The organism is Streptomonospora nanhaiensis, from assembly GCF_026642255.1.
In the GTDB taxonomy this organism is placed as follows: domain Bacteria; phylum Actinomycetota; class Actinomycetes; order Streptosporangiales; family Streptosporangiaceae; genus Nocardiopsis; species Nocardiopsis tropica.
Genome location: NZ_CP113264.1, coordinates 4,220,190 through 4,277,467, shown reverse-complemented (window position 1 = coordinate 4,277,467; position 57,278 = coordinate 4,220,190). Strand labels below are relative to the sequence as shown.

The window sequence follows — 57,278 nt, the reverse complement described above, 5'->3', positions numbered from 1 at the left end:
CCACCGCGGACCTGTGGACCGACCCGCACATCTCCGAGCGCATGCTCGCCAACCACCTCGCCCCCGAGGTCGGGGCCGCCTCCCACCGGGCCGAGTTCGTCGACCGCGCCACGGACTGGATGGTCGGGCACTTCGGCCTGGGGGCCGGTTCCCGCGTGGCCGACCTCGGCTGCGGCCCGGGGTTGTACACCACCCGTCTGGCGCGCGCCAGCGCGCACGCGCTGGGGGTGGACTTCGCCCGGCTCTCCGTCGACCACGCCGAGAAGACCGCGCGGGCGGAGGGCCTGGACGCCCACCACCTGTGCCGCGACTACCTGTCCCTGCACCTGGGGGAGCGCTTCGACCTGATCGTGATGGTGATGCGCGACTACTGTGCGATGGCGCCCGAGGGCCGTTCCCGGCTGCTCGGGGTGGTCCGCCGACACCTCGCCAACGGAGGCGTCTTCCTGTTCGACGTGGACGCCGAACCGGCACTGGACCCGGTCCGCGAGGGGGCCGTCTACGCCCCCGACCTCATGGGCGGGTTCTGGGCGGACCGGCCCTACCACGGCTTCCGGCACACCTTCCGGTACGACGACGAGCGGGTGGGCCTGGACCGCTACGACATCGTCACAGCGGACGACACGAGGGTCTTCTGCAACTGGGTCCGCTACTTCACGCCCGACACGCTCGCCGCCGAGCTGGCCGACAGCGGGTTCGGAGTCGCTGAGGTGCACGGCGACCTGGCGGGCGCCCCCTACGATCCGGCTTCGGGGCAGTTCGCCGTGGTGGCCCGCCTGTCGGACTGATCGTTCAGGGGGAGGACCGGGTCCGGGCTCTGGCGGTAGGGCCCGCGGGTGTCGGGCCCCGGTGGAGGTTCCGGGTGGGGCCCGACGCGCCCTCTGCGGTCTTCCCGGGGCGGGCCGGGGACGAAGGCGGCGCGAGCGCCCCCCCCGGAGCCGAAACACATACGGCCTGCCGGGGAACCTCTCGTCCCCCGGAGCTGGGCTCTACCAAGGCAGACGGCGCCGGTCCGCCGGTCCGCTCCGCACGGCCGGATCGGCCTGCCCTCCGAGCAGCGAGAGCGTTGCACCGCGGTCCCTTTCCGGCTCACCCGGCAGGGAACCGCCTCCCACCGGACGGCGTGTCAGGCCCGCGTCGCCTCCAGCACCTCGTCGAGCGCCTGGAGGACCGCCTCGGGCTGCTCGTAGGGGATCTGGTGGCCGGCCCGCTCGGCGACGACCACCCGGCCCTGCGGGGACTGCGCGGCCAGGGCGAGGTGGTCGGCGTTCAGGTGCTCCAGGTGCGCCCGGGGCATACGCGGACGTCTGCCCGCCGTCACGACGCGCACGGGTACCGGCGGCAGCCCGACCTCCCGCCGCACCCGGGCGGTCTCCTCCATGGCCTGCGGCATCCCTGCCAGGATGGTCGCCAGCTCGCGCAGCTCCTGTGCGTTCCGGCCGCCGAACGCGGCACGCAGGCGCAGCAGCCGCGACACCGCACCGAACGACAGGCGGCGTACCGGGCCCGAGCCCGGAGGGGTTCCGGCGGCGGTCGGGTCCACGAACACCAGCCCTGACACGTCCTCGGGGTGGCGGGCCGCGTGGACCTGGGTGACGAGCCCGCCGTAGGACCAGCCGAGGAACACCGCGGGCAGTTCCAGGCCCAGGGCGTGCACGAGCCGGTGCAGGCCGTCGGCCGCCTCGGTGACGGTGGCGGCCTGTGTTCCGCCGGACCGGCCGACGCCGGCCCGGTCGTAGGTCACCACGGTGGCCCGCTCGGCCAGCCTCCGTTCCAGGTCCCGGCCCCAGGTGCCCACGCCCTGGCCGGAGCCTCCGCTCTCCAGGACCACCGTGGGGCCCTCGCCGACGATGCGCGCGCACAGCGCGTGCCCGCCCACGTCGACGGTGATCGGCGTCGGTGCGCCGTTGCTTTTGAAACCCTTGTCGTCCGCCATGGAGTCAACCTATGTTGACTCACGTCAGTGGTCAACTCCAGTTGACTTCCTCGGGTGTGCGGGGAACCCCGTGCGCCGGAAGGTGGCGAGGAGGACCACCACCGGACGTGGCCGCCCCTCGGTCGGCGGCGGGCCCGGACGCCGGGCAGGGCAGTGGTGCGGTGCGGCCGCTCGGTCCGTGTGTTCCCGGAAGCCCACCGGCGGTCCGCTTCCGCGAACGAAGGACTTCGGAAGCTCGACCCGCCCCGAGGACCTCCCGGGCGTCAGTTCCGGCCCGACCCGGTCTCGGGAGCGGTCAGCGGATCCCGGTCCTCCCGCCTGGAGGCCGTGCGGGGCGCGGACCAGCTCGCGAGGAGCTTGAGCCGCTCCTCGTGCGGGGTCCCCGGTTCGGCGGTGTAGAGCGAGAGGTCGTGCACGGCCCGCGGCGAGGTCGGCAGGTCCAGGGACCGGAAGGTCAGCTCCAGATCGCCCGCCTGCGGGTGGTGGAGGCGTTTGACGCCGTCGTGGCGGATGCGCACGTCGTGCGAGGCCCACAGGGAACAGAAGTCGTCGCTGAGGGTCGACAGCTCACCGATGAGTTCACGCAGCGCCCGGTCGTGGGGTTCGCGTCCGGCCTCGGCGTGCAGCAGCGCCACGGTCATCGCGGCCCCCGCCTGCCAGTCCGCGAAGAAGTCACGGGAGGCCGGGTCGAGGAAGTGGTAGCGGGCGAAGTTGGCCCGCCCGTGGGCGGCCGTCGTCGGGCTGGCGAACATCGGCGCGTGCAGGGCCCTGGCGAGGGCGTTCGTCGCGACCACGTCGAGTCGGCCGTTGCGCACGAACGCCGCCGACATCGTGATGGAGTCCAGCATCCACTGCACGGGCGGCGCGAGGGCGACCTCGCGGCGGCGGGTCGCCCTGCGGTGGGCCGGACGTGCGGCGCGGGCCAGGTCGAACAGGTGGGTGCGCTCCTCGTCGTCGAGGCGCAGCGCGTGGGCGACAGCGTCGAGCACCTCTTCGGACACACCCGCGATGTGGCCCTTCTCCAGACGGGTGTACCACTCGATGCTCACACCGGCCAGGACGGCGACCTCCTCGCGACGCAGTCCGGGGACACGGCGGCGGGTACCGGGGGGAAGCCCGACCTGTTCCGGGGACAACTTGGCCCGTCGACTGGCGAGGAAGCCCCTGATGTCCGCGCGATTGTCCATGCCGTCCACGATAGGCGCAGGTGAGCGCCTCAGGGGGGTTGAGGTTGTACCCCCACAAACGCAACCTTCTCCGCGTCGGCGGAGGCCGGTGAAGTGGGTGGTGACAGCGAAGGCACCACCACGACACGAGGTTCGCCATGCACGACGAAGCCGCACGGGTTTCCCATAAGAGCCGTTCGTCCCGTCTCCCCTTCGTCGTCTACGCCCTGGCGCTGGGAACGTTCCTGATGCTCACGACGGAGTTCGTCGTGGCCGGGATCCTGCCCGACATCGCCGCCGACGTGCGGGTGAGCGTCGCCCGGGCGGGAATGCTCATCACGGTTTTCGCGGCAGGCATGATCGTGGGCGCACCGCTCATGGCGATGCTGACCCTGCGGATGCCGCAGCGGGTGACGCTCGTGCTCGCCCTGGGAGTGTTCGCCCTCGGGCACGTGATCGTCGCCGTCGGCTCCGACTTCGGGGTGCTGCTCGCCGCACGCTTCCTCACAGCGCTGGCGACCGGTGCGTTCTGGGCCGTGGCCGCGGTGGTCGCCACCCGCGTCGCCGGCCCGGGAGCGGGCTCGCGGGCCGTGGGCGTCGTCAATGCCGGAGGGATGCTCGCGACCGTCCTGGGCGTTCCGCTCGGCGCGTTCGCCGGACAGCTCGTCGGCTGGCGCGGCACGTTCTGGGCGCTGGCGGTCCTCGCGGTCGTGGCGATGCCCGTGATCGCCCGCCACGTTCCCCGCGACGGCGGGCACCGGTCGATGTCGATCCGCTCGGAGCTGACCGCTCTGCGCTCCGGACGACTGTGGCTGGCGTTGGCGGCCTGCGCGGCCACGACCGGCGGTGTCCTGGCCGCGTACTCCTACGTCGCCCCGCTGCTCACCGGGCAGACGGGCATCCCCTCGGGCCTCGTTCCACTGGTACTCGCCGGCTTCGGCGTCGGCTCACTCCTCGGGTCCGTCCTGGGCGGCCGTCTCGGCGACACCCGCCCGCACACGGTGACGATCGTCGCGCCGTCGGCGACCGCACTGATCCTGTTGACGCTCTGCCTCGTCGCCAGCGCGCCGGTCCCGACGACGATCCTCCTCGTCCTGCTCGGGCTGTTCGGCCTCGGCGCGAACCCGGTGCTGATCTCGCTGGCGGTCCGCTACGCCGCCCACGCGCCCACCCTGGGGTCCTCCCTCAGCGTCGCGGCCTTCAACTTCGGCACCGCGGCCGCCTCCTGGATCGGCGGCATCGCCCTCGGCACCGGCCTGGGCACCACAGGCCCCCTCGTCGTCGGAACGGCCATCGCCGCACTGACACTCATCCCCGCGACCGCACTGGCCGTGATCCGGCGCCGCCGTGACACGGCGGCGGGCCCCGAGGCCGCGAACGCCCTCTCCTGACCCGCACACCTCCGCCGCACCCGGCGGTTCCCGACCAAGAGCACCACCGAAAGAGAGAGCGACCATGCGCGCCACCCTCATGTACCGAGCCGGGGACGTCCGCGTCGAGAACGTGCCCGACTCCCGGATCCAACACCCCACCGACGCCCTGGTCCGCATCACCGCGTCCTGTGTCTGCGGCAGCGACCTGCACCCCTACCGCTCCATGGCCTCAGCCGAGGGCCCCGCCCGGATGGGGCACGAACTGATCGGCGTCGTCGAGGAGGTCGGCCCGGACGTGGCCACGCTCACCAGGGGCGACCTGGTCGTCTCACCGTTCGCCGTCTCCGACGACGTGTGCGAGTTCTGCCGGGAGAACCTGCAGACCTCCTGCTCCCACCACGAGGCCGGCTTCTGGGACGGCATCCCCGACGAAGGCGGCCAGGCCGAGGCGGTCCGTGTGCCGCTGGCCGACGGCACCCTGGTGAAGCTGCCGGTCGCGCCCGACTCGGCCCTGATCCCTTCGCTGCTCACCCTGGCCGACGTGCTGGGCACCGGCCACCACGCCGCCAGGGCCGCAGGCGTGGCCCCCGGTCAGCGCGTCACCGTGATAGGTGACGGCGCGGTGGGCCTGATGGCGGTGCTCTCGGCCAAGCGCCTGGGGGCCGAGCAGATCGTCCTCATGGGCCGCCACACCGACCGCACCGACCTGGGCCGGGAGTTCGGCGCCACCGACGTCGTCGCCGAGCGCGGCGAGGAGGGCATCGCCAGGGTCCGCGAACTCACCGGCGGCCACGGCTCGCACGCCGTCCTCGAAGCGGTCGGACACATGCCCGCCTACGAGCAGGCGCTCGGTGTGGTGCGCCCCGGCGGCGTGATCAGCCGTGTGGGCGTCCCGCAGTACGAGCAGGCGCCGATCGGCTTCGCGAGCCTGTTCCGGCACAACATCCGCCTGGCGGGCGGGCCCGCGCCGGTACGCGCCTACATCGAGGAGCTGCTGCCCGACATCCTGGACGGGACCATCGAGCCGGGCAGGGTCTTCGACGCCACCACCGACCTGGACGGCGTGCCCGCCGGCTACAAGGACATGGACGACCGCACGAGCCTGAAGGTCCTCATCAGGCCCTGACGCGGAGTGCGCCGGGTCCGCCCACGGCCGTAGCGGGCGGACCCGGCTTCCTCCGCGCCCCCGCACCGCTTCCGGCGGTGAGCGCCGGCGAGGGCCCGGAAGCAGCGTTCGAGTCGGCCACCGACAGCTCGTCGGGGGAGCGGGCGCTCTGCTCCGCGGAGAAGGACTCGTGCGGCACGGCCACGAACCCGGGGCCGCGAACAGGACGAACCGGCGCCCTGACGAACCGGCGCCGCCAACGGGGGCCACAGCCGGATTCCGTGGTGACCCCCGGAGGTGTCGCGCGCAGGTGTCGTTCCCTCGGGCCCCGGGCCGTTCACCGGCGACGGGGCCGACACGCGACCGCCGGCCCCGGCCGTCTGACCCGGCCGGCGCCCCGTGGTGTAATGTCGCCCCGCACACCACGACCGAGGAGGTGGGACCGATCACCGCAGCAGCAGGACGGGCGCTTCCACCCCGCGGTCACCCACCTCGCACGGCGTAGGTGAGCGCGGGAGCGCCCCCGGGCACCCCGAAAGGCTCCCTTGCCTCCGCAGTTCTCCCAGCACCACTTGCCACAGCCGCTCCCGACACCTTCCGAGACCGTCGCCCGCCTGCGCCGGGCGGGATGCGTGTTCGCGGAGGAGGAGGCGGCGCTGATCGCCGCCGCCGCGCGCACCCCCGACGAACTCACACGCCTGGTCGACCGGCGCGTCACCGGCTCCCCGCTCGAACACGTCCTGGGCTGGGCCCGTTTCCGCGGCCTGCGCCTGGTCGTGGAACCCGGCGTGTTCGTCCCCCGCCCGCGCAGCGAGTTCCACGTCGAACAGGCCCTCGCCCTCACCCGCCCCGGCGCCGTTCTCGTGGACCTGTGCTGCGGCACCGGCGCCCTGGGCGCCGCCCTGGCGAGCGAACGCGGGGGTGTGGAGCTGCACGCCGCGGACATCGACACCGCCAGCGTCCGCTGCGCCCGCCGCAACCTCGCCCCCCTGGGCGGGCACGTTCACCGGGGCGACCTGTTCGCGCCCCTGCCCCGCTCCCTGTACGGCCGCGTGGACGTGCTGGTCGCCAACGCCCCCTACGTCCCCACCCGAGAGATCGCCCTGCTGCCCTCCGAGGCCCGCGAGTACGAGTCGCGGATCTCGCTGGACGGCGGCTCCGACGGGCTCGACGTCGTGCGCCGCATCGCCGCGCAGGCCCGTCCCTGGCTGGCCCCCGGCGGCTGCCTGCTGGTGCAGACCCACCCCGGCCAGGCGCCCCCGGCGCTGTCCGCCTTCATCCGGGGCGGCCTGATCGCCGACGTCGTGACCTGCGATGACGCGGACAGTTCCGTCATCGTGGGCCGCCGTCCGTGACCGGGGGCCCGGGCCCCTGCCCCGCCCGGTTCCCGGCGGGAGCCGGACGGGGCACTCCGGGCGGGCGCTCCTCCCGGCCGCCCCGGCGGGGCCGCGTCCGCGGGTTCCGCGGCCTCGGGGTGAACTTGTCTGCTCTATGCTGTCCGTCATAAGTTACTTGCCGGTAGCTTCCCGGGTGCGGCGCATACCCACCAGCGGGGGAGCCCTACGTCCGGAAAGGCGGCACATGGGGCCGGGAAGGAGCCGCGGTCGCGAGGCGACGGTGCACAGAGCCGCACTGTCCCGGAGCCGCGGGCTGCCCGTGCCGCGCAGCGAACGCCCGGCCGCCTTCGCCGCAACCGAGGGCACAGCGGTCGTGCGCCGTGCCGGGCGCGGCACCGCGCCGCTCCGAGCCTCCGGCGAGGAAGACCACGACCCGCCGACCCGCGTTCCGCACCCGCACCGGGCCACCGGTGAGGGGCAGTCCCGCCCCTGACACCGTCCGCCACCACGACAAGGAGCACCATGCCCACACTCGAACGCCACGACGAGGTCCTCGTTCTCGACCTGGGCGACGGCGAGAACCGCTTCCACCCGGACTGGATCGCCTCGGTCAACGCCGCCCTGGACGAGGCCGAGCAGGTCCAGGGACCCCGTGCCCTGGTCACCGCCGCCACCGGGAAGTTCTACTCCAACGGCCTGGACCTGGACTGGCTGATGGCCAATGCCGACCACCACGAGGGCTACGTCGCCGACGTCCACCACCTGTTCGCGCGCATGCTGGCCCTGCCGATGCCCACGGTGGCGGCCCTGCAGGGCCACACCTTCGCCGCCGGCGCCATGTTCTCCCTCGCCCACGACCTGCGCGTGATGCGCGCCGACCGCGGCTTCTGGTGCCTGCCCGAGGCCGACATCAACATCCCCTTCACCCCGGGCATGTCGGCGCTCATCCAGGCGCGTCTGGCGCCGCAGACCGCGCACGAGGCCATGCTGACCGCCCGCCGCTACGGCGGCAACGACGCCGAGGCGGCCGGCATCGTGGACCGGGCCGTGTCCGAGCAGGACGTGCGCCCCACCGCCGTCGAACTGGCCCGCTCCCTGGCCGCCAAGGACGCCGCCACCATGGGCACCATCAAGTCCCGCATGTACGCCCCCGTCCTGGACGTGCTGCGGGACGAGGACGCCCCCCTCGGCTGATGCCGCAGGGGGTCCGCGCCCGGCCCCGGGACCGCGCAGTACGGACCCGGGGCCGAGGCGGCAGCGCACGGCCGCGCCCCGCCCCACCGACCCCGCACCCCGGGCCCAGGGCGGGTTGCCGGAACCCGCCGACACGGGTCTGTCGCACGGATGCCAGAGTGGGACCACCACGACCGCCCTCTCTGGAGACCGATCCGTTCACATGCGCTTGCTGCTCGTCCGCCACGGCCAGACCCCGTCCAACCTCAAGCACCTCCTGGACACGGCAGAACCAGGTCCGGGGCTGACCCCGCTGGGCCAGCAGCAGGCGGCGGCACTTCCCGGAGTGCTGGCGGGCGAGGAGATCGACGCCCTCTACGCCTCCACGCTGATCCGCACCCAGCTCACCGCCGCACCGCTGGCGGCCGACACGGGGCTCGAGGTCCGGGTGCGGGACGGCATCCGGGAACTGATCGCCGGCGACCTGGAGATGCGGGGTGACGAGCTCGCCGCCGAGACGTACCTGAGCACCGCCTTCGCCTGGTCCGCGGGGGAGACCGGGCTCCGCATGCCTGGCGGGGAGAACGGGGTCGAGGCCCTCCGGCGCTTCGACGCCGTGGTCGAGGAGGCCGCGGCCACCGGGGCGCGGACGGTGGCCATGGTCAGCCACGGCGCCGTCATCCGCATGTGGGTGGCGGCCCGCGCCGAGAACGTCGACGTCGCGTTCGCGTCGGCCCACGTGCTGGAGAACACCGGCGTCGTCGTCCTCTCCGGTTCTCCCGCCGAAGGGTGGCGCGCGGAGACGTGGATGGGCAAGACCGTCGGTCCCGACAGCAGTGTTCCCGGAGCGGAGAGCGGTCCTGCCGGCGAGGCCGTGGACGGCGTCGAGGCCTGAGCGACTTCCCGGAGCCGCCCGTCAGCTGCCCGAGTGGGCTCGCGCGGGCTCGGCCTCCGGGGTGAGGGCCGCCTGGAAGACGCCGAAGTTCCCGGTCATCCACAGGGCCGTCAGCTTGACCTTGGAGATCCGCCAGCCGGCCGGGGTCCGTTCGAACCGGTTCGTGTAGTACCCGTAGACGGTCTGCTCGCTGTCGCCGGTGCTGTTCGGCAGGTGGTGACCGGCTCGGACGTAGGCCACGCCTGTGGCGTGATCGTCGTCGTCGAAGGTGATCACGTGGTTCGTGATCATGTGCTGCGTCGCCTTGAACGACTCCATCCTCGGTGCGGTCCCCCTGACCCAGTCGTCGGCCTTGAGGCGGACGACTGGTTGGCCGAAGCCGTCACTGAAGTCGACCTCGACCTCGTCGGTGAAGCAGCTCCGGAACAGCTCCCAGTCACGGGAGTCGGTTCCCGTGGCGTAGCGGAGCTGGACGTCGCTGATCTCGGCGCGGTCCAGCAGACGGCGCAGGCGGTTCTCATCGACGGGCAATTCGTGTGACTGTGTCATGCGAACACTGTGGGGTCTTGATGTGACGCTGTCAAGTAGAATGTGCCCCATGGTGACGCGAACCGAAGCAGCCGCGGCGACCCGCAGCGCCCTCGTGCGCGCCGCATCCGAACTGCTCGACGAGGGGGGACCCGACGCGGTGACGCTCCGGGGTGTGGGGGCCCGCGCCGGGGTCTCCCGCGGCGCACCCTACGGGCACTTCGAGAACAAGGAGCACCTGCTGACCAGGCTCGCCATCGACGCCTGGAACTCCCTGGCGGACAAGGTGGAACAGCTGAGGGCCGCACCGGACACGACCCCCGGCGAACGGCTCGAGCACGCCGTGCTGGAGCTCATCGGGGTCGGCCGACGCCAACCGCACCTGTACGCACTGATGTTCAGCACCCCGGCGGACGACCCGGAGGCCGTCGAGGCCGCGAGCCGCCTGGAGAACGCGTTCCTCGCCATCGTCGCCGACGTGGTCGGCGAAGCGGACTCACTCAGCTACGGCGCCCTGCTGATGTCGAGCGCGCACGGCATTGCCGGGCTGGAGCTCAGCGGCCACCTGGCGAAGGAGAAGTGGAAGATCAACGGGGACCAGCTCGTGCGCATGATGATCGACTCCATCCGGGCCGGCGCCGGGAACACCGACGCACGCGCCTGAGAAGCCGACGAACCCGGTCACCGCTGCGGTTCGGTCCCCGGCGGCACGGCGTCCCGGCCGGGACACCGCAGCCTGCCCGTCGGTGGGTACTCCTGCGCAGGGCCGGTGTCATGACCGACCGGACCGGAACCACCGCCGCCGCGTCCGCACCCGAGTACCTGGCCGCGGCCCTGCGCCGCCGTGAGGAGTCGGCCGGCGCCGCCGGGGTGCGGATCGGACACGGTCAGGTGGTGCACCGTCCGGCCACGCACCTGTGGGCGAGGACGGCTGCGGGAGTGGCTCGCCCCGGCGGAAGGCCGGTGCGAACCTCCCTGCCCGCGCGGGACTCTCACCGGTATCCGTGAAGGGGAGGGACATGGCGGGCGTCGGGGAAAGAGTGGACGGATACCGGCTCGTGGGCGACCTCGGCGCGGACCCCCGAGGCGCGCACTTCCGGGCGGTGGACGCCGGGGGCGCACCGCATGTGCTCACGCTCGTGTCGGGCGAAACGGCGCGCACACCCGGGTTCCGCGAACGACTCGAACGGTCGGTGGCGCTGTCGCTGCGGGTGTCCTCCTTCTCCCTGCTGACGGCGGTGGACGCCGACCCGTGGGCCGACACGCCGTGGGTCGCCTTCCGGGACGCCGGGCACGCCGAACCCCTGAGCGAGCGGATCGCCGGCGGGGACCTGCTCGCGGACCGGGAGCTGTACCGGTTCGCCGTGCACACCGCCACCGCGCTGGCGGTCCTGCACGGCGAGGGCATCGTCCACCACGGGGTCACCGGGGAGGACATCCTGGTGGGCGCGGACGGCGCGGTCGTCGTCGACCGTGTCGTCGCCCGAGCGGTGGAGACCACCGCCGACGGCAGCCGATCTCTCCTGACACCGCAGCAGCCGGAGCCGGAGCGGCGGGGCGGTGGTCGGGGCACCGGCGCCGACGACGTCTTCGGTTGGGCGGCGACCGTGGTCCGGGCGGCCACGGGGAGGTCGGCGTTCCCCGGGCCGCCATGCCCCGAGACGGCCGCCCGCGCGGTGACGGGGCGACCGGACCTGGAGGGGGTGTCCCGACCGCTGTCGTCGGTGCTGGAAAGCTGCCTGGTCCACGACCCCGCGCGTCGGCCCGGCGCGCACCGGGTGCTGGCCGTCCTGCTCGGATACACGGGGGAAGACGTGTGTCCCGAACTGGGGGAGCTCCATGCGCGGTCCCTCCGGTTCGGGGCCAGGAAGAGGTGGATGCCCCTGGAGGTCGACCTCGGAGTCCTGGAGGGCGGGTTCAGGGCCCGTGCCCGGGAGGAGGTACGGAGGCGGGTAGCGGCGTCCGAGCCGGAGAATCCTGGTGGATTGAACCTCATCTGGCAGCCGCCGGACATGGACGGCGGCGATGGGGACTGAACCGGTGTAGCGGCCACGCCCGGCCTTGCCTGCCCCGTACTTCGCGGCCGAGGCAGGCACGGACGCCCTCGCCGAGAGCTACATCGACGACGGCCGGGACCTCTGGACCGAGTCCGACACCGGCCCCGTCGGCGCCGTGACCGTCGAGGACTTCCTCGCCCACGGGAACGGCACCCTCGGCGACGGCTCCCAGGCGGGCGCCCGCTCCCGCCCCGTCCCGCCGCCGTCCGTCGCCCCGACCGGGCTCGGGGCGACGGACGGCGGCCCGGTCACCGGTCAGACCACGAAGAACGTGAACGCCCCGTACATCGAGATGCTCAGGGTGTACTCGTCGACCTCTCCGGTCGCCTCGTCCAGCGCCTGGCACGTGAACGGCGCGTCCGTGTCGGGCTCGCCTCGCACGAGGTCGGCCTCCATGTCGCAGAGCACGTACTCGGTGTCCGCCTGCACGCGCAGGGTGTCCTCGACCGTCTCGCGGATCAGCGGCCCGTCCACGAGCTGCGGCTGGTAGGAGACGAGGATGCCGGAGGACTCCACCGTGATCGCGTACTCGAACTCCTCCCCGAGGAAGTTCACCGTGCACGTGGCGGTCTCCCCCTCGGTGCCCGCGATCTCCGGGCACTCGGATGTGGCGTCCGGGTCCACGACCGACGCGAAAATAGAGACCTGTTCCAGGGCCTCCCAGGCGATGCGGTCGCCCAGCGGCGCGGAGCTGTCGGGCTCGGCGGGCAGGTCCTCCGCGGTCACCTCCGGCGCGGCGTCGGGGATCGGGCCCTGGTTGAAGTCGGCGGTGTCGATCTCCGGGGTCTCCTCCTCGGTCACCTCGGCGGCCTCCGGGGCCGCTTCCGGCTCGGGGGCGGCCCCGCCGCAAGCGGCGAGGACGAGGGTGGATCCGGCGGCGGCCACACCCAGGGTGATGCGGCGCGTGAGGGCAGGGTTCAGCATGTGTACCTCGGGGGTTCGGTGGAGGATCGGAGCCCCGCGTGGCGCAGGAGGCTCAGGTAAAGGGAGTGCTCAGACGCCGGATTTGTTGCACGCCGACGCCATATCGTGACCCGAGGCTCTCCCGCGACTCCTCGGGTGACGCCCGCTTCACAGCCGTTTCCGCGCCCCGCCTGACCTGACCGAATCTCCGGTGAGGCCGGTCGCCCGGCCCGCGCCCGGGCCCTCCCAGGCGCCCGGTTCGTCCGGCGTGCCCATCGCTCGGTCCAGGGGCACCGACAGCGGGATCGCCCCGTCCGCGGCCGTCCAGGCGTCGGTGGCGGCGTCGAGGCAGCAGATCACCGACGCCCCTCCGGCTCGGATGCTCTCCGGACCCTTCCCCCTTCAGGACGCCCCGCGGCCCCCGCCCCGGAGCGGGGACCCAGGCCGAAACGACGAGGGACCCCCAGGTCGGCGACCCGGGGATCCCTCGGGAGGCGGCTCGGGTCAGGCCACCGCGTTGATGCACCACACGATCCACGGCAGCGCCACGATGTCGATCAGCACCGCACCGGCCAGCGGGACGATCAGGAAGGCCTTCTCCGAACGGACCCCGAAACGCCGGTTGAAGGCGTCCATGTTCGCCATCGCGTTGGGGGTGCCGCCCAGGCCGTGGCCGACCATGCCGGCCGCCATCGTCGCGGCGTCGTAGCCCTTCCCCAGCAGGCGGAACACGACCAGCGCGACGAACAGCAGCAGGACGATCACCTGGACCGCGAGGAGCAGCACGAGCGGCAGGGCCAGCGCGTACAGGTCCCAGATCCGCAGGCCCATCATGGCCATGGTGAGGAACAGGCCGAGCGACAGCGACGACACCAGCGACAGGGCGCCCTGGTGCATGCGCAGCCCGAACCGGTCACCGACGTTGCGCGCGACGGCCGCCACCACCATGGCGCCCACGTACGCGGGCAGCACGAACCCGGTCGTCTCGCTGAACCACGTGCCCAGCGCGACCCCGGCCACCATCACCACGCCGATCAGCACGGCGGTGTTCACCAGCGGGCCGTAGCCCACCGGCTCCTCCTTCTCCTGCGCCTCGGCGGCGGCGGACGCGGCGGTGTCGGCGGCCGCGGGCACCTCCACCTTGTGGCGCCGCATCAGCCAGGAGGCCATCGGACCGCCCAGCAGACCGCCCGCGACCAGGCCGAAGGTGGCCGCGGCGATCGCGATCGCGGTGGCGCCGTCGGTGCCCAGGGCCTCGGCGGTGGGGCCGAACGCCGCCGCGGCGCCGTGGCCGCCCTCCAGGGCGACGGCGCCGGCCATCACGCCCAGCACCGGGTCGATGCCCAGGGCCGTGGCCATGCCGATGCCCACCACGTTCTGGAGGATCGCCAGGGTCCAGCACGCCAGCAGGTAGACGATCAGCAGCTTGCCGCCCTTGCGGAGCAGGCTGACGCTGGCGCCGAGGCCGATGGTGGTGAAGAAAGCGATCATCGCGGGCTCTTGCAGCGTGGTGTCCAGCTCCAGCTGGGCCACACCGGTCTCCCGCAGCGCCAGGACGGCCAGCGCGAACGCGAAACCGCCGATCACCGGGCCGGGGATGCTGAACCGCTGGAGGAAGCCGATGTGGCGCCGGGCGAACTCGCCCAGGAGCAGCAGGACGACGGCCAGGGTGGTGGTCTGGATCAGGTCCAGGGAGATGTTCACGAGTTCCGTCCTCTGGCCGCGCGCACGCGGTCCACCATGCGTGCGGCGACGCGCGCGGTCCGGCCGTCCACGTCCAGGGACGGGTTGAGCTCGGCCACGTCGAACAGGGCCAGCCGTCCCGAGGCGGCGACCTCCTCGACCACGGCCTGCACCACCTCGGTCGGAACGCCGAGCGGCGAGGGGGCGCTCACCCCGGGCGCCACCCATGCGGGCAGGGCGTCCAGGTCGAGCGTGAGGTAGACGTCGTCCACCGTGTCCAGGAAGGAACGGACGAAGGCCAGTACCCGCTCCAGGCGGGCGGCGGTGCACCGGTCGTCGGTGAGGTACTCGACGCCGAGCCGGTCGGCGCGGTCGAACAGCACGGGGGTGTTCCCGGCCTCGTTGATCCCGACGACGGCGTACCGGAAGTCGCGTCCCCGGGCCCGCTCGGCCTCGCAGATCTGGAGGAAGGGTGTTCCGGAGGTGGGCTCCGGCTCCTCGCGCAGGTCGAAGTGGGCGTCGATGTTGAGCACGCCCAGAGTGCGGGTCCGGTCCGAGCCCAGGCCCTCGTCCAGGCCCAGGTAGCTGGCGTAGGCGACCTCGTGGCCGCCACCGAGCACGACGGGGAAGTGCCCGGCCCTCATGGCCCCGGCCACCACCGAGCCCAGCGCGCGCTGGCCGGCCTCCAGGTCGCCGTCGTCCACGCGGACGTCCCCGGCGTCGTACAGCGCCTCGTCCCGGTGCAGGGCGAGCGGGGCGAGGGCGCGGCGCAGGGCGGCGGGTCCCTCGGCGGCGCCGGTGCGGCCCCTGTTCCTGCGCACGCCCTCGTCGGAGGCGAAGCCGACGATCGCGGTTCCGGCCCGGCCGGCGTCGTCGAGCGGGCGCACGGTGGTGTGCCAGCGCCGGTGTTCGGCGCCGGGGCCGTCGTCGCGCCCGGTCCAGACGGGGGGATCCACCCTGTTCAAATCGTTCCTCCACTCAGGTCACGCGCCGCCTCTTTGACGAGGCGGACGTAGTAGGGGCGCCGGCGCTCGGTCAGCGCCGCCGGGGCCATCACGGTGACGACCCCGTTCAGGGAGCCCGAGTCGCCGAGCACGGGGGCGCTCGCGCCCCACACGCCCTCGTCGAGGGCGCTCTCGCTGACCGCCACGCCCTGCTCCCGCACCAGGGGGTGCGCGGCCTCCAGGGCCCGCACCCGTTCGGCGGGGAGCCGGTAGGCGGCGTACACCTGCTGGCGCCGTGACTCGGGGAGGTGGGCCAGCAGCGCCTCGGCCGTGGCCCCGCGCAGCAGCGGCTGCACGGCTCCGCGGGTGTAGCAGCAGCGCAGCACCCGGGCCCCCTCGACGGCGTCCACGCACAGGGCCTCGGTGCCGACCGGCACCATGAAGGCCGCCAGTTCGCCGGACTCGTGCGAGAGCCGTTCCAGCCGTGGGCCGATGGCGGTGCGCTCCAGCGCGCCGTTGCGGTACTTCTCCGCGAACCGGACCGCCACGGGGCCGGCCCCGTAGGCGGTGCCGACACGCTGCACGAACCCGGTCGCGGACAGCCGGTCCAGCATCCGGTAGACGGTGCTGACCGGGATGCCGGTGGCCTCGGAGACCTCCGCGGCGGTGGCGTGTTCCGCTTCGGCGAAGACCATCAGCACGCCGAGCAGGCGGTCGGTGGTCCGCCCCGCGTTGCCGGACGTCGCGTCGGCTGACATGGCGCCCCCTCTCCCGGACCTGGCCAGCTCCGAGCGGCGCTCGGGACCGGCTCACTCTATGGATCGGACAAAAGGTATGAAAAGGGCAAATTCTCATCCGATGAGAAGGCTACGTTCCGATCCGCGCCCGGGAGTCCGACCGGTTCTGTGAGGCTGCACTCAGCCGTCACCCCTGGTGGGCACACGAAAAAGGCCCTGCTGAGCAGGGCCTTCGCCGGATGGTCGAGGGGACGTCGACCGCCCCCTCGGGAGGACCGGTCCTAGTACTCGGTGATCGACTCGGCGACGCCCTCGACGACCTGGACCTCGGCCATGACGGAGGTGCCGTTCGCCAGGGTGGCGTCGAACTCGTCGAAGTCGCAGATGACGTCGCCGGTGTCGGGGTCCTGGACGCCCCCGGCGCAGGCGTAGACACCGGCGTAGATCACGGTGTCCTCGGCCACGAAGAACGCCGTCCCGTCGATCATGTACTCACCCGGGGCGATGTACTCCAGCTCGCCCCGCACGACGGCGGAGCCCTCGGGGGCCTCGTCGGTCCCGGCGGCGCCCTCGCCGGGAGCCGCCCCGGGCGCCGGCTCGGCCTGGCGGTCGTTGTCGTACTCGGTGATCGAGAGGGCGTTCCCGGGCTCCTCCACCTCGGCCTCGGCGTACACGGGCGCCCCGCCCTGCACCGCGGCCTCGAGCGACTCCAGGTCGCAGTCCACGACGCCGAAGCCGTTCTCGTCGAGGCCGTCCTCGGCGGGGCAGGCGTTGAGGCCGCCCAGGATCTGCGTCTCCTCGGTGACGAAGAAGGCCTCGCCGTCGATGCTGAACTCGCCCGGGGCGATGAATTCCAGCAGGCCGCTCCGGGGCTCCGTCACCACCGCGGCCTCGTTGCCCTCACCCGCGTCCGAACCGGCGGCCACCGCGTCGATCACTTCCTCGGAGGAGCACGCTGCGGAGCCGAGGGCCACCACGCCGGAGGTCGCGAGGGCCAGGACGGTGGTACGGAAATTGCGGTTCATGCGATTCCTTTCTCCCCGAGGGAAGAGATATCTCATTGCGGGTGAGGGTTTTCGGGTATGGCTTTGGCAGGGATTTCGGGAATGGAGAACACGCGCGGTGGGGGAGGTGCGGTGTCTCGTGCAACCCGGGAAAAATGCGCTCCGATGGGCGCTTCCCCGCCGGTCGAGCTCGTCGAGAGGTGCCGTGGCCTCTAGCTATGCCTCATCGACGTCGGGATCGGATGTGTCGGGCTCGTTCCGTCATCGACGCGTGTCCGAGTTTGTGCATTTCGGTCGCCCGGCAACGCGGATCGCCCTTTCTCCTGTGCTCGGCGGGACGCTCCCAGCGCCGCTCCTCTTGTGTCCGTGGTTTCTTTCTGTGCCTTCTGATGTCAGAGGGGCCGGAGGAGTTCTCCCGAATGGCGAAGATTTTTCGGCACCGGGCCGAGACGACGACTCCCCAGGACGAAGAGCCTGGTCAGGACGGTACGACGGGCCCGGTCGGGGAGGGTCGGTGGGTGCGGTGTCCCCCGGTTTCGGAGCCGAGCCCCGATTGCCCATCCCGCCCGACCTCCTCACCCGGCACGGACTCGGGCTGCGTGCTTCGCGAGGGCGCGTGCACCGGACTGCCACCGCGACCGCGGACCTTCTCGGCAACGGCGCCCTCGACGGTGCCGTGAGGAGCGGCCACCGCGCCGCGGCGGAGGCCCTGCGCAGGGTCCGAGGCGGGGGTGTTCCGTCCGGGCGGCGCCAACGGTGCACCGCGCCGCCATCCACTCCGCGTACGCGATGGGCAGGGCAACCGGCCACTCTCGAACGCCACACGCCGCGAACGCGTTCGGCCCCGGCTGCGCACGGACCGGCGCCGTCGCCCCGGGCCATTCCTGCAAGCGGTCGACCGACGGCATTCGGCGACATCCGACACCTGATACCGGTTTTTCCCGTGGCACCGAGAATGCAGTAGCGGATATCGGCTGACAGAACGCCCGACCGGACGCAACCGGCCGACCGCCGGACTCCGCGACCCTGCCCACCGACCTCGGCAACCACCATGCCCGCGATTTCTGCTACAGCACCAGGCAGAAGTGACGACACTCACGCTAACGAATATTTCGCTGTTTCGCGGTGTTACGCTCCTTGCTTCTACCGTGAAACGGAAAGGGTAGATTTCGAGTGCCCCCACGCAATGCCACCCCATCGCCGAATGGCGACCATGCCGCGCAGACCGCAGCCGTGGCCGAGGAACAGCTCGTCCTCGACGAGGCCTTCACGCGCTGCGACGAGATACTCCAGTACCTCGACGCCGAGATCGCGGTCCCGGCGGGCGACACGACCGGGCACGCCCGGCTGCGCATGATGGCCGACCGCCGCGAGGAGCTGCGGCGCGCGGACCGGGGTCTGATCTTCGGCCGGCTCGACGCGCTCGACCGGACGGTCCTGCGCGTGGGGCGCGTCGGTGTGCCCAGCGCGGGAGACGACAGCGATCCCCTGGTCATCGACTGGCGCGCACCTGCGGCAAGGCCCTTCTACACCGCGACGCCGGTCGACCCCCAGGGGCAGGGCCGCCGTCGCCACATCCGTGTCGACGGGCGGGAGGTGACCGGCGTCGACGACGAGCCGCTCGACGGGTCGGGGGCGGGTGAACTGGTCGGCGAGGGCGCCCTGCTCGCGGCCCTCGGAGAGCGGCGCACCGGCCGCATGGGTACCGCGGCGGCCACCCTGCAGCGCGAGCAGGACGAGGTGGTCCGCGCCGACTCCCGGGGGCCGCTGGTCGTGCAGGGCGGCCCGGGCACCGGCAAGACCGTGGTGGCACTGCACCGGGTGGCGTACCTGCTCTTCACCTATCCGCAACTCGCCGCGCAGGGCGTCCTGGTCCTGGGCCCGTCCCTGCGCTTCCTGGAGTACATCACCCAGGTGCTGCCGGCCCTCGGGGAGACCGCCATCGTGTCGGCGACCTGCGACACCCTCGTCCCGGGGGTCGGCGTGGAGCGTGCGGAGTCGCGCGAGATCGCGGAGATCAAGGGCAGGGGGCTCTGGCAGCAGGCGCTCTCCCGGTACTCGGCCTCGCTCGTCCCGCGGCCCGTCGACCTCGAACTGGTGTGGGAGGGGGAACGGTACACGATCGGTGAACACAGGGTCGCCCGGGCTCTCGCGTCGGCGACGGCCGGGCACTCCTACCACGCAGCGGGCGCCCTCTTCGGCCAACAGGTCCACCATCTGCTGACCGACGCGATAGCCGAGCGCAGCGAAGAGCTACTGGCGCAGATGGAAGAGGGCTTCGAGGACCTGCTCGCCCGGTTCGACGCCGGGATCACGCGCTCGGACAACCGCGCCGCGAGCAACGGCACCACCGGAACGGATGTCGACGGAGAGCTCACCGAGGAGGACCTGGAGCGACTGCACGACCGGATCGCCGCCGACTCCGGCGTGGCCGCCACGCTGGAGGGGTGGTGGCCGACCCGCGACACGACGACGGAACTGCGTCGGTTGCTCGGTGACGCGGAACTGCTGCGCCGGTGGGCGCCGGAGCTCACCGACGCCGAAAGGGAGATGGTCGTCGGTGAACCGCAGGAGTGGGCAAGCAGTGACATCCCCCTGTTCGACGCCCTGGACGATCTTCTGGGTGATGTGCAACCGAACGAGGAGCAGGGGGAGTTCCTGACCGACCGGGCCGCGGCACAGCGGGACTGGGTGTACGGGCACGTCGTCGTGGACGAAGCACAGGAACTCTCCGAGATGCAGTGGCACATGGTCATGCGCCGCTGCCCTTCCCGTTCGATCACCGCTGTCGGCGACATCGATCAGGCCGAGGCGCCGCACCGGCACACGACCTGGGAGGACGCGGTGGGCGCGGCCTTCGGCGCAAGATGGGCGCAAGCCCGGTTGACCATCTGCTACCGCACCCCGCTGGAGGTCATGGCCCTCACCGGGCCGGTACTCCAGAACGCGGGCAGCCGGAACGAACCCCCTCGCGCCGTGCGCGCCTCGGGCGTCGAGCCCTGGGAACGCACGGTGGACGAGGACGGCCTCGCGGCCGAGGCGGTCCGCATCATCGGGGAACTCTCGGAACGGTGGGCAGGGGGCATGGTCGGTGTCATCGCTCCCCGCGAACGCCTGCGGGCCCTGCGCGCGGCACTGCCCGACGTGCCGGTCCTCTCCGCCACCGAGGCCAAGGGGCTGGAATGGGACGCCACCCTGCTCATCGACGCCCCCGGCATCACCGCCGAACCCCGTGGCTGGAACGGACTGTACGTCGCACTGACACGGTGCACCCAGGAGTTGGGACAACTGCTGGTGACACACGGAGCGGAGGCGCCGAGGTGATCTCGACGGCACCGGGAAGGCGACCCTGACCCCTTTCCGGAACACGGCCCCTGGCTCAGGTGCCGCTGAGACGGTCTCCGCGCCCCGGATCTGCGGCCCCTCGCGCAGGTCCGCCGCTGCCCCACCGGTGGAGGGGCAGCGGACCTGCCTCTCCCCGCCGGAACGGACCTCGTATAGAGCGTTCGGTCCGGGTGACGTTGTGTGCACCGTCGTGCCGAGCTTCGTCAGGACCTCACGGAGGAACGGTTCGGGCTCACCACAGCCCTCGGGAGCGGGCCCGCCGTGCTCGGTGCTCCCACCTTCGACCATGCGCCGGAGAAACGCTGCGCCCGGCCCCTGCCTGTCCGCGCGCACTGCTAGACATGTCGCACACCCCTGGCCGGCAAGGAAGAAACACCATGATCCGCGAACACCTCACCGAGTACGCCGGCCTCCCCGTGGTCGAGTTCCTCGACCGGGAAGCGGAGGCGCACTACCTCCGGGAGGCCGCCTACAGCGCGCGCAGGAACCACGTGGAGGCCCCGACCTCGACCCCGCACCGGGAGAGGATGGACAAGGCCGAGCTCGCCCCGGACTCGGTGGCGTGGCGGCTCCGCCTCTCCAGCTACACCGAGGAGCTCGTCCCCTACCTGGCCAGGTTCGTCGAGGAGGTGGACACCTCCCGGGTGGTCGCGCTGGTGATCGGCGACTGGGGGTTCGAGGAGGGCAGCGACATCTCCTCCCGTGAGCTCCGGGACGCCCTGATCGCCCACGCCCCGGCCCTGCCCGCACTGCGTTCGCTCTTCCTCGGCGACATCACGTTCGAGGAGAACGAGATCTCCTGGATCCAGCACTGCGACATGGCTCCGCTGCTGGCCGCCTACCCGCGTCTGGAGGAGTTCACCGTCCGCGGGGTGGGGGAGACCTACGCGGGGGCCGAAAGGCTCTCCCTGCACGTGCCCGAACACGGCGCGCTGCGCTCGCTCACCCTCCAGAGCGGCGGCCTGCCCGCCGAGGTGGTGCGCCAGGTCCTGACCTCGGGGCTGCCCGCGCTGCAGCGCCTGGAACTGTGGCTGGGCGTGGAGGACTACGGCGGCGACGCCACCCCCGACGACCTGGCGCCCCTGCTGTCCGGGGAGGCCCTGCCCGGGCTCGGACACCTGGGCCTGCGCAACTCCAGCCGCACCGGGGAGTGGATGCGGGCCCTGGCCCAGGCTCCGATCACGGCCCGCCTGTCCTCGCTCGACCTGTCCCTGGGCACCCTGTGCGAGGACGACGTCGAGGACCTGCTCGCCGCCGTGCCGGCGCTCTCCCACCTGGAGCGCCTGGACCTGCACCACCACTACCTGGGCGAGGAGGCCGCCGAGCGGGTGCGGGCGGCCTTCGCACAGGCGGGGGTGGAGGTCGACGTCTCCGACCGGCAGGAGGCCCGTCAGAAGGACGACTACTACCCGGCTGTCGGCGAGTGAGCACGCCCCGGCTCCGGACCGGCTGAGTTCCTGCCGCTGGCCTCTGCTCCCACCCCTGCTGCATCCGCCGCCACGACGGGGAGGGCACACCGGCGTTCAGGAACAGGGGTGAGCCTGCCGGACTCGGGGATCGGCCGCCGTTGTCGACAGTGCCCCCACCCGGGTCACGGTCGCCACGGCGGTCGGCCCTCGCGTCCCCACGGTGTTGACGCTGCCGACCGGGCATGGACCAGGACCCGGCCCCTGGGCGTGAGCCGTTCCTGAGGGATGCGGAACACCACCGGCCGGAAGAAAGCCGGTACACCGACTGGCGCCACCTGGCAGGCTCACACGGAGAGGACTCCGTGGTCCTACACAGAGGAGCGCGGACGTTGACCGGATGCCGTCTCTTTCGCGATAGTTCCGGACATGACCGATGACCAACTCTCCGAGGTGATCGACCTCGTCGGGATTCGCGGACATGTGACCGGCGGCTTCGCGGTACAGGGCCCCTGGGTGTCGCGCGCCTCGGTCGATGAAGCGATGAAGCTCATCGTGATGGTGCACGGCCGGTCCCGGCTCACCGCCGACGGCGGCGAGCCGATCGCGCTCGGACCGGGCGACGTCGCCATCCTGAACGACCGGTCGTGGCTGGAGGTCGAGGGCGGCGCCGGCGACGGGCCGCGCCGTGAGGTCGTACCTGATCCGGACACCCTCCGCCTGCGCACCGCCGACGCCGACCACGACGACGTCGTCATCGGCATCCGGGTCGACCTCAACCGTGTCGGTCGCGAGCTCCTGCTCCAGACCCTCCCTCCGGTGGGGCACGTCCGGGCCGCGGACACCCAGGCCCTGCGGTTGCGCGGCGCCCTCGACCTGCTGCTCGCCGAGGTGGTGGGAGGCCGGCCGGGGGCGGAGTTCGCGATCCGGCAACACGGCCAGCTCCTGGTGCTCGAAGTCCTGCGCGCCTACCTCGGCCGACTCGAACTGCCCCCGGGGTGGCTGCGGGCGCTGGCCGATGAGCAGCTGCGTCCCGCGCTCGGGCTCATGCACAGCGCACCCGGTAAACCCTGGCGCCTGGAGGAGCTGGCGCGTGCCGCCGCGATGTCGCGAACCTCGTTCACGGACCGCTTCCGCTCCCTGGCGGGCATACCGCCGCTGACCTACCTCTCCCGCTGGCGGATGCTCCTGGCGCAGCGCGCCCTGCGCGATAGCGACGTGCGCGTAGGTTCGCTGGCGTCCGAACTGGGCTACGCATCGGAGGGCGCGTTCAGCAGCGCGTTCAGGCGGCAGGTGGGCGAGTCACCGCTGCACTACCGCTCCCGGGTGCGCGACGCACCCTCCGCCGGCCCGGAAGCTCCGTGATCGGACCCGGACAGGCCGCTCGGGACGATCGGGCAGAAAATACGGACTCGGAGGCATGGAGGGCCCGACCGGCTCCCGTGAGGATGGGCCCATGCCACAGAACGAACACCTCACCACCTCCCGCGCCACGGTTTCCGGAACCGCGACGACGGCGCTGATCACCGGTGCCGCACGCGGGATCGGCCTGGAGGTCGCCCGACAACTGGCCCTGACCGGGGTTCGTGTGCTGATCACCGCACGGGACTCCCGCCAGGCGGCCGAGGCGGCGAGCCCCATCGAGGGGGTCGAACCACTCCCGGTCGATCTCGACGTCACCGACCCCACGGCGGTCGAAGCCGCGGTGGAAGCGCTCATCGCACGCGCCGGGCGACTCGACATTCTGATCAACAACGCCGCAGCTTCCCCCGACCGGACCGACACCGCCACCGGGGCTGACCTGGGGGCCGCCGCCGATGTCCTACAAGTGAACCTGTTCGGCGCATGGCGCATGACCCAGGCCCTCCTCCCGCTGCTGCGCGCCTCGGACCACCCGCGCATCGTCAACGTGGGCTCCGGCGCCGGGTCCCATGCCGATGAGCGGTTCGGTCTTTCCCTGATGGGCGGATCGGCGGCGACCCACGCCGTCAGCAAGGCAGCACTGAACGCCTTCACAGCGGTGCTGGCCGCCGAACTGGCCGACACCCCGGTCATCGTCAACGTGGTCTGCCCCGGTGTCACCGCGACCGCACCCGGTGCTGAGCACCTGGGCGCACGCCCGGTCGAGGCCAGCGCTCCCGGTGTCGTATGGGCCGCGACCCTGCCCGACGACGGCCCGCGCGGCGGGTTCTTCCGCGATTTCCACCCTCTCTGCTGGTAGTTCGTGCCCGGACGCTTTCGCCTCCGGGGACGTTCTCGAGCACCGGCAGCCCGCAGCGGGTGTTCCGGAGCGGACACGGCTCCGGTCGTGGGCCGGGAGCGCTCCGTGTGTCTACGCCGCGTTGCCGGGTGCCTCCCCGGCGGCGTCGTCGTAGGAGTCGCGGAACGCCTTCGAACGGCGGCGCTGGCGTGGCACCAGGAAGAGGACCGAGACGGAGAGTCCGCTCAGGAGGATGGCCAGTCCCAGGAGGACGAAGACAAAGGGTGAGACTCCCTCCATCAGGAGGCGGCTGATGCCCAGGAAGGCGTTGAGAAGGGCCGCCATCCCTATCAGGGCGAAGGAAGGGGCCGTCGACGTGCTGCTCAGTTCCTTCGCGACGACGATCCGCTCCAGCCGGTTGGTCTCCGGGTCCGCGCCGAGCCTGCCTTGCCGGACGAGCCGCCAGGCCTCCGCGAGCTTGGCGGGGTCGGTGTCCGCGGGGAAGCGAGCGAACCCGGGATCGTGGCGGGTGCGCTCGGTCACTCTGGCGGGCGACGAGAACACGATGATCAGTGCCATGGGGATCGTGAACACCGCCAGCAGGATCACGGCGATGACGACGCTCAGCTGCCACGGGCGGCCGGCGGTCACGAACGCGATGAGCCCGCTTGCGCCCAGGAGGAGGAACAGGAGGCCCGAGAAGCGGAGGGTGTACGCGCGGGGGTGGTTGTCGCGGTAGATCTGCATTCGGGCTCCCCAGAGGGAGCGCTGGGGGCGAGGGGCCTGGGGGTGGGGGTCTCCCTGGGGGGTCATGCCCGCAATGTATCGGTACGCGGTGCCAACGGCCGACGATGACCGTACACGCGGAGGTGCCCGGGGGAGGCCCCGGACGGGCCGGCGGGGCCCCTTGCCGGCTGCGGCTAATTCCTCGGGATCGTGCCCAGGAGGGCCGCCCATGAGGGGGCGTCGAACTCGATGTGCCCGAGTCTGCGGTTCTGGGTGTCGCGCACTGCCGTGCCCGCCTCGGTCTTGGCGACCTCGACACACGCGGACTCGTTGGCGCTGTAGGAGGACTTGCGGAACTCTGGGGATGAGTACACGAGATGCCTTCGCTAGTCGGTGATCAGGTTCGTCAGCAGCTCGATCGAGTCGGCTTGGGACAGAGCGTTCGCGGCGACGCTGTCGAGCGCAGTGCGGTATTCGGCGACCTGGGAGGGCTGCTCCAGGTAGACGCCGTGGCCACGAGTCTCCAGGTACACGATGTTCGGGTCCAAGTCGCGCTCGAAGTCCAGAATGACCGTGGATCCGTGCATGCAGCCGTGCAGACCGACGTCCAGCGGCAGTACTTGAAGCGTGACGGTGTTCGCGTCCTCAGCGATCTGAACCAGATGGGTGAGCTGCTCGTGGGCAAGATCGGGCACCGAGGCCACACGAATGAGGGCGGCTTGGTCGATCACACATCGAAACTCGGGAGCGTTCGGCTTGGTGAGGAGCTTCTGCCGCTCCATGCGCGCATCGACGATACGGCTGATCTCGTCCTCTGTCCGCGTGAGCGACGCACGTGCTGAGGCTGCGGCGTAGTCGGCGGTCTGGAGCAGCCCGGGCACGACGATGGGGTGGAAGGCCGAGATGCGGCTGGCCAGAGCCTCGAGACCGATGTAACCGTCGTCGAGGACGTCGTCGTACGCCTGCCACCAGGGTTTCTCGCGTGCCTGGAGCCTGAGGGAAAGAAGCGCTTCCCGTCGGGAGGTTTCCTTCACCTCGTAGAGATCCATGAGGGCGTTGAGGGCGCTCACGTCGGGCACCGACATGCGGGTGCCCTCCATGTGGTTCAGGCGACCTGACGACCAGCCGAGTGCGAGCCTGGCCTCTTCGACGGTCATCCCTCTCGCTTCGCGCATGCGGCGCAACTCGGCGGAGAGGCGACGCTGGCCGATGGTCGCTGGTTTCCGTGGTGCCACGTCTCCACCTTCGTTGGTAAGTGCCCTCTGGATCATAGATCTCCCGCTCAGACGTGGGCATATCAGTCAGTCTGACATTGTCCTATTGACGAGTCAGTCTGACGGAGTCAATATGGTCAGCAGTGCTCACGGTAGGTGAACGAGTGAATTCAGTGCGTCGAATGCGCCTGTTGCGCGGGTGAGGCCACTTTGCGCACCTTCCGAAGGGCAGCGAGGACCGTCATGAAGAAGCTCTCCGGTGTCCGCCGTAGGGCCTTCGCGGGGTCTCTCTGAGTCCCAATGAACACCTGATCAGAGAAAAGAAGGCGCCCCGCGTCAGTGCGTAGGACCACTGGCGCGGGGCTTGATCACCACCTGACCAACCAGGAGGAGACCGTGGAACACCCTAATGGACGACACCGCAGGCCCCGCCACAGCGTGGCCGGTCGGATGTGGGTCATCGCCGCCGCGCTGATCGCCATGGCGTTGACCTACGTCCTTGTCCCCCGGAAAGCGTCGAAGGCGCGGTCCGCGATCGCGCAGACGCCACACCGCCCCGCGCTGTCGGCGGGGCTGCCTCGACGCGTACCGCGGGAGGGCACGCTGGAACTGCCGGGACTCCCGGGGAAGCGGGCGCAGATGAGCTCAGCCGTGCTGAACTCCCAGCGTTGGGGGAGCGGCTACCACCAGGAACACTCCGGGAGCCTGCCTGCTGGCGACTGCCTCTGGCCGGATCCGGACGAGATCGCGGGCACTCTCGTACGCCCTTACCTGCCGTCGATCGCGGAGCAGAGCGTGCCGAGGATTCCCCGGCCCCGAGTCCCCGTAGGCGATCCTCTTGTCGAGCCCTGTGGCAGGGGAGGGGCGGACGATCCGGAGGGCCTCAGCGAGCTCGCTGCAGTGGTCCGGGTCTACCTCGACAAGGTCGGGGGAGCGTCATGATGAACCCTCTTCCCTTGTCCTGCTCGACCACGGCTCCGGAACTGTCTCCGCCCAAGACGGCGTCCACCTGGTGGGAGCACCGCTCCTACCCTTCGGAACTCGCCTCCGCCGGCGAGGTCCGTGCGCACCTGCGGACCGATCTGCAGGGCTTCGCACGCGACCTGGTCGACAGTGTCGTCCTGTGCGCGGCCGAGTTGGTCGCCAACGCGGTCAAGTACGCTCCCGGCGGCGACAGCGTTCTCCGAGCCCTGGCACTCGTGAACGAGCGCACCCTGTGGCTGGCGATCGTCGACGGAGGCGGCGGAGCGAGCGTTCCCCGCATCCCGACCGGGCGCAGCGATGCGGAGTGGGACTGGGCAGAAGGTCAGCGCGGCCTGATGCTCGTGGACGCCCTCGCGGAGCGTTGGGGCCACTACCGGGTGGGTCCGGGGCGGCAGAGCATGGGCCTGGGTGTCTGGGCCTCCTTCTCGGTGGCATCCGAGCAGGTCCCACTCGGGCTGCCGAGGTTCCGCCTCACGGATTGACCGGGTGGTGATCACGGTGGGCGGCGTCCGATCCGGACGTCGCCCACCGTCGTGCGCAGACGTCGTTCCGACGGCGTTCCGCCTGATGGGGCAGTGTTTTCGCAGGTAGCCGACTTGGACATCGGGGGGCGGTGAGCTTGCCGACAGTTTTCGGCGCTGCCATCCAACGAGAACGACTTGTGCGGAGGGTAACCGAGGGACTACGTTCTCCTTGATCACTAAGAGTGATCGACAGGATACTCCAAGGAGTCTTTTGTGGTGCGTCGCTTCTCCCTGCCCGCCTTGGGGTTGGTGCTGGTCACGGGATGCTCCGTCGGAGTAGACGAAAGGCCCGAACCGGTCGTTCAGTCGTCCGTGGCACCTGCGGAATCGGAAGGTCCGGAAGGCACTCCCGAGGAAGAGGCCGTGGCGGTCTACCTGGATTTCTGGGACGCCATCGTTCTGGCCTCGGCCGAGATGGACCCGGAGCACCCGGCTCTGGAGGAATATGCGGTTGATCAAGCTCTGGAGCTGGCACAGGACGGCGTGCAAGGGGTGACAGACGCAGGCCTCGGCATGGAAGGTGAGCCGGTTCCGAACCCGAAGGTGATCTCCGCCGAGCCGACAGACGACCCGAGGTCGGTCGTGATCAGGGATTGCCAGGGAGCAGGGGACTGGAAGGTCGTGGGTGAGATCGAGCCTCGGTCGCGCAATGTGCGCGTGGACGCCAGGCTCCAACGGGACCTGTTCGACTGGTGGGTCGTCGACATGCAGGTCTGGGGAAATGACACATGCTGACTCCAACCAGCATTGTCTCTGCCGGAGTGGCTATCCCCTTGCTCGCCCTCGCGCCTGCGTTGCCAATCCCTCGGGAACCGGATTTCAACGGGGACGTTGCCTGTAAGAGGACTGGTTGTGAAGCTTTTGCAGAAGCAACCCAGCCCGGAGGCGCATCCGGCGGCGGAACCACCAACCCACGCCCCACCAGCGGTGCCCCGGTCTCCCTCTCCGCCGAGTCGCCCTGCGTCGAGTGGGACCGCGAGGACCCCGGGTGGTCGTGCGGCGCCTCCACCCGCTCCGAACCGGCAGGTGGCGGCGCGGCCGTCGATCCCCGGACCGCTGCGGAGCGCGCGCGGGCGTCGATGGTTCTGCCCGACCCGACGGTGGGTTCTTCTCCGGCGGCCGAGACGGTCGTGGGCTTCCCGCTCTGGTTGTGGGTGGACCGCTCCGGTTGGGAGCCGGTCAGCGCGACCGCGGCTGTCTCCACGGGTTCGGTGACGGTGACGGCGACCCCGGGCGGGGCCCGCTGGGCGATGGGCGACGGTACGACCCTCGACTGTCCGGGGCCGGGGACCGTGTTCGTCCCGGACCGCCACGAGGCCGACGCCCCGTCACCGGACTGCGGCCACACCTATACCCGCGCCTCCCGGGGGCAGGCCGCGGGGCGGTTCCCGGTCACCGTGACGGTGACCTGGTCGGTGGAGTGGTCGAGCACCGCGGGCGGTGGCGGAACCCTGGACCCGCTGACGACGAGCGCCTCCCGTGCGGTGCGGGTGGCCGAGGTCCACGCGCTGGTCACCGATGGCTGAGTGCGCAGAGACGGAGAGAGCGTGACGACGACGTTGTCCGGACCCCACGTGTCCGAACGGAAGACGGGGAGGTCCCGGCTGTCCCTGCCGCGCCGCAAGGGCTGGAAGCGGCCCTTCGCCGGGGTCGCGGCGGTGGTCGTCGGCGGGGTGGTCGCGGCGTGGGCGGCGGGGCACGAGGAGGAGCGCGTCCCCATGGTCGTCACCGCGGAGGACGTGGCCGCCGGTGAGGCCCTGACCATCGCGGATCTGCGGATCGTTCCGGCCCTGGGGGTGGAGGACCTGGATCTGGCGCCGGTCGACGAGGCTCTCGGGGGGCGCGTGGCGATGCCGGTTCCGGCGGGCACGGTGCTGACCGGGGCGATGCTCGCGGACACCTCGGGCTGGCCGGGTCCCGGTCAGGCGGTGGTGGCGGTGCAGACCCAGCCGGGCATGCTTCCGGCTTCGGCGCGGGAGGGCGCGCTGCTGCTGGTGCTCGGTGCCGGGGAGGGAGGGCCCCACAGCGTTCGGCTGCACTCGTTGGGGGAGGAGGGCGATCTCGCGGGTTCCCGTGTGGTGGAGCTCGTGGTCGCCGAGGACGAGGTGGCCGATGTGGTCGGGGCAGTGGACGAGGGCGTGCGGATGGCGCTCATGTCCGCGCGGTAGGGCGACGGACACAAGAACAAGGGGGAGAAGCATGATCATCGCGGTCTGTTCGCTGTCGGGGGCGCCGGGGGTCACGACGTTGGCCACGGCTTTGGCGGCGGTGTGGCCCACGGGTCCGCTCACGGTTCCGGTGCTGGTGGAGGCCGATGCGAGCGGGGGTGACCTGGGGGCCTGGCACCGGCTTGCCGGGCGTCCGGGGCTGGTCTCGCTGGCGGCCTCGGTGCGGGCGGGCACGGACCTGTCCCTGGTGCAGGAGCCGGGGACGCACGGGGTCCTGCTCCGGCACGGTACCGAGCTTCCCGGCGGGCTGAGGGCGGTGACCGCGCCGACGACCGCGCACGAGGCCTCGGCGGTGGTGGCGGCGCTGGCGCACCGGAGCCAGGTTCTGCGGAGCGGTGTGAGCGTGGTGGATCTGGGGCGGGTGATGCCGGGGACCGCCGGTGCGCACCTGCTGTCCCTGGCGGACGTGGCGGTCTTCACCGTGGCGGGTGGGGACGCCGCGCAGATCCACCGGCTCGCCCGGTGCCGGGACGTCCTGGACGCGCTGGCCGAGAACGGGACGGCGGTCGGTGTGGCGGTGCGCGGCTCCCGGTTCCCCGCGGCGGAGGTCTCGGCGGTGACCGGTTATCCGGTGTGGGCGGAGGTGCCGCACGATCCCGCCGGCGCGGCCTTCCTGCGGGGGGAGGCCTTCCGGCCCCGCGGGCTCCGGGAGCGTTTCGCCGCCTGGTCGCACGCCCGCCAGGATCCGGAGACGGTGGACTGGATGCCGCTGCTGGCGTGCGCCCGGCGGCTGGCCAACCATGTCGAGGACCTGCCGCCGGCTCCGGTGCCCCTGGGTCACCGGGCGGAGGTGGCGGCGTGAACCCCACGATCCACGCCCCGCAAGGGCTCTCCCCGCACGGGGCGGCCGAGCACCTGGAGGGGCTGGCCCGTCGGCTGGCCGAGCGGGTCACCGACGCCCTGGTCCGCCAGGACGCCGGCACCGCCGCCGAGCACGACCGCGGGGCGCAGCGCGAGCGGGCCGACGCGATGCTCTCCGCCCTGCTGGAGGAGCACGCCTGCCACGCCCTGACCGGCGCCGCCCGTCCCCTGGCCGAGCAGGACGAGGCGTGGGTCCACGCCCGCGCCCTGGCCCAGGTCTGCGGGCTGGGTCCGCTGGAGCTGCTGCTGGGCGAGCCGGGTGTGCGCGACATCCACATCAACGGCACCCGCGTGTGGGTCGACCTCGGCGACGGTCGGCGTGAGGAGCGCCCGCCGGTCACCTCCTCCGACGCCGAGCTGGTGGCCCTGGTGCAGCGCCTGGCCGGTCAGGCACCGGGCGGGGAGCGCCGTTTCGACGCCTCGGCGCCGCTGCTCAGCATGGAGCTCGGTGACGGCGCCCGCCTGTCCGCGGTCATGGGGGTCTCCCGGCGTCCGGCGGTCACGATCCGCCGCCACCCCGAGCGCGAACTCACCCTCACCGACCTGACCGCGTCGGGGATGCTCACCCGCCCGGTGCGCTCCCTGCTCACCGCGGCCGTGCGCGCCCGCCTGAACGTGGTGATCGGCGGGGCGACCGGTTCGGGCAAGACCACCCTGCTGCGCGCCCTGGCCCGGCACATCCCGCCCTTCGAGCGGGTCGTCACCATCGAGGACGCCTTCGAGCTGGGCCTGGACTCCGACGCCGACCTCAACTGCCTGGCCCTCCAGGGTCGGCCGCCCAACACCGAGGGGGCCGGGGAGATCACCCTGGCCGACCTGGTCCGGCACGCCCTGCGGATGTCCCCGGACCGGGTGATCGTCGGTGAGACCCGCGGCCAGGAGACCGTGGCGCTCCTGCACGCCATGACGATGGGCACCGACGGTTCCATGGCCACGGTCCACGCCTCCTCCTCCGCGCAGATCCTCACCAAGCTCGCCACGTACGCCAACCAGGCCGGTGAGCGGCTCTCCCTGGAGGAGGGCGCGGTGCTGATCTCCTCGGCCGTCCACCTGGCCGTGCACATCGACACCGACGACCGCGGCAACGGGCACGTGTCCAGTGTCCGCGAGGTCGTGGGGGTCGACGGCCCCCAGGTGGTGACCAACGAGCTGTACGCCGTGGAGCACGGCGGGTTCGCCACGTCGCCGAGCCCGCAGTACGCCCGCAAGCTCCTGCGCGCCGGCCTGGACCCGGCCGCCCTGTTCGGGGAGGCGACGTGAGCGCGGTCCTCATCGCGAGCCTGGGCGGGGCGGCGGTCGGCCTGGGGGTGGTGCTCCTGCTGCCCGCGCTCACCTCCGGTCTGCCCGGGGTGTGCGAGCGCCTGGAGCGGGGCCGCCACCTGTGGTGGAAGGCCGCCGCGGTGGCCGGGGCGGGGATGCTCACCTGGGGCATCACCGGCTGGCCGGTCGCCGCGGCCCTGGCCGCCGGGGCCGCGTGGTGGCTGCCCGCCGTCCTGGGCCCGGACCGGGCCACACCCGCCGAGGTCGCGCGCATCGAGGCCGTGGCCGGCTGGACCGAGCAGCTCCGCGACCTGATCACCGCCTCCTCCGGGCTGCGGCAGGCGGTCCGGGCCTCCGCGGTCATCGCCCCCGCCGCCGTCCGCGACGACGTGCGAACGCTGTCCCGCGACCTCACCGCCGGGGCGGACCAGGAGGAGGCGCTCACCGCCTTCGCCCACCGCGTCGGCAACGAGACCGCGGACCTGGTCGCCACCGCGCTGTCCATGGCCTCCCAGCGCCATGCCGCCGACCTGGGGCCGCTCCTCACCAGCCTGGCCGAAGCGGCCCGCGACCGCGCGGCCATGCTCGTGCGCACCTCTGCGACCCGGGCGCGCACCCGCACCTCGGTCCGCATCATCATCACCACCGCGGCCGCCATGGTCGTCGGCATGGCCGTCCTCAACGGCCCCTACTTCGCCCCGTTCGACTCGGCCGCCGGCCAGCTCGTCCTCGCACTGATCGGCGCCGTATGGGCCGCGGCGCTGGGGTGGCTGACGCGGCTGTCGAACCCGCCGCGCACGCAACGCGTGCTTGCGGCCCACCCGCAGGAGGCAAGGACATGAACACCCTCATCGCCGGGCTCGGCGGCGCCACGGCCGGCGCCGGCCTGTACTGGACCGTGTGGACCCTGCGCCGCCCCACCCTCGCCGAACTCCTCCCTCCGCCGGAGGAGCAACAGGCGCGGCCCGCGCCCGTCAGCCCCTTGCGGGCGGTGACGGCCGCCGGCGCGGGGGTCCTCGCACGCACCGGGTGGCCGGGGGAGCGCACCGGGCGCGACCTGGCCGCGTGCGGTACCGACGCCGACGTCCACCGGATGGACACCTGTGTCGCCGCCCTCGCCGGCCTGGCCCTGGGGATGCTCGCGTTCGCCGCCGCGGCGCCGCCGCAGTCCCCGCTGCCGGCCCACTACGCCCTGGGCCTGGCCGCCTGCCTGGTGGTCCTGGGGGCGTGGACCCCGACCCTGGTCCTGCGCCGCAGGGCGGCCCGCCACCGGGAAGAGCTGTGCGCGGCCACCTCGGTCATCGCCGACCTGGTCGGCGTCGCCCTCGCCGGGGGAGCGGGCGTCACCGAAGCGCTCACCGCCGCCACCCGGCGGGGCCACGGGACCGCGTTCACCCGCATCCGGCGGTGCCTGCACGAGGCCAACCTGCGCACCCGCCCGCCCTGGGACGCCCTGGCCGAGCTCGCCGAACGCACCGGCGTGCGCGACCTGGACGAACTCGCCTCCTCCATCCGCCTGGCCGGGACCGACGGCGCCCGTGTGCGCGCCTCGGTCCGCGCCAAGGCCGCCTCCCTGCGCATCCACCGGCTCGCCGCCCTCGAGGGGGAGGCGTACCGGGCCACCGAGCGCATGACCCTGCCCGTCATGCTCCTGGTCCTCGGGTTCCTCCTGCTCATGGGCTATCCCGCCATCGTGCACGTCACCACCGGATTCTGAACCCAGGAAGGCCCGCGCCCGTGAACCAGGCCCTGCGCCGAGCACTCACCGCACTCGTCCACGGCAGACGAGGCGGCCGCCGCACCGGCGACCGCGGATCCGGCACCACCGAGTACGTGCTGGTCCTGGTCATCACCATCGGCATCGCCACCGCCGTCGGCGCCATCCTCACCCCGATGATCACCGAGAGCGCCCAGTCCATCGACCTGGGCGTCAACCCGTGAAACGCCTCGCCGCACGCGGGGACCGGGGCAGCGCCGACGTCCTGTTCGCCGTCCCGCTGATGTTCGCGATGCTGCTCGGCATCCTCCAGTACGGGATGTGGACCCACGCCCACCACCGCGCCCAGGCCGTCGCCACCGAGGCCCTCGCCGCCGGGCGCGCCTTCGACGGCAGTGCACGGCAGGGGCGGGAACGCGGCCACGCCATGGTCCAGGACCTGGGCGGCGCCGTCCTGCAGGACGTCCGCGTCCGGGTCGAACGCCGGGCCGGCACCACCCGCGCCACCGTCACCGGCACCGCGGTCAGCCTCGCCCCCGGCTGGTACCCGCCCGTGGAGACCACCCTGAGCGGCCCCACCGAACACGTCCCCGGGGCCGGGCCATGACCGGCGCGGGCAGCCGGGACCGGGGGAGCGCGGCGGTCGAACTGGCCCTGCTCGTCCCCGTCCTGCTCGCGTTCCTGGCCCTGATCGCCCTCACCGGCCGCGACTACACCGCCGCCCTGGCCGCGGACGCCCTCGCCCACTCCGCCGCCCGCGCCGGATCCCTGCACACCGACCCCGCCACCGCACAGCAGGCCGCGGCCCAGGCCGTCGCCGCGAGCGTGGGCACCTGGGGCCGCGCCTGCCAGGACCCCGCCGTCCACTTGCACCCCGCCACCGTCGCGGGGGCGCCGGCCGTGCGCGCCGAGGTCACCTGCACCGTCCACCGCGACGACCTCCCCGACCTCGGCACCGGCGACACCCGCACCGTCACCGCCCGCGCCGTGTCCGTCACCGACCTGCACCGCGAACAGGCACCCTGATGTTCGGCAGCAGCCCCAGCGCCTTCGTCGTCGCCATCGCCGCGACCCTCATCGCCTGCCTCGGGCTCGTCCACGACGGCGCCCAGATGCTCCGCACCAAGACCCGCACCACCGTCCTGGCCCACGAGTCCGCCCGGGCCGGAGCCCAGCACCTGGACCCCCACCTGCTCCGCACCGGCACCCGCGCCCTCGACCCGGCCGCCGCCCGCACCGCCGCCACGGCGCACGCCCGGGCGGGCGGAGGCGACGCCGAGGTGTCCGTGGGCGCCGACACCGTCACGGTCACCGTCACGAGCACCCACCACCCAGCGCTCCTCACACTGCTCGGCGACGTCCACATCTCCTCCCGCGCCACAGCCACCGCCCACACACCGTGAGACGAGGGGGACCCGTGCACCCGATCCGGACGGCCCTGGCCGCTACCACACCGGCACTGCTCATCGCACCGCCCGTCCTGCTGAGCCGACAGCCCTGGCCCGACACCGCAGGCGTGAGCGCGGAGCACCTGCGCCTGTCCCTGCTCAGCGGCACACTGCCCCCACCCCTCGGACACACGCTGGTGCTCGCCCTGCTGTGGGCGCTGTGGGCCGCCTTCGCCCTGCTGGTGGCAGCCGACACGGTCGCCCTGCTGCGGGGACAGGTTCCCCGCATCGGACTGCTGCGCCTGGCCGCGACCGGCATCGCCGGAAGCTCGGTGGCCGTGTCCGCCCCCGCGGTCGCCGCCGTGGCCCCCGCCGACACCGCGCCCACCGACGGCGCACACGACGCCCACAGCGCGCCCACCGGAGAACCCGCACACGTGCTGGAGCGCACCCGCACGCTCACCGGGTTCGGCCTCGACTCCGCCGACCTCACCCCCGCCATGGCGGACGAACTGGGACCCACCGTCGAACTCCTCCAGCTCTTCGGCGACCCCGACACCGCGATCACCGTCACCGGACACACCGACGCCACCGGCCCCGACGAGCACAACCGCGCCCTGTCCCTCCGGCGGGCCGACGCGGTCGCCGCCGTCCTCACCGAGCAGCTCGGCGACGGATGGACCGTCACCACCGCAGGCGCCGGTTCCGACCACCCGCGCGAACACCCCGAACTCGGCCCCTCCGCCGACCGGCGCGCCGAGATCACCTACACCCTCACCACCCGCCCCCACACCAACGCCGACAGCGAGACCGAACAGAAGGAGGCGGCCGTCGGCGCCGCACCGGTCGCGCCCGCCGCCGAGGCACAGGACACCACTTCCCTCCCCGTCGGCGCGGTGCTCGCCGGAGCCCTCGCCGGGGGAGGGGTCGGAGGCGCCCTCGGCGCGGTCGCCGGACGGCTGACGGCACCGGGACACCGAGGAAAACACCAGGCCGACGAGGACGAGCACAACACCGAACCCCACGACGAACCCGGCCCTGACGACGACACCGGCGCCGACCCCGAACAGCCCCTCGGCACCCCCGTCCCCGTCACCAGGGACACCGGCGGAGCGGTGATCAATCCCCAGGGCCACCTCCGCGTCGCCGACAACCTCAGCGTCAGCGCACACGACGGACTCGCCGTGACCGGAACCCACGCCCTGGGCGTGTGCGCCTCCCTCATCGGCCGCGCCCTGACCGACCCGGGCATCCGCGTCATCACCACCCGCGAACTCGTGGCCCAGGCCGGGGCCTCACCCCGGGTCCGGGCCCCGGGCATGACCGTCAGCGCGGACACCGCCTCGGCCGTCACCGAGGCCGAACTCGCCTACATCACCGCCGCCCGCGACGAAGGGGGCCCGTCACGCACCCTGCTCGTCGTCAAGGCCTCCGAGCACACCCTCGCCCAGGACCGGCTGCAGGCCCTCCGCGACGGAGAGGAGGAAGGGGAGGTCACGGTCGTGATCCTCGGCGAGGAATGGGGCGTGCCCGTCCTGCGCTGCGACTTCTTCGACACGGTCGACGTCACCGCCCCCGACGGGAGCACCGACACCTACGACGGGCTCCGGCTCCTCCACATCGACCAGGCCACCTTCGCCGCCGGCTTCTCCACCGCCGCCGCTGCTGGGGAACCCGATCGTGCCGGGGAGTCGGTGCCGGCGCCCCCGGAAGAGGAGAAGGAAAAGGAAGAGGCCGCCTCGGAGCCGGCGGCCGAGCCTGTCGGGGCCGACCCGGAACCGGACGCCGAACGACCTCCGAAGGTCGACATCCGCCTGTTCGCGCCCCAGCCGAGCATCACCGTCGACGGTGTCGACATCGGCGTGAAGATGCGCAGCGCCTCACGCGCCATGCTCGCCCACCTCGCGCTCCACCCCCACGGTGTGGGCACCGACGCCCTCACGGAAGCCGTCTTCTCGACCGAGCCGGGCAAGAAGAGCCGCCATCTGCGCAGCAGTGCCTGCACCAGCGCACGGGTAGCCGTCCGAGAGGCGCTGGAGAACCCTGACGCGGAGATCATCGACGTGGTTCCGGGCCGCTACCGGATCCACCACGACACCGTCGACGTGGACGTGTGGCGCTTCGACCGGGCCCTGCAGGCCGCCAAGAAGGCCGAGGACGACAGGACCGCCCACACCTGCCTGCGCGCCGCCGCGGCCGAGTACGACCACATGCTCCTGACCGAGAGCGACCTGCCCTGGATCGAGGAGAAGCGCCAGGCCTACCGCAGGGCCGCCGCCGACTGCTTCGTCGGCCTCGCCAAGGCGGCCGACGACCCCAGGCAGGCGCTGGCCTGGCTGGAACGGGCCCGGGAGGCCGACGACCTCAACGAGAGCATCTACCAGGAACTCATGCGGACCCAGGTGGGCCTGGGCCGACCCGACGCCGCCGAGCGCACCTACCAGGACCTCGCGGGCAAGCTGAAGTCCATGCGGGCGCGCCCGAGCGCCGCCACGAGGAACCTGATGGAGGACCTCACGAGGAGTCGGCGGTGAGGGTCGGGCGCGCCGCTGGGAAGTGTCGGCGCCGGACGCCTGTCCGGGCCGGAGGGATTGGCCGGAGAATCCTGCGGCAGCCGACGGCTTCGGGGGCCTGGTTCAGTGTTTTTCACCGGATCTGATGGAGGCTGCGGCGTGTGCCGGGATCGCCTCCCGTCACCCGGACCGTGGCCTGGGCTTCGGGTGGGGCCTATGGCTTGTGCGTCACCGACCTGGTCACGGGGCATCGAAAATGGTCACGGTCAGCGCCTTGTCCCACCGAGCGGCGGCCAGGTCGTCGTGGCGGATCATGAATTTCGTGTAGTACTCCTCGTAGATCCCTCCTTCATTGGCGAGCGGTATCCAGTCGCTCGCCAGCCGGAGCGCGTCCTCGTCCAGATAGGAAAACCGCTCTCCCTCAGCGAGGGTCTTCGCCGTGATGCTGCTGACCGTCGCATCGTCATCGGCGTACCCGCCGATGACGTAGTAGGCGCCGGACGACCAGAGGCCGTAGGCCAGAGACCGAAGTTCGTCCAGGTGCGGCAGTTCACGCTCCATGTACCGGGCCAACTGCTGCTGGAAGGGTGACATGTCGTCCCACTCCAAATCCTCCCAGAACTCGTGCCAGCCCTCCTCGTCCTCGTCGCCCTCCTCGAGCCAAAGGGGGAGAGCGGCTCTGAGCCCGTCGGCGCAGACGTCGATCCGCTCGTCGACACACGCGGAGCCGGGGGGTTCCGCGACCTCGGTTTCGGTGCCGTCCGGCACATACACGACTCGTGCGTACTGTCCCGGATCGGCCCGCGGTCCGTCGCAGTCCATCTCTTTGTCAACGAAGAAGAGCAGCGTCCCGTTTGCCGGTAGGTCGAAGCCGTCGACCCTCGGCAGCGCCCCGCAATCGACGGAGAGGAGCAACGGCAACGGAATGTCCCCGGCGGACGGCCACTTCATGCCCACCGGTAGCCGGGGCAACCCACCGATGTGCCCGACCGGAGGACCATCGCCACGCGCGGACAGTCCGATCGACAAACGAAGGTGTTGGCTGAACCTGTTGATCTCGTCGTCCGGGATGCCCAACTCAAGCGCTGCCCGACGAAACTCTCCCCGATGATCCATGCCCGAGAAGATAGGCCCTTTCCAACTCGGCTGTGTCGGCAGGGTGTGGGTGGGGATGGGTTGTACATGGTGGATGCGAGTGGTCGATCACCTTGGACCATCCCAGCGATCCGTCTCCAGGAAGCCGCGCAGCTCCCAGGCGAGGCCGCATGTCCTCTCCGGGAGCATGATCAGTCCTGCCTTCGAAGTGCCACTCGTCGCCGGGGAATGGATGGTGCAGCCCACGTCCGTTGGGTAGGGGATCCCACACGCTTGGCTGAGACCGTCAGGTCTCGTTCCAAGGAACATCAGGTTCGGGCACCGTTCACCCGCGAAGATCTTCCGCCAGCTCTGCAGAAAACACATCGATTCCATCACCGCCTCACATCGTCACCGGGAGTGAGGTTGAAAAAGGCTCAGTGACTGGTTTCTGCGCATCGCCAGCTCCTGCTCATGGGCTATCCCGCCATCGTGCACGTGCCACCAAACTCAGGACATACCAGAGCCTCCATCACACCCGGAACGAGATATCCAGGGGGTTCGACGGACGGCGGCCTCGGCTCTGGCGACCCAGGCGAGGTACCAGTCCGCGAATCCGATCCGTGCACCCGGTGCGCGGAGGGGACGCATGCCACCCTCGGACGGGAAGCCGTCGACCCACATGGATCCGCGCTCGGGTCCCGTCACGACGAGCCAGTGGCAGTGGCCGCAGCCCTCATGGCTCAAGCACAGCGCCCCGGAGGTGAACCGGCGGAAGAGCGTGTCATCGGCGTCCCGCCACCCTCGGAAGGCGGTGTCGAACCCCTCCTGTGTCCCGAAGCCGGAGCGCACCGGCTCCCGCTCCTCGTGCTCGGCCAGGAGCCGCGCTCGTTCTTCCGCCGTCGGAAAGATGGATCCCAGGGAATCGTGCCGCATATCACCGCTCGGATCGGTCCACTCCCACCAGGTGTCCGTCCGGTGCAGGGTGACGAGCCCGTACCCCGGCCCGGCGCCACCGGCACCCACCTCGAGCAGGAAGCCGCGGTAGTCCGCCGGCAACGAGACACCCCACAGGGTTTCCGCAGAGGAGACCTCCCGCTCCGTCAGCGGGGCGGCGAGCCGGAAACGGTGGCCTGTCACGCCATGCCCGTCCCGGGCACCGAAGACGTCGCTCGCCCGGTCCTGTCGGGCCAGGGCTTCGACCCGTTCACGGACACCGTTCCAGACCGTTGCTCGCACGGGCCGAAGCGGAGCCGGTCCGAGAAGGTTGGTGGATCAAGACGAGCAGCACCGTGTGCTGCACGCCGGGGCAGAGGCCGGGATCGCCTCCCGTCACGCTCGGGAGATCGGAGCCGCTTGCCGGATTTCCGCGCCCGGACCGGCGTTCCGTACGCGACCCGTCGAACCCGCCCGCACTGGAAACCCTCGTGCAACGCCACCGTTGTCGGCCCGGGGGATCAGGGCACCTCGTCCGCAACCCCCTGGAAGGTGCGGCGGTAGGCGCTGGGGGACACCCCGAGCCCGGCGTGCATGTGCTGGCGCAGCGACGCCGAGGTGCCGAAACCGGCTGCGTGCGCGATCCGGTCCACCGCCAGGTCCGACTCCTCCAGGAGCTGCCTGGCCCGGTCGAGCCGCTGCTGGGCGAGCCACTGGCCCGGTGATTGGCCCACCTCGTCACGGAAGCGGCGCGTGAACGTGCGCACGCTCATCGCCTCCCGGTCGGCCATGTCGCTCAGACTCGGCTGGAGGTGCAGGTGGTCCAGGACCCAGGCCCGGGCCCGGGAGGTCGAGGACCGCTCGGGGTCGGGCACGGGGTGGCGGATGTACTGGGCCTGCCCACCGTCGCGGTGCGGCGGCACCACCGTGTGCCGGGCGACCTCGTTGGCGACGGAGGCGCCGTGGTCGGCGCGGATCATGTGCAGGCTGAGATCGATCCCGGAGGCGACCCCGGCGGCGGTCAGCACGCGCCCGTTGTCGGTGTACAGCACGTCGGGGTCCAGGTCGATGTGCGGGTACATCGCGCGGAAGAACCCGGCGGACTGCCAGTGCGTGGTGACCCGGCAGCCCTCCAGGAGTCCGAGGGCGGCGAGCACGAACGCGCCCGTGCAGATGGAGGCTATCCGTGCGTGCTCGGGGATGCGGTTGACGACCGCCGCCAGGTCCGGGGAGATCGGGTCGTGCGGGCGCTCCACGTAGTCCTCCTGCGCCGCGGGCAGGATCACCGTGTCCGCCTTGTCGACGGCCTCGGGTCCGTGGTGGACGTTCAGGGTGAAGTCGGTGTCAGTGGTGATCACGCCCGGTTCCACGGCACAGGTCACGACCTCGTAGAGGGGTTGGCCGTCGGTCCCGACGGCCCGCCCGAAGAGCCGGTGGACGATCCCCGTCTCGATGGGCAGCAGGCCGTGCCGGGCGAGCACGGCCACGTGGTGGCGGTCCGGGTGGACGAAAGCGGTCATGGCCGGATTCTTTCACATGTTGGCTTTCGGGCCACTGTCGGCGTGGGGCCCCGCGCCGGAGTCTGGACACATGACTTCGACGAGCCCCTCCAGGAGCACCGGGAAGACAGCCTCCAGGACCGGGCGGGCACCCGCACCGGTCCACCGGGCCTGGCTGATCGCCTTCGTCGCGGGCGCGACCATCGTCGCCGCGGCGGCCTTCGCCGCGATGCCCGGGCTCCTCGTGGACCCCCTGCACACCGAGTACGAGTGGTCGCGCGGATCGATCGGTGCCGCCGCTTCGGTCAACATGGTCGTGTACGGCCTCATCGCCCCCTTCGCTGCGGCCCTGATGGACCGGTTCGGCATCCGCCGCATCGCCCTGGCCGCCCTGGCGACCGTCATCGCCGGGGCCGGACTGACCACGGTGATGACGGCTCCCTGGCAGCTGACCCTCTACTGGGGCCTCCTCGTCGGTGCGGGCACCGGATCACTGGCGATGACCTTCGCCGCCACCATCGCCGACAACTGGTTCGTCAAGCGCCGGGGCCTGGTCATCGGCGCGCTGACCGGCGCCGGCGCGTTCGGCCAGCTGGTCTTCTTGCCCGCGCTCGCATGGATCATCGACCACCAGGGGTGGCGTCCGGCCATCGTGACGCTGGCCCTGACATCGTTCGTGATGGTGCTCCTCGTCGCCCTGGTCCTGCGCGACCACCCCGCCGACGTGGGACAGCGCCCCTACGGAGCCGACTCCTTCGTCAGCAGGCCGAGGACGGAGCAGGGCGCGGCCCGTCGAACCGTCCGGGTCCTGCGCGACTCCGTGCGCAGCCGGCAGTTCTGGCTGCTCGCCGGGACGTTCGCGGTGTGCGGCGCCACCACCAACGGGATCATGTGGACGCACTTCGTGCCCGCCGCCCAGGACCACGGGATGGCCGTGACCGTCGCGGCGGCGCTGGTCTCGGCCATCGGCGTGTTCTCCCTGGTCGGCACCATCGTGTCCGGCTGGCTCACCGACCGCTTCGATCCGCGTGGACTGCTGGCCGCCTACTACCTCGGCCGGGCCGTGCTCCTGGCCGCGCTCCCCGCGCTGTTCGGCCCCGACGCCGGTGCCGCGCTCATCGCCTTCGTCGTGGTCTTCGGTCTGCTGGACGTGGCGACCGTGCCCCCGACCATCCTGCTCTGCCGCCGGGTGTTCGGTGCGGACGGCGCGATCGTCTTCGGGTGGGTGAACGCCATCCACCAGGTCGGCGCCGGCGCCATGGCGGTCTTCGGCGGCTTCACCCGTGACGTGACCGGGAGCTACGGCTCGGTGTGGTTCATGGCAGCCGCACTGTGCGCCGTCGCGGCGGTACTCGCCCTCCGGATCGCCCGCAGCGGTGGGAACGATCCCTCACCCGGCGGGACACGGACCGTGGACCCGTGCAACGACGACGAACAGGCCGGGAAGTGAGCACCATGGACGGGAACGGTGTCGGACACGCCGCGAACAGCGGCCTCGCGCGCCCCGGCGGGACGGACCCACACGTCGCGGACGCCGCCGCATTCCCCGGGAAGGCCGATGCCCGGCGCAGGCCCTCGCCGGCGTTCTCCCTTGTCCTGCTGCTCCTGATCGCGGGCGTGGCCTATGTGGGCTCTGCCGGGCTCGACCAGAGCCTGAGAGCGGCGCGGGGCGAAGGGGCCCCGGGGGTGTTCACCGTGTCCGCTCTCAGCTGCGTCCACCACCCCGGGCACGAGTCGTGCACCTGCCACGGCCGCTACACACCGGACTCCGGCGGAGAGGCGCGCGGCGTCTACCTCCACGCCGCCGGACGTGACACCTGCCGGGAGGGTGAGGAGATCCCGGCGGTCGACGTGGGCGCCGCGAACCGGGTCTACGGACCGGACGGTTCGCGCGAGTGGATCCTGCCCTCGGTTCTCCTCGTGGGATCCGCGGCGGCGGTCAGCGGTATGACGGTGAGGTGGGTCCGCCATGTGCGCGGGATCATGAGGGCGGGGCGGTCGAGCCAGGGCGCACGACCGCGGCCATCGGATACGCAGGACGCCCGATAGCGTCTCGCGGTGTCCTCGTCGGACGCCCCTTCGAGGGGTCGGGCCGAACATGGCCCCGGTCCAGGTCCCGTTCCCGGAGTCTCTGGGCGCCCTGGCCGGTTCCGGCTGTGCGCTGCGAAGAGTCTCTGCGGTGCCGCACACTCGGCGGACATGGCGACCGATCCCGTGCTCCACTCCGTCCGCGACTACTACTGGGGCCGCATCTACTGCGAAGGCCCCGAAGAGTACGAAGGAGAATACGGGCACCTCACCGATGACGGCCCCTTCTTCGCTGTGGAGGATCAGATCACCATCCAGGTGGTCAACAGCCGCCTTGTGGAACAGGAGGACGCCGACGTCGAGCTGAACTCCGTCCAGGACGATGGTTGATGCAGGTCGACCTGGACCTCCGGGGGCCGGACGACGCCCGGTGGGTGAGTATCGGTGCCCCGTAGGTGGTCCACCCGGCCCACGTCTGGTGAAGTCCCGTACCTCCTTCCGTCAACCGTCCTCTTCGGGTACCCGTTCCCTGGGGAGCGGCTTCGGAGGTGGGACTCGTGTTCGGTCCGGGGCCGGTCTGCCGTGGCGGCGTGGACCGTGGTGGACTCGGCATCGTCGCCCGTACGATGCGGTCATGGGACTGTTGACCCCGCTCGCCGTGCGGATCGGCGCCATCTCCTGGATGCCGAGACTGCTGCCCCAGATCACCCGACTCGATCGGGGCCTTCAACGGGTCAGCCGCGGGTACATCGGGATACTCGACATCGTCGGCCTGCCGAACATCATGCTCACGGTCAACGGGCGGATCAGCGGTGAGCTTCGAAGGACGCCCCTGCTGTGTGTTCGCGACGGCGCGCATCTGCTCGTCGCCGGTTCGTCCTTCGGTGCGCCCAGGACACCTCAGTGGGTGCACAACCTCAGGGAGGCCCCCACCTCCCTCGTCGAGAAATCGGGTCGGAGCGTCGAGGTCGAGGCAGAGGAACTCACGTCGCACGAACGTGAGCGGGCCTGGGCGCTCATGTGCGTGGTCTGGCCCAACTACGCCCTGTACGAGCGACGCACGGACCGCCTCATCCCCGTCTTCCGGCTGACCCCGGTCTCCGCCTGACGCCCGTCAGCTCCGGTGCGGACCGCCGCAGAAGGGGTCGCACGGCCTCGGCCGTTGGGGAGCAAAGCGCCCGTACCACCTCGCTCCGGGGACGCGTGGGTCTGATGTGTGCAGTGGGACTCCGCATGACGAACGCGCTGTCTTCAGGTGAAATCTGGAGACGGGCGGTCCTGCCCGGGGACCGTTTCGACGCCGATGGCCGGTGAGTGTGTCCGCTGGTCAGACCTCCGCGTGGACGGCCCCGGCGAGGGAGATGAACAGGATTCGGGGTCCGTTCACTTCCTACACAAACGATCGGCTTGATGGTAGGAAGTCAACGCAGAGGGCTCTCCGCTATCCCCCGAGCCGCACGGAGGCTTCCCATGATTCGCCGGTGGTCGATCCGCTCACGCACGGGTACCGCGGTGGCCGCGGGTTCCGTCCTGGTGCTCACCCTCTCCCTCGCCCCGGTCGCCCAGGCGAGCACGGCGCGTGAGGACCCGCGCGAGCACACCGGGTTCAGCGAGACCGTCGAGATCCCGCCGGGCGGCTCGGCCGCCACGGTCGAGGATCCGGAGCCGCGGCTGGAGACGTTCAACGCGGAGCGCCCGGTCGCCCCCGGTGTCACGCTGAACTCGTTCGAGGCCTACGGGCCGGACGGCTACACCGGGACGCCCACCTGGTTGCAGGCCGACCTGTTGACCGCCGACCTCACCGGCGGGGTGAGCGTCGACTACCTGTTCCCCGGCCGGGTGACCGAGCGGGAGCCGTTGAGCGTCCAGGCGGACCGGGCCGGTGCGGTCGCCGCGGTGAACGGCGACTTCTTCGACATCAACGCCTCCGGTGCGCCGCAGGGCGTGGCCGTGCAGGGCGGTGAGGTGATCCAGTCCCCGGCCACCAACGACTACCGCGGGTCGGCGGCGATCTTCACGCCCGACGGGCTCGGCTCGATCGGGGAGGTGTTCTTCGAGGGGACCGTCGAGCTGCCGACCGGGGAGACGCCGTCGCTGGACGCGATCAACAAACCGGCGCTGGCGACCGGCGGGATCGCCGCGTTCACCCCGTTGTGGGGGACGTACTGCCGGTGCCGGGCGGTCGAGGGGGCGACGGAGACGCTGGAGGTCGTCGTCACCGACGGTGTCGTCTCCGAGATCGTGGAGGAGCCCCGCGAGGGCGGGATCGCCGACGATTCCTTCGTCCTGGTCGGTCGCGAGAGCGGCGCCGCAGCGTTGTCCGACCTGGCCGTGGGCGACCCGGTCGGCATCGACTACGACGCGCGGGCCGGCGGGGAGCAGGAGCTCCACGCCGCGCTGAACGGCCGTCAGCTGCTCGTCGTCGACGGGGAGGTCCAGCGGGCCGGCCAGGGCAACAACACCCCGGGCGCCCCGCGCACGGCCATCGGCTTCTCCGAGGACGGCTCGCAGATGTTCCTGCTCAGCGTGGACGGCCGGCAGCCGTCGTTCGCCGAGGGCGTCGGCCTGGACGAACTGGGCGAGATGATGGTGGAGGCCGGCGCGCACACCGCGCTCAACCTCGACGGCGGCGGCTCGACCACCATGGTGGCGCGGGAGCCCGGCGCGGAGCAGGTGCGGGTCGAGAACCGGCCCTCGGACGGCCAGGAGCGCCTCGTCCCCAACGGGCTCGCCCTGTTCGCCCCCGAGGGCAGCGGCCGGCTCGACGGCTTCTGGGTCGAGACCCTGCTCGAACCCGGACGCGGCGACGGCCCCGCCTATGTCGCACCGACCCGGCCCGACCGGGTCTTCCCCGGCCTGAGGCGGACGCTCACCGCAGCCGGTCACGACGAGACCTACGCACCGGTTCAGGCCGATCCGCACTGGCGGTCCGGTGACAACCGGGTCGGCACGGTGGACCGGGACGGCGTGTTCACCGCGCGTTCGGCGGGCACCGCCACCGTCACGGCCCGCCAGCGGAGTGCCACGGGGGACATCGAGTTGACGGTGCTGGGCGAGCTGGCCCGGCTCGAGACCACGTCCGGGCGGGTGGGGCTCGCCGACGCCGAGGCGTCCGCGGTGGTCGGGGTGACCGGCTACGACTCCCGTGGGTTCGCCGCGCCGGTCGAGCCGGCCGATGTCGAGCTGGACATCGATGAAAGCGTCGCGCGGGTCTCGGTGACCGAGGACGGGCGGTTCGAGGTCCGGGCCGTCACCGACAGCGGGGCCACGGTCGCCACCGTCCGGGTCGCCGGCGTGGAGACGAGCTTCGCGGTCACCGTCGGCCTGGAGGAGACCGTCGTCGCCGATTTCGAGGATGCGGCCGACTGGTCCTACTTCGGCGAGCGCGCGGACGGAGGCGTTGCCGTGGCCGAGGGTCGGGACGGCGCCGCGGTGGGTTTGACCTACGACTTCACCGCTTCGACCGGGACCCGTACCGGCGGTGTCCTGCCGCCCGGCAGGGAGCTGGAGATCCCCGGCCAGCCGCAGGAACTGCGTGCCTGGGTGCACGCCGAGGGCAACGGGGAGTGGGCCAGCCTCCAGGTCTGGGACGGCTCAGGCCAGCTGCTGCCCGCGCTGCGTGCCGGCTACCTCGACGAACCGGGGTGGCAGCAGCTGGTCTTCGAGGTGCCGCCGGGCACGCAGTACCCGCTGTCGCTGCGCCGCCTCTACTTCGCCGAGACCGACCCGGGCGCCGGCTATCACGGCGAGGTGGTCGTCGACGAGCTGACCGCGATGGTGCCGCCGCCGGTGGACCTGCCGCCCGCCGAACCGGTCGTCGACCCGGTGGTGGCGCCCGGCCGGGCCGTGGCCGGCCAGGACTGGCGGTTCGCCGTCCTGTCCGACGCCCAGTTCGTCGCCCGTGCCCCGGACAGCGGGATCGTCGCCCAGACACGGCGTGCGCTCCGCGAGATCCGGGCCAGTGACGCCGAGTTCCTCGTCATCAACGGCGACCTGGTCGACGAGGCCGCCCCGGAGGACTTCGCGCTGGCCCGGCGCATCCTCGACGAGGAGCTGGAGGGCGAGCTGCCCTACTACTACGTGCCGGGCAACCACGAGGTGTCCGAGGGCACGCTGGACAACTTCCGGGAGGCGTTCGGGGAGACCCGGCACGTGGTCGACCACCACGGCACCAGGTTCATCTTCCTGGACACGGCGCGGTTCTCCTATCGGGCGGGCGACTGGTCGCAGCTGCCGCTGCTGCGCGAAGAGCTCGACCGCGCGGCCGACGACCCCGCCGTGTCGTCGGTCGTGGTGGCCCAGCACGTGCCCCTGCGCGATCCGCTGCCGACCCGGGCGAGCGAGCTGTCGGACCGCAAGGAGGCGGTCACCGTCGAGGGTTGGCTGGCCGAGTTCCAGTCCGGGAGCGGCAAGGGCGCGGCGTTCATCGGCGCGCACGTCGGCGTGTTCCACGCGGACCGGGTGGACGGCGTGCCCTACGTCATCAACGGCAACGTCGGCAAGAACCCCTCGGCCGGTCCCGCGGACGGCGGCTTCACCGGCTGGTCCTTGTGGGGTGTGGACACCGGCGGCGATCCCGCGGAGGACTGGGTGGCGACCGAGCTGCGCCCCCACGTGGACGGGTTGGTACTGGAGGCGCCGGCCTCGGTGGGTGTCGGTGAAGAGGTCGAGGTCACCGCGACGGTGGACAACGACGGCACCGCGGTGCCGGTCCTCTACCCGGTGAGCGCGGACTGGTCCGGTTCCGACGGCGTCCACATCGGCCCGGCCGGGGATGCCGGGGCCGACCACGTCGCCGCGTTCGACCCGGCGACGGGCCGGTTCAGCGCGCTGGGGGAGGGGACGGTCGACCTCGCCGTCACGGTGAACGGCGTCACCGAACAGGTGACCATCGCTGTGAAGCCCTGACGCCTGTACCCCGGCCACGTGGGGGCGGGGGTGCGCCGTCGCCCCCGCCCTTCAGCTGCGTCCACCGCTCTCCCGGGGCCCGAGCCGGGGCGCGGGAATCGGTGGCACGCCGGGGATGTTCTCCACGAACATGACCGAGCCGTGGCTGGACCCGAAGACCATCGACCACCTCCTCGACGACACCCGGACCTGGGCCGTCGTCGGCCTGTCGAACGACCAGGGGCGTACCGCCTACCGGATCGCAGAGTTGCTGCAGGCCAGGGGCAAGCGGATCGTCCCGGTCCACCCCGGGGCCGCCGCCGCGGGTGAGGAGGTCCTCGGGGAGAGGGCCTACGCGACGCTGGCCGACGCGGCCGCCGCCGTCGGCACCATCGACGTCGTCGACGTCTTCCGCCGTTCGGAGGCGGCCGGCGAGTTCGCCGACCAGGCCGTCGCGATCGGCGCCGGCGGTGTGTGGTTCCAGCTCGGCGTCCTCGACGAGGAGGCGTTCCGGCGCACGCGGGAGGCCGCAGTGCCGATGGTGATGGACACCTGCCCCGCCATCGAGTGGGGCAAGCGCGGCGCCTGAGCGGTGGCGTCCGGTCGTGCCGGGTGGCGTTCTCCGACGACTCCCGGCACGCGCCGTCCCGGGCCCCGGGTCCCGGTCTCTTCCCGCGTAAGAGCTCATCTCGAAGGCCCTGCGAGGTGCCCTGCGCCTGGCGTGATCACACGCTGTGAGTGCCGTGTTGCCTTGAGGGCTCTGGGGGTTCCTCCGGCCACCGCCGCCTCGCGCACCGGAGCCGGTACACGCCGGAGCCTCCATCACACCCGGCAGGAAACGATCCGGTGGGGGCCGTAGGCGGCGTGCACCGGCCCGCTGGCCGTGATCGTCCTCCCATGACCAGCGCGAACGTCACCGCTCACCGAAAAGGAAACTGTCCTGGGCGGTGTCTGCCAGCTCGCCGCCCTGTCCGTGCTCGGCACAGACCCGTGCGGTGCCGCCCCGAACTGTTCGAAGGGCGTCCGTCCGGGATCGGGCCGACCCCGGAACCGTAACTCTGCGAATTCGGCCCCGGTATTCGTCCGTGGCCATTGCGCCCCTCTCGCCGTTGACGCCTCCCCGACTGCTCTATGCTGCCCCACGCATTGCGGGAGTGTTCGGGAAGCGGCGGTGCGTCTTGTCGGGAGAAAGGCCTGGAAATTTCGGATGGAACTGCTAGAATTCTCCGCAAGCATTATTTTCGGGAATCCGGTGTCCTGCTTTTTCGAAGGCAGGGCAACGGCGGGTTTCGAACGAAGTCCGAACGCCGGTCCCCGCAGCGCTCGTTGACGAGACACCCGCTCCGACGGAAGAGGGTCCACCATGGTCGCCGACCGCCGCGCCGACATCCCCTTCGAGGCGTGGGGCGGCGCAGATCCGCAGTACGGCAGGCTGACCTGCGGTCAGCGTTTCATCTGGGACATCATCGCCGACCTCGCCCCGAACGACGAGCACCTCAACTCGGAGCTCCTGTTGGACGTTCCCGGTGGCACGGAGCTCGAGGTGGTCCTTCGTTCGGTCCGCGCACTGGTGGAACGCCACGCCTCGCTGCGCACCCTGTACACCGTGGACGAGGAGGGGGAGCCCGTCCAACAGGCGCACGCGCGGGGGACGATCCCCGTGGCGGTGATCGACACGGAGGAGGACGCCGAGCGGGTGGCGGAGGAGACCGCGCGGGCGAGCGCGGGCGAGCGGTTCTGCCTGGACGCCGAGTTGCCGGTCAGGTTCTCGGTGGTCACCCAGGAGGGAGCCCCCCGGGTCCTCGTCCTCGTCCTCTCGCACATCGTCGTCGACATCTGGGGCCTTCGCCTCCTCGTCGAGCAGACCGGCAGGCTCCTCGAAGGACAGCACCCCGACGACGTCCTTCCCGCCGACCCGTGGCAGCCACTGGACCAGCTCGCGTACGAGGAATCACCCGCCGGTCGGCGCAAGCTCGAGCGGGCGCACAGATTCCTGCGTGAGAGCCTGGCCGACGTCCCCGCGGGCCCCTTCCCCGATTCCGCGCGAGTGCGGCCCCAGCCGAACCGCTACTGGATGGGCGAGCTCCTCTCGCAGGCGCCCGACAAGGCCGCCCGCCTCCTGGCCCGGCACCTGGGCGTCAGCGCCTCGTCGGTCCTCATCGCCGTCGCGGCGATCACCCTGCACCGGCTCTGCGGGGTGACGGAGTTCGGTTTCTCGCTGCGGACCCTCAACCGCTACGACGCCAGGACGCAGACCGCCGTGGGGCACTACTCACAGGAGCTCCCGCTCGTGCTGCGCCGTCTGGACCGGGAGCTGCCCGACATAGCGGGCGAGGTGCAGCGCAGTGCGGTCTCGATGCTGCGGTGCCCCTACTACTGGCCTCCGGAAATGCGCCGCATCAGGGAGGAGGCCGTGCCCCCCGCGCGTTCGAACGCCACGATCAACTACATCGGCAAACCGGGGGGCGGGCCGGCGGAAGCGGAGGACATCCCCGCCGCGGAGCTTCTCGCCGACGCCGGGAACGCCCGGTTCCGATGGCTGTTCGAACACAGCGAGGAGAAGATCCAGTTCCTCCTCTCCTCGCATCCGCGCAGCCTCTCATGCCTCGTCGACACGGCCTTTCTGCCGCCCGAACTCGCGGAACGGTACCTGCGCACGGTCCAGGACTCGCTCGTGGACCTGGCCCTCTCGGCGGTCCACGGACACTAGCGGGTGCGGGATCCGACGGCCGCGGTTCGCGCGCGTGCGGGTGGGGAGCGGTCGCTCCCGCGGTCCGTCCTCCGCCGTGTCCACGGTCGGGGAGCCGCCGCGCCCCCTCACGGGGAGGGGCACGGAGAACCGGCGACCCCCACGTGTGCGGGTCCCTGCCGACGGCGCGAGGACGGCCCGGCACGAAGTCCTTTCGTCAGTCCTGTTTCCCCGAGGAAGGGCTGTTGACAGTTCTGCGGGCCGCTCAGTACTGTTCACTCGAAATGCCGGGAGCACAGAGGGTTGGGCGGTCGATTCATGGGATCCGATGTTCGTGCTATTACCGATGAGGAAGTCCTTGGCGTCGTTATATCCGGTCTTCCCGGTTTCAGGAACACCGAACAGCTGACCCCGCAATCGGACCTCTGGGCCGCCGGGATGGATTCCCTGTCCAATATCTCCGTCATGGTGGCGATCGAAGGCGAGTTCGATATCGAATTCCCGGACGAGTTCCTGACGCCCGAGGTTTTCACCAGTGCCGCGAACATCGCGGAGGCGGTCCGCGCGATCCTCGGCGGCCGGACCGGCTGACGGCCCGCCCGAGGTGGGGGCGGGCCGCGCTTCTCACACCTGCCGCACCGGGTCCAGGCTCACCTCCCGCAGGGTCTGGGCGGACCCCTCGGCGATGCCGATCAGTCCGGCCTCGATGGCGGCGGCCGTCCTGGCCGGGCCGTCGCCGGGCATGAGGCGCTCGCTGGCCCCCACGCCGATCAGCACCCCCTCGCCCACGGCGATCGCCAGGTGCAGGTTCGCGCCGGTGCGCTGGCCGGACCCGCGCCACTGGGCCCCGGTCAGCAGGGGGGAACCCGGCGCGGGCTCCGCGTCCACCGCGCCCAGGAAGTTGAAGTGCCTGGCGAAGCCGGTCGGCTCGGGGTCGGGCTCTCCCTGGTCGCGCAGCCGCGCCGCGAGCGCGTCGACGTCGTAGGAGCCGTGCATGTAGGCCGACAGGCACTGCACGTAGGTGGCCTTGAGGAAGTCCAGGGGGTGGGCGTCCTCGTCGACGGCCACGGTCACCGGGGCGTACTGGTTGAGCGAGCCGACCACCCTTGCCCAGCGCTCGTCGACCCGGTTGGCGGCCATCAGCGCGAAGGTGGGCCTGTCGCGCGCCTCGAACCGGGAGACCGCCAGGGCGCCGACGCCGAGCAGCACGGACTGGACCGACACCCGCAGGTCCTCCGAGAGCTTCCGCGCGGCGGCCAGGCCCTCCAGGCTGTAGACCGAGGCCCGGCGGCGCCTGCTGGTGTCGGCCGGGTCGCGGTCCCCCAGGTCCTTCCAGACCCCCGCCCAGTGGCGCAGGCTCCGTTCGCCGGCCTCAGGGCGATCCCGCTGCTCCAGGGCCAGGTCCAGGGGCTGGGGCCCGGGCTCGGGGTCCCGTCCCTGGAGGAGGCGGCCGAAGTCCTCCTCCAGGACGGCCAGCGCGGCGTTGTCCGCAGCCACGTGGTGGATGGCGGTCACCAGGTAGAGCGGTTCGCCCTCGAAGGTGGCCACGGCCGCGCGCCAGGGCCGGCCCGCGTCGACCGGGATCGGTTCGGCCGCGTACCCGGCGGCCAGTCCCAGCGCGGCGGCCGCGGTGTCCTCGGCCAGTTCGACCGCCGGGACCTGCGACGGCTCGAAGGGGTGCACGCGCTGGGCGGGGGTTCCCTCGGCCGTGTACGAGCTCCGCAGGCCCTCGTGGGCCTCGACCAGGCGCAGCCAGGCGTCCATGACCTGGGCGGTCCCGACCCCGAACGGCACCTCCCAGGCGCTGGTCAGGTTCGCGACCGCCTGTGCGCCGGGGCCGTGCACGGCGAGGGAGCGCAGGACGGAGAGCTGGCCGTGCGTGAGCGGCCCGGTCCGCGCGCTCATGAGCGGGCCGCCTTCATGGCGTAGGCGCTCAGCAGGGTCTGCTGGATCTGGGAGGTGCCCTCGATGATCTCCAGCACCTTGGCGTCCCGGTAGTACCTCTGCACGGGCGCCTCGGCGCCGATGCCCTGCGCCCCGTGGATCTGGACCGCGTGGTCGGCCGCCCGCACCGCCACGGTCGAGCTCCGGTACTTGGCCATGAGGGTGTGGTGCACGGCGTCGGGGTCGCCCTGTTCCACGCTGACCCCGGCGTGGTGGCACAGCAGCCGTGCCGCCATGGTGTCCGTGGCCATGTCGGCGAGCATCTGCTGGACCAGCTGGTGGTTGGCGATCTCGGTCCCGTACTGCACGCGCCGGCCCGCGTACCGGGCGGACTCCTCCAGGCAGGCCTGTGCCAGGCCCACCGCGCCCCAGGCGGTGCTGTACCTGCCCAGGTCGAGGGCGTTGGAGGCGACGAAGGCGAGTCCCATCCCGGCCCTGCCGAGCAGTCGGGCGGAGGGGATGCGGCAGTCGTCCAGGGTGATGCGGCCCAGCAGCGATCCGCGCAGGCCCATCAGCCCCCGGACGGGCTCCACGGACAGGCCCGGGGTGTTGCGCTCCACGAGGAAGGCGGTGTGCTGTCCCTCGAGCGAGGCGAACACGAGGAAGAGGTCGGCGGTCTGCGCGAAGCTGATCCACTTCTTGGCGCCCCGCAGGACGATCTCCTCGCCGTCCCGGGTCGCGGTGGTCGCGACCGCTTTGGCGTCGCTGCCCACACCGGGTTCGGTCAGGGCGAACGCGGCCGTGACCTCGCCCGAGACGATGCGCCCCAGCCACCGGTCCCGCTGTTCCGGGGTGCCCCACCTGGCCAGGGACAGCGCGACCATGTCCTGGCACGCCACGAAGTTGCGCACGGTCTGGCAGGCGCGGCCGAGCTGCTCCGAGAGCAGTCCGTACTCGACCATGGGCATGCCCGCGCCGCCGAGCGCCTCGGGGACGGTGGCCCCGAGGTATCCCCGCTCCGCGAGCAGGGCGACCACCTCGGGGGAGAGGGTCTGCTCGGCGTCGAAACCGTCCGCGAGGGGGGCCAGGTGTTCGTCGGCGAAGGCGCGGAACCCGCCGAGGCGGTCGGACTGGTGCTTGGTGAGGTGTGTGAGTGTCAACGGGGTCCTCGGCGTGGTGCGGTTCTGTGGGTCGGTGGTCCGGGTCCGCCCGCTGCGGTCCGCGGGCGGCGCGCTAGTCGGGTCTGCGTGCGGTGCGGGGGTCGTCTCCGCCGGTCAGGTTGGCCAGGACCACCTGGTCGGGGGTGAGGCGTCCGGCCGCCGCCTCGTTGCGCAGGGCGGCGACGGTGGCGGCGGAGGAGTGGCACACTTCCAGCCCCTCCACCTTGTGGAGCAGTGTGCGCGCCTCGACCAGCTCCTCCTGGCCGACCTCGACGATGCCGCCGCCGGTGCCGGCGGCGACGTCCCTCATGTACGGGTAGGTGGCCCGGGCGTCGCCCAGCAGGATGGCGCGGGCGAGGCCGGCGGGGTCCTTGACCACGTCGTCCTCGGTGAGCTCTTCGCGCCCCTCCCGCCATGCCCTGGCCATGGGCGCGCAGGTGTCCTGCTGGACCATCAGCATGCGGGGCACCGCGGTGAGCCGTCCGGTCGCCACGTACTCCTCGGCGCCCTTGCGTGCCGCCAGCATCCCCATGCCGCTGCTGACGGCCTGCACGACGACGTCGGGCTGGACGTCCATGGAGTCGAAGGCCTCCAGGTAGGTCAGCTTCAGGCCCTCGCGGCGGGCCCAGTTGAAGAAGCCGCCCTCCCACACGAGCCCGTTCTCCTCGGCGAAGCGCTGCGCGGCGCGGCTGGCCTCCGCGTAGCTGCCGTCCACGACGGTGAGGGGGGTGCGTTCGCCGGGTTCGGCGCGGTGGTCGCCCGCGAACTCGCGGCCGCAGAAGAAGTGCGCGCGCATCGAGCCGTCGTGCTCGACGGCGCGGGCCAGGGACGTGGAGCTGTTGCCGGTGCTGGAGGCCACCCACTCCTCGATGCCGAACTGCCGGAACACGGCCAGGACCACGGAGGCGAGCCGGTCCTTGGTGGTTCCGGTCGGCTGGCGGGACTCGTCCTTGACCCAGAGGTTGGGCAGGCCCAGCAGGGCGCCGAGCTCGGGGGCGGGGCGGCAGGGCGTGCGCACGCTGATCCCCGCCGCGGGGAGGAACCGCGGCTCGACCGGCAGGAAGTCCTGGTAGGCCAGTTCCGGTCGGCCGCTCTCGCGCGGGGCGGCGCCGTCCAGGTCCAGGCGGGGGTCGAGCGCGCCCGTACATCGTTCGCAGCGCAGTGTGAACTGCGGTTCGCACTGCCATCCGCACAGGAGGCAGGTCAGGGCGAAGGCGGGGGAGGGGGCGGAGGCGTCGGCGTCCACGGGCATGGAGGTCCTTTGCGCGAGAAGGATCGGGTGGTCGGGCGCCGGCTCTTCCGGTGGCGGGCGCGGGCGGGCGGCGCCGTTGCGGGCGGTCGGCCGGTGCGGTTCGGGGTCAGGCCGGCGGGGGAGGGGTGTCGCGGCGGACGCGCACCCCCAGCTTTTCGAGGTTCTCCAGGGCCTGGACGAGGCCGGTGCGGTCGTCGGGGCCCTGACGCATGGTGGTCAGGACGGTGGCCCGGCCGCCGTGCGCCCGCACGCTCTGTTCCAGTGCGGGGGCCAGGACGGGGTGTGCGCTGATCTCGACCAGGACGTCGTGCTCGGCCAGGAGCAGCTCGGTCGCCTCCGCCAGCAGGACGGTGTGCCGCAGGTTGCGTGCGAAGTAGGCCGCGGTGGCCTCCTGCCACTCCAGTTCCCGCCCGGTGACCGAGGAGATCATGGGGAGCCGTCCCGGCCGGGGGCGGAGTTCTCCCACGGCCCGTTCGAGGTCGTCCATGACCGGGTCGATGGCCGGGCTGTGCGCGGGCAGGTCGACGCGGACCATCGCGCACAGCACGTCGCGGGCCTGGAAGTCGGCGACGACGGCCCGCAGTTCGGCGCCGTCCCCGGCCAGCACGGTGGTCCTGGGGCCGTTGTGGGCGGCCACCTCCACCGTCGATCCGCGGGCGTCCAGGTGGGCGACGAGTTCCGCGGCCGACAGCTCGAAGACCGCCATGCCGCTGCCGCGGCCGGCGACGCGGCGCTGCTGGTCGCTGTAGTGGTGGATCAGCCGCATGGCGTCCGGGATGTCGAGGACGCCGGCGATGACGCAGGCGGCGACCTCGCCGAGGCTGTGGCCCGCGACCGCGCCCGGCCTCACGCCCGCGTCCTCGAGCCAGGCGGCGATGCCGATCTGGACGGCGCACAGCAGGGGCTGCATCACCCCCACGTCCCCGGACCGGATGTGCGGTTCGTCGAGGTGGAGCTCCTCCAGCAGGGACCAGCCGGTGTGCCGGGCCAGCTCGGCGTCGCACTCGCGCAGCACCGAGCGGAAGACCGGTTCGGTGCGGAGCAGTTCGCGCGCCATGCCCGCCCACTGCTGGCCGTAGGGGGAGCACACGAAGGCCACGTTCGGCGCCTGTGCGGCGGCCGCGGCCGGCCTGCCGGTGTCCGGGGCCTGCCGGGCGCCCTCGCGGCCCAGCTCGCTGATACGCAGGTCGGGGGTGGAGGCCGCGGCCTCCAGCAGGTCCAGGAAGTCCTGTGTGAGCTTCTCTGCGTCCTGGTGGGTGTACAGGTCGCGGGCGTAGGTGAGGCTGGTGTCCACCCCAGCGGGGGTCCTGTCGTCGGTGAAGTCCTCGATCAGCTCGAAGCGCAGGTCGAAGCGGGTGATCCCCTCCTCCACGGGTTCGCGCTCCACCGTCAGCCCGGGCAGTTCCAGGTCGGCGGCGGCAGTGTTCTGGAAGGCGAGCATGACCTGGATGAGCGGGTGCCAGGCGGGGGAGCGCTGCGGGGCGAGCGCCTGCACCAGGTGGTCGAAGGGCACGTCCTGGTGGGCGAAGGCGGCCAGGCACCTGCCGTGCGTCTGGGAGAGCAGTTCGCGGAAGGTCGGGTCGCCGTCGGTCCGGTTGCGCAGGACGAGCGTGTTGACGAAGAAGCCGACCAGGTCGTCCAGCGCCTCGTCGGTGCGGCCCGCGGTCGGGGTGCCGATGGCGATGTCCGTGCCGGCGCCCCTGCGCGTCAGCAGCGCGGCCAGCGTCGCCTGCACCACCATGAACACGCTGGTGCCGGTGGAGCGCGCCAGTTCCTGCAGTGCGCGGTGGGTGCGGGCGGGGACGCGGGCGGGGACCCGGCCGCCCCGGTGCGAGGGCACCGCCGGCCGGGGGCCGGTCGCGTCGATCTCCAGCCGGTCGGACAGCCCCTCCAGCTCCTCGCACCAGAAGCGGGTCTGCCGGTTCAGCGGGCTCTGCGGGTCCTGCGGTGAGCCGAGCAGCTCGCGGTGCCACAGGGTGTAGTCGACGTACTGGACCGCGAGGTCGGGCCAGGGCGGTTCCGCGCCGGCCCTGCGGGCGGAGTAGGCGGCGCCGATGTCGCGGACCAGCGGCGCCAGCGACCAGCCGTCGCAGGCGATGTGGTGCACCACCAGCAGCAGCACGTGCTCGCGTTCGCCCAGGCGCAGCAGCCGGGCGCGCAGCGGGGTCTGCGCCGTCAGGTCGAAGAGGTGGCCGGACTCCGCGGTCAGGATCCGGGCGAGGTCCTCCTCGCGGACGCGGTCGACCTCCAGGCCGACCGGGGCCTCCCCGGGGTCGAGCACGATCTGCTGGGGCCGCCCGTCCCAGTCCGGGTAGGCGGTGCGCAGGCTCTCGTGGCGGGCCACCAGGTCCTCCAGCGCCCGGCGCAGCGCCGCGACGTCCAGCTCGCCGCGCAGCCGGTAGGCCATGGGCATGTTGTAGTTGCCCGCGCCGCCGTGCAGGCGGTTGAGGAACCACAGCCGCCGCTGCGTGTACGAGAGCGGGATCTCCTCGGGCCGCTCGGCCGGGGCCAGCGGCGGGCGCGGGTCCTGGCCGGCCTCTCCCAGCCGCTCGGCGAGCTCGGCGACGGTGGGGGCGTCGAAGACCGCGCGCACGGGGAGGTCCACGCCCAGGACGGCCCGGATGCGCGTCGTCAGCCTGGTGGCCAGGAGCGAGTGCCCGCC

52 protein-coding genes (2 of these 52 cut by a window edge) are annotated in these 57,278 nt (G+C 72.1%); 33 read left to right on the top strand and 19 right to left on the bottom strand.

What is annotated here, in order from left to right; all coding sequences use genetic code 11:
* Window positions 1-788: the 3' portion of an SAM-dependent methyltransferase gene (locus OUQ99_RS18550; protein ID WP_267945034.1), read on the top strand. Its footprint begins 64 nt before the window's first position; only the last 788 of its 852 coding nucleotides appear in the window; the start codon falls outside the window, past its left edge; it ends in the stop codon at window positions 786-788.
* Between the two features lie 338 nt (window positions 789-1,126).
* Here the strand turns inward: OUQ99_RS18550 and OUQ99_RS18545 are convergent, their stop codons facing one another.
* Both OUQ99_RS18545 and OUQ99_RS18540 read right to left on the bottom strand, forming a co-directional pair.
* Window positions 1,127-1,936 (bottom strand): alpha/beta fold hydrolase, encoded by an 810-nt coding sequence (locus OUQ99_RS18545; protein ID WP_267945033.1) that lies wholly within the window; start codon window positions 1,934-1,936, stop codon window positions 1,127-1,129.
* A gap of 263 nt (window positions 1,937-2,199) precedes the next feature.
* A complete protein-coding gene (locus OUQ99_RS18540) occupies window positions 2,200-3,123 on the bottom strand; it encodes a helix-turn-helix transcriptional regulator (protein ID WP_267945032.1) in 924 nt (307 codons plus the stop codon).
* A gap of 137 nt (window positions 3,124-3,260) precedes the next feature.
* On the opposite strand from OUQ99_RS18540, the gene OUQ99_RS18535 reads away from it, so the two are divergent.
* The 5 genes from OUQ99_RS18535 to OUQ99_RS18515 all read left to right on the top strand — a co-directional run bounded on the left by OUQ99_RS18535 (window position 3,261) and on the right by OUQ99_RS18515 (window position 8,985).
* Window positions 3,261-4,493, top strand: coding sequence for an MFS transporter (locus tag OUQ99_RS18535; RefSeq protein WP_267945031.1), 1,233 nt, complete (start codon window positions 3,261-3,263; stop codon window positions 4,491-4,493).
* 64 nt (window positions 4,494-4,557) lie between these two features.
* Entirely contained in the window at window positions 4,558-5,601 is a 1,044-nt protein-coding gene (locus OUQ99_RS18530) for a zinc-dependent alcohol dehydrogenase family protein (RefSeq protein WP_267945030.1), read from the top strand.
* Window positions 5,602-6,152: 551 nt separating this feature from the next.
* Complete coding sequence (locus OUQ99_RS18525; protein ID WP_267945029.1) at window positions 6,153-6,935, top strand: putative protein N(5)-glutamine methyltransferase; 783 nt, start codon at window positions 6,153-6,155, stop codon at window positions 6,933-6,935.
* Window positions 6,936-7,439: 504 nt separating this feature from the next.
* The gene (locus tag OUQ99_RS18520; protein WP_267945028.1) at window positions 7,440-8,111 is read left to right on the top strand and encodes an enoyl-CoA hydratase-related protein; all 672 of its coding nucleotides are present in this window, start codon (window positions 7,440-7,442) and stop codon (window positions 8,109-8,111) included.
* Between the two features lie 202 nt (window positions 8,112-8,313).
* Window positions 8,314-8,985 (top strand): histidine phosphatase family protein, encoded by a 672-nt coding sequence (locus tag OUQ99_RS18515; protein WP_267945027.1) that lies wholly within the window; start codon window positions 8,314-8,316, stop codon window positions 8,983-8,985.
* Window positions 8,986-9,006: 21 nt separating this feature from the next.
* Here the strand turns inward: OUQ99_RS18515 and OUQ99_RS18510 are convergent, their stop codons facing one another.
* Complete coding sequence (locus OUQ99_RS18510; protein WP_267945026.1) at window positions 9,007-9,534, bottom strand: nuclear transport factor 2 family protein; 528 nt, start codon at window positions 9,532-9,534, stop codon at window positions 9,007-9,009.
* A 49-nt stretch (window positions 9,535-9,583) separates the two neighbouring features.
* Between OUQ99_RS18510 and OUQ99_RS18505 the strand changes: the two genes are divergently transcribed.
* Window positions 9,584-10,177 carry a TetR/AcrR family transcriptional regulator gene (locus OUQ99_RS18505; protein WP_267945025.1) on the top strand — a complete coding sequence of 198 codons (594 nt, stop codon included), beginning with the start codon at window positions 9,584-9,586 and terminating at the stop codon, window positions 10,175-10,177.
* 355 nt (window positions 10,178-10,532) lie between these two features.
* Window positions 10,533-11,549 (top strand): protein kinase, encoded by a 1,017-nt coding sequence (locus OUQ99_RS18500; protein WP_267945024.1) that lies wholly within the window; start codon window positions 10,533-10,535, stop codon window positions 11,547-11,549.
* 276 nt (window positions 11,550-11,825) lie between these two features.
* On the opposite strand, the gene OUQ99_RS18495 is transcribed toward OUQ99_RS18500, so the two are convergent.
* From OUQ99_RS18495 to OUQ99_RS18470, 6 genes are all read right to left on the bottom strand, one after another.
* Entirely contained in the window at window positions 11,826-12,494 is a 669-nt protein-coding gene (locus OUQ99_RS18495) for a hypothetical protein (RefSeq protein ID WP_267945023.1), read from the bottom strand.
* A 147-nt stretch (window positions 12,495-12,641) separates the two neighbouring features.
* Window positions 12,642-12,833, bottom strand: a complete 192-nt coding sequence (locus OUQ99_RS18490) for a hypothetical protein (RefSeq protein ID WP_267945022.1) — start codon at window positions 12,831-12,833, stop codon at window positions 12,642-12,644.
* Between the two features lie 144 nt (window positions 12,834-12,977).
* Complete coding sequence (gltS, locus tag OUQ99_RS18485; protein WP_267945021.1) at window positions 12,978-14,177, bottom strand: sodium/glutamate symporter; 1,200 nt, start codon at window positions 14,175-14,177, stop codon at window positions 12,978-12,980.
* Complete coding sequence (gene hutG, locus OUQ99_RS18480) at window positions 14,174-15,112, bottom strand: formimidoylglutamase (RefSeq protein ID WP_267950418.1); 939 nt, start codon at window positions 15,110-15,112, stop codon at window positions 14,174-14,176. The genes gltS and hutG overlap by 4 nt, the downstream gene beginning before the upstream one ends.
* 5 nt (window positions 15,113-15,117) lie before the next feature.
* Entirely contained in the window at window positions 15,118-15,858 is a 741-nt protein-coding gene (locus OUQ99_RS18475) for an IclR family transcriptional regulator (protein WP_267945020.1), read from the bottom strand.
* A gap of 260 nt (window positions 15,859-16,118) precedes the next feature.
* Window positions 16,119-16,862 (bottom strand): hypothetical protein, encoded by a 744-nt coding sequence (locus tag OUQ99_RS18470; protein WP_267945019.1) that lies wholly within the window; start codon window positions 16,860-16,862, stop codon window positions 16,119-16,121.
* Between the two features lie 1,212 nt (window positions 16,863-18,074).
* Between OUQ99_RS18470 and OUQ99_RS18465 the strand changes: the two genes are divergently transcribed.
* The 4 genes from OUQ99_RS18465 to OUQ99_RS18450 all read left to right on the top strand — a co-directional run bounded on the left by OUQ99_RS18465 (window position 18,075) and on the right by OUQ99_RS18450 (window position 23,813).
* On the top strand, window positions 18,075-20,165 hold the full coding sequence (locus OUQ99_RS18465; RefSeq protein ID WP_267945018.1) for a HelD family protein: 2,091 nt from the start codon (window positions 18,075-18,077) through the stop codon (window positions 20,163-20,165).
* A 398-nt stretch (window positions 20,166-20,563) separates the two neighbouring features.
* Window positions 20,564-21,613 (top strand): STM4015 family protein, encoded by a 1,050-nt coding sequence (locus tag OUQ99_RS18460; RefSeq protein WP_267945017.1) that lies wholly within the window; start codon window positions 20,564-20,566, stop codon window positions 21,611-21,613.
* A gap of 408 nt (window positions 21,614-22,021) precedes the next feature.
* Window positions 22,022-22,957 (top strand): AraC family transcriptional regulator, encoded by a 936-nt coding sequence (locus OUQ99_RS18455; protein ID WP_267945016.1) that lies wholly within the window; start codon window positions 22,022-22,024, stop codon window positions 22,955-22,957.
* A gap of 91 nt (window positions 22,958-23,048) precedes the next feature.
* Window positions 23,049-23,813 (top strand): SDR family NAD(P)-dependent oxidoreductase, encoded by a 765-nt coding sequence (locus OUQ99_RS18450; RefSeq protein WP_267945015.1) that lies wholly within the window; start codon window positions 23,049-23,051, stop codon window positions 23,811-23,813.
* A 111-nt stretch (window positions 23,814-23,924) separates the two neighbouring features.
* Here OUQ99_RS18450 and OUQ99_RS18445 read toward each other — a convergent pair whose 3' ends face one another.
* The 3 genes from OUQ99_RS18445 to OUQ99_RS18435 form a co-directional block, all read right to left on the bottom strand.
* Window positions 23,925-24,605: a hypothetical protein gene (locus tag OUQ99_RS18445; protein WP_267945014.1), complete on the bottom strand. Its 681-nt coding sequence runs from the start codon at window positions 24,603-24,605 to the stop codon at window positions 23,925-23,927.
* Window positions 24,606-24,712: 107 nt separating this feature from the next.
* Window positions 24,713-24,892 carry a DUF397 domain-containing protein gene (locus OUQ99_RS18440; protein ID WP_267945013.1) on the bottom strand — a complete coding sequence of 60 codons (180 nt, stop codon included), beginning with the start codon at window positions 24,890-24,892 and terminating at the stop codon, window positions 24,713-24,715.
* A 12-nt stretch (window positions 24,893-24,904) separates the two neighbouring features.
* On the bottom strand, window positions 24,905-25,753 hold the full coding sequence (locus OUQ99_RS18435; protein ID WP_267945012.1) for a helix-turn-helix domain-containing protein: 849 nt from the start codon (window positions 25,751-25,753) through the stop codon (window positions 24,905-24,907).
* A 920-nt stretch (window positions 25,754-26,673) separates the two neighbouring features.
* On the opposite strand from OUQ99_RS18435, the gene OUQ99_RS18430 reads away from it, so the two are divergent.
* From OUQ99_RS18430 to OUQ99_RS18370, 13 genes are all read left to right on the top strand, one after another.
* Entirely contained in the window at window positions 26,674-27,198 is a 525-nt protein-coding gene (locus OUQ99_RS18430; RefSeq protein WP_267945011.1) for an ATP-binding protein, read from the top strand.
* 405 nt (window positions 27,199-27,603) lie between these two features.
* Complete coding sequence (locus tag OUQ99_RS18425) at window positions 27,604-27,975, top strand: hypothetical protein (RefSeq protein ID WP_267945010.1); 372 nt, start codon at window positions 27,604-27,606, stop codon at window positions 27,973-27,975.
* A gap of 344 nt (window positions 27,976-28,319) precedes the next feature.
* Window positions 28,320-28,766, top strand: a complete 447-nt coding sequence (locus OUQ99_RS18420; RefSeq protein WP_267945009.1) for a hypothetical protein — start codon at window positions 28,320-28,322, stop codon at window positions 28,764-28,766.
* Between the two features lie 21 nt (window positions 28,767-28,787).
* Window positions 28,788-29,408 carry an SAF domain-containing protein gene (locus OUQ99_RS18415; protein ID WP_267945008.1) on the top strand — a complete coding sequence of 207 codons (621 nt, stop codon included), beginning with the start codon at window positions 28,788-28,790 and terminating at the stop codon, window positions 29,406-29,408.
* Window positions 29,409-29,439: 31 nt separating this feature from the next.
* Complete coding sequence (locus OUQ99_RS18410) at window positions 29,440-30,270, top strand: hypothetical protein (RefSeq protein ID WP_267945007.1); 831 nt, start codon at window positions 29,440-29,442, stop codon at window positions 30,268-30,270.
* On the top strand, window positions 30,267-31,589 hold the full coding sequence (locus tag OUQ99_RS18405) for a CpaF family protein (protein ID WP_267945006.1): 1,323 nt from the start codon (window positions 30,267-30,269) through the stop codon (window positions 31,587-31,589). Before OUQ99_RS18410 ends, OUQ99_RS18405 begins: the two co-directional genes overlap by 4 nt.
* Window positions 31,586-32,431 (top strand): type II secretion system F family protein, encoded by an 846-nt coding sequence (locus OUQ99_RS18400; protein ID WP_267945005.1) that lies wholly within the window; start codon window positions 31,586-31,588, stop codon window positions 32,429-32,431. The genes OUQ99_RS18405 and OUQ99_RS18400 overlap by 4 nt, the downstream gene beginning before the upstream one ends.
* A complete protein-coding gene (locus tag OUQ99_RS18395) occupies window positions 32,428-33,306 on the top strand; it encodes a type II secretion system F family protein (RefSeq protein WP_267945004.1) in 879 nt (292 codons plus the stop codon). Before OUQ99_RS18400 ends, OUQ99_RS18395 begins: the two co-directional genes overlap by 4 nt.
* 20 nt (window positions 33,307-33,326) lie before the next feature.
* Complete coding sequence (locus tag OUQ99_RS18390) at window positions 33,327-33,530, top strand: hypothetical protein (RefSeq protein WP_267945003.1); 204 nt, start codon at window positions 33,327-33,329, stop codon at window positions 33,528-33,530.
* Window positions 33,527-33,913, top strand: coding sequence for a TadE family protein (locus OUQ99_RS18385; protein WP_267945002.1), 387 nt, complete (start codon window positions 33,527-33,529; stop codon window positions 33,911-33,913). The genes OUQ99_RS18390 and OUQ99_RS18385 overlap by 4 nt, the downstream gene beginning before the upstream one ends.
* Entirely contained in the window at window positions 33,910-34,332 is a 423-nt protein-coding gene (locus tag OUQ99_RS18380) for a TadE/TadG family type IV pilus assembly protein (protein ID WP_267945001.1), read from the top strand. Before OUQ99_RS18385 ends, OUQ99_RS18380 begins: the two co-directional genes overlap by 4 nt.
* Window positions 34,332-34,709, top strand: a complete 378-nt coding sequence (locus OUQ99_RS18375) for a hypothetical protein (protein WP_267945000.1) — start codon at window positions 34,332-34,334, stop codon at window positions 34,707-34,709. The genes OUQ99_RS18380 and OUQ99_RS18375 overlap by 1 nt, the downstream gene beginning before the upstream one ends.
* A gap of 14 nt (window positions 34,710-34,723) precedes the next feature.
* On the top strand, window positions 34,724-37,228 hold the full coding sequence (locus OUQ99_RS18370; RefSeq protein WP_267944999.1) for an OmpA family protein: 2,505 nt from the start codon (window positions 34,724-34,726) through the stop codon (window positions 37,226-37,228).
* Window positions 37,229-37,447: 219 nt separating this feature from the next.
* On the opposite strand, the gene OUQ99_RS18365 is transcribed toward OUQ99_RS18370, so the two are convergent.
* The 3 genes from OUQ99_RS18365 to OUQ99_RS18355 all read right to left on the bottom strand — a co-directional run bounded on the left by OUQ99_RS18365 (window position 37,448) and on the right by OUQ99_RS18355 (window position 40,737).
* The gene (locus OUQ99_RS18365; RefSeq protein ID WP_267944998.1) at window positions 37,448-38,323 is read right to left on the bottom strand and encodes a DUF1963 domain-containing protein; all 876 of its coding nucleotides are present in this window, start codon (window positions 38,321-38,323) and stop codon (window positions 37,448-37,450) included.
* 468 nt (window positions 38,324-38,791) lie between these two features.
* The gene (locus OUQ99_RS18360; RefSeq protein WP_267944997.1) at window positions 38,792-39,421 is read right to left on the bottom strand and encodes an SMI1/KNR4 family protein; all 630 of its coding nucleotides are present in this window, start codon (window positions 39,419-39,421) and stop codon (window positions 38,792-38,794) included.
* 317 nt (window positions 39,422-39,738) lie between these two features.
* Entirely contained in the window at window positions 39,739-40,737 is a 999-nt protein-coding gene (locus tag OUQ99_RS18355) for a GlxA family transcriptional regulator (RefSeq protein ID WP_267944996.1), read from the bottom strand.
* A gap of 70 nt (window positions 40,738-40,807) precedes the next feature.
* Here OUQ99_RS18355 and OUQ99_RS18350 point away from each other — a divergent pair, with 70 nt between their 5' ends.
* From OUQ99_RS18350 to OUQ99_RS18315, 8 genes are all read left to right on the top strand, one after another.
* Complete coding sequence (locus OUQ99_RS18350; protein WP_267944995.1) at window positions 40,808-42,166, top strand: MFS transporter; 1,359 nt, start codon at window positions 40,808-40,810, stop codon at window positions 42,164-42,166.
* 5 nt (window positions 42,167-42,171) lie between these two features.
* Window positions 42,172-42,765, top strand: a complete 594-nt coding sequence (locus OUQ99_RS18345; RefSeq protein WP_267944994.1) for a hypothetical protein — start codon at window positions 42,172-42,174, stop codon at window positions 42,763-42,765.
* 150 nt (window positions 42,766-42,915) lie between these two features.
* Window positions 42,916-43,134, top strand: a complete 219-nt coding sequence (locus OUQ99_RS18340) for a hypothetical protein (protein WP_267944993.1) — start codon at window positions 42,916-42,918, stop codon at window positions 43,132-43,134.
* A 244-nt stretch (window positions 43,135-43,378) separates the two neighbouring features.
* Window positions 43,379-43,852, top strand: coding sequence for a nitroreductase/quinone reductase family protein (locus OUQ99_RS18335; RefSeq protein ID WP_267944992.1), 474 nt, complete (start codon window positions 43,379-43,381; stop codon window positions 43,850-43,852).
* Between the two features lie 362 nt (window positions 43,853-44,214).
* On the top strand, window positions 44,215-47,652 hold the full coding sequence (locus OUQ99_RS18330) for a phosphodiester glycosidase family protein (RefSeq protein ID WP_267944991.1): 3,438 nt from the start codon (window positions 44,215-44,217) through the stop codon (window positions 47,650-47,652).
* A 115-nt stretch (window positions 47,653-47,767) separates the two neighbouring features.
* The gene (locus OUQ99_RS18325) at window positions 47,768-48,220 is read left to right on the top strand and encodes a CoA-binding protein (protein ID WP_267944990.1); all 453 of its coding nucleotides are present in this window, start codon (window positions 47,768-47,770) and stop codon (window positions 48,218-48,220) included.
* A gap of 774 nt (window positions 48,221-48,994) precedes the next feature.
* Window positions 48,995-50,341 carry a condensation domain-containing protein gene (locus tag OUQ99_RS18320; protein WP_267944989.1) on the top strand — a complete coding sequence of 449 codons (1,347 nt, stop codon included), beginning with the start codon at window positions 48,995-48,997 and terminating at the stop codon, window positions 50,339-50,341.
* A gap of 297 nt (window positions 50,342-50,638) precedes the next feature.
* A complete protein-coding gene (locus tag OUQ99_RS18315; RefSeq protein ID WP_267944988.1) occupies window positions 50,639-50,911 on the top strand; it encodes a phosphopantetheine-binding protein in 273 nt (90 codons plus the stop codon).
* A 33-nt stretch (window positions 50,912-50,944) separates the two neighbouring features.
* On the opposite strand, the gene OUQ99_RS18310 is transcribed toward OUQ99_RS18315, so the two are convergent.
* The 4 genes from OUQ99_RS18310 to OUQ99_RS18295 all read right to left on the bottom strand — a co-directional run.
* On the bottom strand, window positions 50,945-52,225 hold the full coding sequence (locus tag OUQ99_RS18310; protein ID WP_267944987.1) for a condensation domain-containing protein: 1,281 nt from the start codon (window positions 52,223-52,225) through the stop codon (window positions 50,945-50,947).
* Entirely contained in the window at window positions 52,222-53,364 is a 1,143-nt protein-coding gene (locus tag OUQ99_RS18305; protein WP_267944986.1) for an acyl-CoA dehydrogenase family protein, read from the bottom strand. Before OUQ99_RS18305 ends, OUQ99_RS18310 begins: the two co-directional genes overlap by 4 nt.
* A gap of 73 nt (window positions 53,365-53,437) precedes the next feature.
* Window positions 53,438-54,616: a threonine synthase gene (locus tag OUQ99_RS18300; protein ID WP_267944985.1), complete on the bottom strand. Its 1,179-nt coding sequence runs from the start codon at window positions 54,614-54,616 to the stop codon at window positions 53,438-53,440.
* Window positions 54,617-54,722: 106 nt separating this feature from the next.
* Window positions 54,723-57,278 carry the 3' portion of a condensation domain-containing protein gene (locus OUQ99_RS18295; RefSeq protein ID WP_267944984.1) on the bottom strand. It continues 126 nt past the right edge of the window, so 2,556 of the gene's 2,682 nt are visible here — the last part of the coding sequence; the start codon falls outside the window, past its right edge; it ends in the stop codon at window positions 54,723-54,725.

Bases quoted from the DNA above. Each gene is read 5' to 3' on its own strand.
- OUQ99_RS18545 (WP_267945033.1), bottom strand. From the start codon at position 1,936: ATGGCGGACGACAAGGGTTTCAAAAGCAACGGCGCACCGACGCCGATC.
- OUQ99_RS18540 (WP_267945032.1), bottom strand. From the start codon at position 3,123: ATGGACAATCGCGCGGACATCAGGGGCTTCCTCGCCAGTCGACGGGCC.
- OUQ99_RS18535 (WP_267945031.1), top strand. From the start codon at position 3,261: ATGCACGACGAAGCCGCACGGGTTTCCCATAAGAGCCGTTCGTCCCGT.
- OUQ99_RS18530 (WP_267945030.1), top strand. From the start codon at position 4,558: ATGCGCGCCACCCTCATGTACCGAGCCGGGGACGTCCGCGTCGAGAAC.
- OUQ99_RS18520 (WP_267945028.1), top strand. From the start codon at position 7,440: ATGCCCACACTCGAACGCCACGACGAGGTCCTCGTTCTCGACCTGGGC.
- OUQ99_RS18515 (WP_267945027.1), top strand. From the start codon at position 8,314: ATGCGCTTGCTGCTCGTCCGCCACGGCCAGACCCCGTCCAACCTCAAG.
- OUQ99_RS18510 (WP_267945026.1), bottom strand. From the start codon at position 9,534: ATGACACAGTCACACGAATTGCCCGTCGATGAGAACCGCCTGCGCCGT.
- OUQ99_RS18505 (WP_267945025.1), top strand. From the start codon at position 9,584: ATGGTGACGCGAACCGAAGCAGCCGCGGCGACCCGCAGCGCCCTCGTG.
- OUQ99_RS18500 (WP_267945024.1), top strand. From the start codon at position 10,533: ATGGCGGGCGTCGGGGAAAGAGTGGACGGATACCGGCTCGTGGGCGAC.
- OUQ99_RS18495 (WP_267945023.1), bottom strand. From the start codon at position 12,494: ATGCTGAACCCTGCCCTCACGCGCCGCATCACCCTGGGTGTGGCCGCC.
- OUQ99_RS18475 (WP_267945020.1), bottom strand. From the start codon at position 15,858: ATGTCAGCCGACGCGACGTCCGGCAACGCGGGGCGGACCACCGACCGC.
- OUQ99_RS18470 (WP_267945019.1), bottom strand. From the start codon at position 16,862: ATGAACCGCAATTTCCGTACCACCGTCCTGGCCCTCGCGACCTCCGGC.
- OUQ99_RS18460 (WP_267945017.1), top strand. From the start codon at position 20,564: ATGATCCGCGAACACCTCACCGAGTACGCCGGCCTCCCCGTGGTCGAG.
- OUQ99_RS18455 (WP_267945016.1), top strand. From the start codon at position 22,022: ATGACCGATGACCAACTCTCCGAGGTGATCGACCTCGTCGGGATTCGC.
- OUQ99_RS18450 (WP_267945015.1), top strand. From the start codon at position 23,049: ATGCCACAGAACGAACACCTCACCACCTCCCGCGCCACGGTTTCCGGA.
- OUQ99_RS18445 (WP_267945014.1), bottom strand. From the start codon at position 24,605: ATGACCCCCCAGGGAGACCCCCACCCCCAGGCCCCTCGCCCCCAGCGC.
- OUQ99_RS18430 (WP_267945011.1), top strand. From the start codon at position 26,674: ATGAACCCTCTTCCCTTGTCCTGCTCGACCACGGCTCCGGAACTGTCT.
- OUQ99_RS18420 (WP_267945009.1), top strand. From the start codon at position 28,320: ATGGTTCTGCCCGACCCGACGGTGGGTTCTTCTCCGGCGGCCGAGACG.
- OUQ99_RS18410 (WP_267945007.1), top strand. From the start codon at position 29,440: ATGATCATCGCGGTCTGTTCGCTGTCGGGGGCGCCGGGGGTCACGACG.
- OUQ99_RS18395 (WP_267945004.1), top strand. From the start codon at position 32,428: ATGAACACCCTCATCGCCGGGCTCGGCGGCGCCACGGCCGGCGCCGGC.
- OUQ99_RS18380 (WP_267945001.1), top strand. From the start codon at position 33,910: ATGACCGGCGCGGGCAGCCGGGACCGGGGGAGCGCGGCGGTCGAACTG.
- OUQ99_RS18375 (WP_267945000.1), top strand. From the start codon at position 34,332: ATGTTCGGCAGCAGCCCCAGCGCCTTCGTCGTCGCCATCGCCGCGACC.
- OUQ99_RS18365 (WP_267944998.1), bottom strand. From the start codon at position 38,323: ATGGATCATCGGGGAGAGTTTCGTCGGGCAGCGCTTGAGTTGGGCATC.
- OUQ99_RS18355 (WP_267944996.1), bottom strand. From the start codon at position 40,737: ATGACCGCTTTCGTCCACCCGGACCGCCACCACGTGGCCGTGCTCGCC.
- OUQ99_RS18350 (WP_267944995.1), top strand. From the start codon at position 40,808: ATGACTTCGACGAGCCCCTCCAGGAGCACCGGGAAGACAGCCTCCAGG.
- OUQ99_RS18345 (WP_267944994.1), top strand. From the start codon at position 42,172: ATGGACGGGAACGGTGTCGGACACGCCGCGAACAGCGGCCTCGCGCGC.
- OUQ99_RS18340 (WP_267944993.1), top strand. From the start codon at position 42,916: ATGGCGACCGATCCCGTGCTCCACTCCGTCCGCGACTACTACTGGGGC.
- OUQ99_RS18335 (WP_267944992.1), top strand. From the start codon at position 43,379: ATGGGACTGTTGACCCCGCTCGCCGTGCGGATCGGCGCCATCTCCTGG.
- OUQ99_RS18330 (WP_267944991.1), top strand. From the start codon at position 44,215: ATGATTCGCCGGTGGTCGATCCGCTCACGCACGGGTACCGCGGTGGCC.
- OUQ99_RS18325 (WP_267944990.1), top strand. From the start codon at position 47,768: ATGTTCTCCACGAACATGACCGAGCCGTGGCTGGACCCGAAGACCATC.
- OUQ99_RS18320 (WP_267944989.1), top strand. From the start codon at position 48,995: ATGGTCGCCGACCGCCGCGCCGACATCCCCTTCGAGGCGTGGGGCGGC.
- OUQ99_RS18315 (WP_267944988.1), top strand. From the start codon at position 50,639: ATGGGATCCGATGTTCGTGCTATTACCGATGAGGAAGTCCTTGGCGTC.
- OUQ99_RS18310 (WP_267944987.1), bottom strand. From the start codon at position 52,225: ATGAGCGCGCGGACCGGGCCGCTCACGCACGGCCAGCTCTCCGTCCTG.
- OUQ99_RS18300 (WP_267944985.1), bottom strand. From the start codon at position 54,616: ATGCCCGTGGACGCCGACGCCTCCGCCCCCTCCCCCGCCTTCGCCCTG.